This is a genomic window from Flexilinea flocculi (genome assembly GCF_001192795.1).
Taxonomy (GTDB): Bacteria; Chloroflexota; Anaerolineae; order Anaerolineales; family Anaerolineaceae; genus Flexilinea; species Flexilinea flocculi.
Map to the genome: position 1 here is coordinate 346,028 of NZ_DF968180.1, position 55,826 is coordinate 401,853.

Annotated in this window: 69 protein-coding genes and 1 tRNA gene (2 of these 70 running past the window's edge); 57 read left to right on the forward strand and 13 right to left on the reverse strand. The window is 42.4% G+C overall.

From position 1 onward, the window contains the following. Positions 1 to 426, reverse strand: the beginning of a protein-coding gene (locus ATC1_RS03570; RefSeq protein ID WP_062278449.1) for an Hsp70 family protein. Its footprint begins 1,143 nt before the window's first position; 426 of the gene's 1,569 nt are visible here — the first part of the coding sequence; it begins with the start codon at positions 424 to 426; its stop codon lies off the left edge, out of view. Positions 427 to 697: 271 nt separating this feature from the next. Between ATC1_RS03570 and galK the strand changes: the two genes are divergently transcribed. After that, the gene (gene galK / locus ATC1_RS03575) at positions 698 to 1,858 is read left to right on the forward strand and encodes a galactokinase (RefSeq protein ID WP_062278451.1); all 1,161 of its coding nucleotides are present in this window, start codon (positions 698 to 700) and stop codon (positions 1,856 to 1,858) included. A gap of 161 nt (positions 1,859 to 2,019) precedes the next feature. Here galK and ATC1_RS03580 read toward each other — a convergent pair whose 3' ends face one another. The 5 genes from ATC1_RS03580 to rnhA form a co-directional block, all read right to left on the reverse strand. Then, positions 2,020 to 3,075, reverse strand: coding sequence for an SGNH/GDSL hydrolase family protein (locus ATC1_RS03580; RefSeq protein ID WP_062278452.1), 1,056 nt, complete (start codon positions 3,073 to 3,075; stop codon positions 2,020 to 2,022). After that, entirely contained in the window at positions 3,072 to 3,521 is a 450-nt protein-coding gene (locus ATC1_RS03585; protein WP_062278454.1) for a divergent PAP2 family protein, read from the reverse strand. The genes ATC1_RS03580 and ATC1_RS03585 overlap by 4 nt, the downstream gene beginning before the upstream one ends. Next, the gene (xseB, locus tag ATC1_RS03590; RefSeq protein WP_062278988.1) at positions 3,511 to 3,735 is read right to left on the reverse strand and encodes an exodeoxyribonuclease VII small subunit; all 225 of its coding nucleotides are present in this window, start codon (positions 3,733 to 3,735) and stop codon (positions 3,511 to 3,513) included. Before xseB ends, ATC1_RS03585 begins: the two co-directional genes overlap by 11 nt. Positions 3,736 to 3,751: 16 nt before the next feature. Further along, complete coding sequence (xseA, locus tag ATC1_RS03595) at positions 3,752 to 4,966, reverse strand: exodeoxyribonuclease VII large subunit (protein WP_062278986.1); 1,215 nt, start codon at positions 4,964 to 4,966, stop codon at positions 3,752 to 3,754. A 158-nt stretch (positions 4,967 to 5,124) separates the two neighbouring features. After that, a complete protein-coding gene (rnhA, locus tag ATC1_RS03600) occupies positions 5,125 to 5,577 on the reverse strand; it encodes a ribonuclease HI (protein WP_062278456.1) in 453 nt (150 codons plus the stop codon). A gap of 405 nt (positions 5,578 to 5,982) precedes the next feature. Here rnhA and ATC1_RS03605 point away from each other — a divergent pair, with 405 nt between their 5' ends. Together ATC1_RS03605 and ATC1_RS03610 are read left to right on the forward strand one after the other, a co-directional pair. Next, a complete protein-coding gene (locus ATC1_RS03605; RefSeq protein ID WP_236688109.1) occupies positions 5,983 to 7,986 on the forward strand; it encodes a hypothetical protein in 2,004 nt (667 codons plus the stop codon). A gap of 277 nt (positions 7,987 to 8,263) precedes the next feature. Next, entirely contained in the window at positions 8,264 to 9,013 is a 750-nt protein-coding gene (locus ATC1_RS03610) for an NBR1-Ig-like domain-containing protein (protein WP_062278460.1), read from the forward strand. 59 nt (positions 9,014 to 9,072) lie between these two features. Here the strand turns inward: ATC1_RS03610 and ATC1_RS03615 are convergent, their stop codons facing one another. Further along, positions 9,073 to 9,483: a rhodanese-like domain-containing protein gene (locus tag ATC1_RS03615; protein ID WP_062278462.1), complete on the reverse strand. Its 411-nt coding sequence runs from the start codon at positions 9,481 to 9,483 to the stop codon at positions 9,073 to 9,075. Positions 9,484 to 9,723: 240 nt separating this feature from the next. On the opposite strand from ATC1_RS03615, the gene ATC1_RS03620 reads away from it, so the two are divergent. The 9 genes from ATC1_RS03620 to ATC1_RS03660 all read left to right on the forward strand — a co-directional run bounded on the left by ATC1_RS03620 (position 9,724) and on the right by ATC1_RS03660 (position 17,626). Then, a complete protein-coding gene (locus ATC1_RS03620) occupies positions 9,724 to 10,596 on the forward strand; it encodes a TrmH family RNA methyltransferase (RefSeq protein ID WP_062278464.1) in 873 nt (290 codons plus the stop codon). A gap of 14 nt (positions 10,597 to 10,610) precedes the next feature. Then, a complete protein-coding gene (locus ATC1_RS03625; protein ID WP_062278466.1) occupies positions 10,611 to 11,273 on the forward strand; it encodes a hypothetical protein in 663 nt (220 codons plus the stop codon). A gap of 323 nt (positions 11,274 to 11,596) precedes the next feature. After that, positions 11,597 to 12,385: an electron transfer flavoprotein subunit beta/FixA family protein gene (locus tag ATC1_RS03630; RefSeq protein WP_062278468.1), complete on the forward strand. Its 789-nt coding sequence runs from the start codon at positions 11,597 to 11,599 to the stop codon at positions 12,383 to 12,385. 10 nt (positions 12,386 to 12,395) lie between these two features. Continuing rightward, entirely contained in the window at positions 12,396 to 13,574 is a 1,179-nt protein-coding gene (locus ATC1_RS03635; protein ID WP_062278470.1) for an FAD-binding protein, read from the forward strand. A gap of 10 nt (positions 13,575 to 13,584) precedes the next feature. Then, complete coding sequence (locus tag ATC1_RS03640; RefSeq protein WP_062278471.1) at positions 13,585 to 14,988, forward strand: FAD-binding oxidoreductase; 1,404 nt, start codon at positions 13,585 to 13,587, stop codon at positions 14,986 to 14,988. Between the two features lie 224 nt (positions 14,989 to 15,212). Next, the gene (locus ATC1_RS03645) at positions 15,213 to 15,764 is read left to right on the forward strand and encodes a phosphoribosyltransferase family protein (protein ID WP_062278473.1); all 552 of its coding nucleotides are present in this window, start codon (positions 15,213 to 15,215) and stop codon (positions 15,762 to 15,764) included. A gap of 273 nt (positions 15,765 to 16,037) precedes the next feature. Next, positions 16,038 to 16,643 (forward strand): TetR/AcrR family transcriptional regulator, encoded by a 606-nt coding sequence (locus ATC1_RS03650; RefSeq protein WP_062278475.1) that lies wholly within the window; start codon positions 16,038 to 16,040, stop codon positions 16,641 to 16,643. After that, the gene (locus ATC1_RS03655; RefSeq protein WP_062278476.1) at positions 16,633 to 17,094 is read left to right on the forward strand and encodes a DUF6530 family protein; all 462 of its coding nucleotides are present in this window, start codon (positions 16,633 to 16,635) and stop codon (positions 17,092 to 17,094) included. The genes ATC1_RS03650 and ATC1_RS03655 overlap by 11 nt, the downstream gene beginning before the upstream one ends. Next, entirely contained in the window at positions 17,078 to 17,626 is a 549-nt protein-coding gene (locus tag ATC1_RS03660; RefSeq protein WP_062278478.1) for a cysteine hydrolase family protein, read from the forward strand. The genes ATC1_RS03655 and ATC1_RS03660 overlap by 17 nt, the downstream gene beginning before the upstream one ends. 252 nt (positions 17,627 to 17,878) lie before the next feature. Here ATC1_RS03660 and ATC1_RS03665 read toward each other — a convergent pair whose 3' ends face one another. Beyond that, positions 17,879 to 20,497: a hypothetical protein gene (locus ATC1_RS03665; protein WP_152024213.1), complete on the reverse strand. Its 2,619-nt coding sequence runs from the start codon at positions 20,495 to 20,497 to the stop codon at positions 17,879 to 17,881. A gap of 247 nt (positions 20,498 to 20,744) precedes the next feature. Here ATC1_RS03665 and ATC1_RS03670 point away from each other — a divergent pair, with 247 nt between their 5' ends. From ATC1_RS03670 to ATC1_RS03680, 3 genes are all read left to right on the forward strand, one after another. Further along, complete coding sequence (locus tag ATC1_RS03670) at positions 20,745 to 22,448, forward strand: hypothetical protein (protein ID WP_152024214.1); 1,704 nt, start codon at positions 20,745 to 20,747, stop codon at positions 22,446 to 22,448. A 209-nt stretch (positions 22,449 to 22,657) separates the two neighbouring features. Then, complete coding sequence (locus ATC1_RS03675) at positions 22,658 to 25,222, forward strand: FtsK/SpoIIIE family DNA translocase (RefSeq protein ID WP_082174645.1); 2,565 nt, start codon at positions 22,658 to 22,660, stop codon at positions 25,220 to 25,222. Positions 25,223 to 25,229: 7 nt separating this feature from the next. Continuing rightward, a complete protein-coding gene (locus tag ATC1_RS03680) occupies positions 25,230 to 25,670 on the forward strand; it encodes a TrmH family RNA methyltransferase (RefSeq protein ID WP_062278486.1) in 441 nt (146 codons plus the stop codon). Between the two features lie 78 nt (positions 25,671 to 25,748). On the opposite strand, the gene ATC1_RS03685 is transcribed toward ATC1_RS03680, so the two are convergent. From ATC1_RS03685 to ATC1_RS03700, 4 genes are all read right to left on the reverse strand, one after another. After that, positions 25,749 to 27,410, reverse strand: coding sequence for a helicase HerA domain-containing protein (locus ATC1_RS03685; protein WP_062278488.1), 1,662 nt, complete (start codon positions 27,408 to 27,410; stop codon positions 25,749 to 25,751). 98 nt (positions 27,411 to 27,508) lie between these two features. Next, a complete protein-coding gene (locus ATC1_RS03690) occupies positions 27,509 to 28,129 on the reverse strand; it encodes a hypothetical protein (protein WP_062278489.1) in 621 nt (206 codons plus the stop codon). A 140-nt stretch (positions 28,130 to 28,269) separates the two neighbouring features. Then, a complete protein-coding gene (locus ATC1_RS03695; protein WP_062278491.1) occupies positions 28,270 to 29,451 on the reverse strand; it encodes a DNA double-strand break repair nuclease NurA in 1,182 nt (393 codons plus the stop codon). A gap of 74 nt (positions 29,452 to 29,525) precedes the next feature. Further along, positions 29,526 to 29,599: transfer RNA gene (locus tag ATC1_RS03700), tRNA-Val, on the reverse strand. A gap of 444 nt (positions 29,600 to 30,043) precedes the next feature. Here ATC1_RS03700 and rplC point away from each other — a divergent pair. From rplC to ATC1_RS03900, 41 genes are all read left to right on the forward strand, one after another. Continuing rightward, the gene (gene rplC, locus ATC1_RS03705) at positions 30,044 to 30,673 is read left to right on the forward strand and encodes a 50S ribosomal protein L3 (protein ID WP_062278493.1); all 630 of its coding nucleotides are present in this window, start codon (positions 30,044 to 30,046) and stop codon (positions 30,671 to 30,673) included. Positions 30,674 to 30,705: 32 nt separating this feature from the next. Beyond that, positions 30,706 to 31,332 carry a 50S ribosomal protein L4 gene (gene rplD, locus ATC1_RS03710; protein WP_062278495.1) on the forward strand — a complete coding sequence of 209 codons (627 nt, stop codon included), beginning with the start codon at positions 30,706 to 30,708 and terminating at the stop codon, positions 31,330 to 31,332. Between the two features lie 9 nt (positions 31,333 to 31,341). Beyond that, complete coding sequence (gene rplW / locus ATC1_RS03715) at positions 31,342 to 31,644, forward strand: 50S ribosomal protein L23 (protein ID WP_062278497.1); 303 nt, start codon at positions 31,342 to 31,344, stop codon at positions 31,642 to 31,644. Then, a complete protein-coding gene (gene rplB / locus ATC1_RS03720) occupies positions 31,644 to 32,483 on the forward strand; it encodes a 50S ribosomal protein L2 (protein WP_062278499.1) in 840 nt (279 codons plus the stop codon). Before rplW ends, rplB begins: the two co-directional genes overlap by 1 nt. Before the next feature lie 35 nt (positions 32,484 to 32,518). Next, positions 32,519 to 32,794 carry a 30S ribosomal protein S19 gene (gene rpsS, locus ATC1_RS03725; RefSeq protein WP_062278501.1) on the forward strand — a complete coding sequence of 92 codons (276 nt, stop codon included), beginning with the start codon at positions 32,519 to 32,521 and terminating at the stop codon, positions 32,792 to 32,794. A gap of 5 nt (positions 32,795 to 32,799) precedes the next feature. Further along, on the forward strand, positions 32,800 to 33,141 hold the full coding sequence (gene rplV, locus ATC1_RS03730) for a 50S ribosomal protein L22 (protein ID WP_062278502.1): 342 nt from the start codon (positions 32,800 to 32,802) through the stop codon (positions 33,139 to 33,141). 41 nt (positions 33,142 to 33,182) lie between these two features. Continuing rightward, complete coding sequence (gene rpsC, locus ATC1_RS03735; protein WP_062278503.1) at positions 33,183 to 33,863, forward strand: 30S ribosomal protein S3; 681 nt, start codon at positions 33,183 to 33,185, stop codon at positions 33,861 to 33,863. 67 nt (positions 33,864 to 33,930) lie between these two features. Further along, positions 33,931 to 34,365 (forward strand): 50S ribosomal protein L16, encoded by a 435-nt coding sequence (rplP, locus tag ATC1_RS03740; RefSeq protein WP_062278504.1) that lies wholly within the window; start codon positions 33,931 to 33,933, stop codon positions 34,363 to 34,365. Continuing rightward, positions 34,362 to 34,574: a 50S ribosomal protein L29 gene (rpmC, locus tag ATC1_RS03745; protein WP_062278510.1), complete on the forward strand. Its 213-nt coding sequence runs from the start codon at positions 34,362 to 34,364 to the stop codon at positions 34,572 to 34,574. Before rplP ends, rpmC begins: the two co-directional genes overlap by 4 nt. Further along, positions 34,571 to 34,885, forward strand: a complete 315-nt coding sequence (gene rpsQ, locus ATC1_RS03750) for a 30S ribosomal protein S17 (RefSeq protein ID WP_062278513.1) — start codon at positions 34,571 to 34,573, stop codon at positions 34,883 to 34,885. Before rpmC ends, rpsQ begins: the two co-directional genes overlap by 4 nt. After that, positions 34,882 to 35,253: a 50S ribosomal protein L14 gene (rplN, locus tag ATC1_RS03755; protein ID WP_062278514.1), complete on the forward strand. Its 372-nt coding sequence runs from the start codon at positions 34,882 to 34,884 to the stop codon at positions 35,251 to 35,253. Before rpsQ ends, rplN begins: the two co-directional genes overlap by 4 nt. 21 nt (positions 35,254 to 35,274) lie before the next feature. Continuing rightward, the gene (gene rplX, locus ATC1_RS03760) at positions 35,275 to 35,607 is read left to right on the forward strand and encodes a 50S ribosomal protein L24 (protein WP_062278516.1); all 333 of its coding nucleotides are present in this window, start codon (positions 35,275 to 35,277) and stop codon (positions 35,605 to 35,607) included. 18 nt (positions 35,608 to 35,625) lie between these two features. After that, positions 35,626 to 36,168, forward strand: coding sequence for a 50S ribosomal protein L5 (rplE, locus tag ATC1_RS03765; RefSeq protein ID WP_062278518.1), 543 nt, complete (start codon positions 35,626 to 35,628; stop codon positions 36,166 to 36,168). A gap of 1 nt (position 36,169) precedes the next feature. Beyond that, complete coding sequence (locus tag ATC1_RS03770) at positions 36,170 to 36,352, forward strand: type Z 30S ribosomal protein S14 (protein WP_062278520.1); 183 nt, start codon at positions 36,170 to 36,172, stop codon at positions 36,350 to 36,352. An 18-nt stretch (positions 36,353 to 36,370) separates the two neighbouring features. Continuing rightward, complete coding sequence (gene rpsH / locus ATC1_RS03775) at positions 36,371 to 36,784, forward strand: 30S ribosomal protein S8 (RefSeq protein WP_062278521.1); 414 nt, start codon at positions 36,371 to 36,373, stop codon at positions 36,782 to 36,784. A 16-nt stretch (positions 36,785 to 36,800) separates the two neighbouring features. Next, positions 36,801 to 37,349: a 50S ribosomal protein L6 gene (rplF, locus tag ATC1_RS03780; RefSeq protein WP_062278523.1), complete on the forward strand. Its 549-nt coding sequence runs from the start codon at positions 36,801 to 36,803 to the stop codon at positions 37,347 to 37,349. A gap of 9 nt (positions 37,350 to 37,358) precedes the next feature. Next, positions 37,359 to 37,724 carry a 50S ribosomal protein L18 gene (rplR, locus tag ATC1_RS03785; RefSeq protein WP_062278524.1) on the forward strand — a complete coding sequence of 122 codons (366 nt, stop codon included), beginning with the start codon at positions 37,359 to 37,361 and terminating at the stop codon, positions 37,722 to 37,724. A gap of 34 nt (positions 37,725 to 37,758) precedes the next feature. Then, positions 37,759 to 38,280 (forward strand): 30S ribosomal protein S5, encoded by a 522-nt coding sequence (gene rpsE, locus ATC1_RS03790; RefSeq protein ID WP_062278989.1) that lies wholly within the window; start codon positions 37,759 to 37,761, stop codon positions 38,278 to 38,280. Then, positions 38,273 to 38,476, forward strand: coding sequence for a 50S ribosomal protein L30 (gene rpmD / locus ATC1_RS03795; RefSeq protein ID WP_062278525.1), 204 nt, complete (start codon positions 38,273 to 38,275; stop codon positions 38,474 to 38,476). The genes rpsE and rpmD overlap by 8 nt, the downstream gene beginning before the upstream one ends. 2 nt (positions 38,477 to 38,478) lie before the next feature. Further along, positions 38,479 to 38,931 carry a 50S ribosomal protein L15 gene (gene rplO / locus ATC1_RS03800; protein ID WP_062278526.1) on the forward strand — a complete coding sequence of 151 codons (453 nt, stop codon included), beginning with the start codon at positions 38,479 to 38,481 and terminating at the stop codon, positions 38,929 to 38,931. A gap of 39 nt (positions 38,932 to 38,970) precedes the next feature. Beyond that, positions 38,971 to 40,308 carry a preprotein translocase subunit SecY gene (secY, locus tag ATC1_RS03805; RefSeq protein WP_062278527.1) on the forward strand — a complete coding sequence of 446 codons (1,338 nt, stop codon included), beginning with the start codon at positions 38,971 to 38,973 and terminating at the stop codon, positions 40,306 to 40,308. Positions 40,309 to 40,332: 24 nt separating this feature from the next. After that, entirely contained in the window at positions 40,333 to 40,992 is a 660-nt protein-coding gene (locus ATC1_RS03810; protein ID WP_062278528.1) for an adenylate kinase, read from the forward strand. A 12-nt stretch (positions 40,993 to 41,004) separates the two neighbouring features. Continuing rightward, positions 41,005 to 41,826 carry a type I methionyl aminopeptidase gene (gene map / locus ATC1_RS03815; RefSeq protein ID WP_062278529.1) on the forward strand — a complete coding sequence of 274 codons (822 nt, stop codon included), beginning with the start codon at positions 41,005 to 41,007 and terminating at the stop codon, positions 41,824 to 41,826. 97 nt (positions 41,827 to 41,923) lie between these two features. After that, positions 41,924 to 42,037 (forward strand): 50S ribosomal protein L36, encoded by a 114-nt coding sequence (gene rpmJ, locus ATC1_RS14565; RefSeq protein ID WP_082174646.1) that lies wholly within the window; start codon positions 41,924 to 41,926, stop codon positions 42,035 to 42,037. Between the two features lie 6 nt (positions 42,038 to 42,043). After that, a complete protein-coding gene (gene rpsM / locus ATC1_RS03820) occupies positions 42,044 to 42,433 on the forward strand; it encodes a 30S ribosomal protein S13 (protein ID WP_062278531.1) in 390 nt (129 codons plus the stop codon). 122 nt (positions 42,434 to 42,555) lie between these two features. Then, positions 42,556 to 42,960 carry a 30S ribosomal protein S11 gene (rpsK, locus tag ATC1_RS03825; protein ID WP_062278533.1) on the forward strand — a complete coding sequence of 135 codons (405 nt, stop codon included), beginning with the start codon at positions 42,556 to 42,558 and terminating at the stop codon, positions 42,958 to 42,960. A gap of 18 nt (positions 42,961 to 42,978) precedes the next feature. After that, positions 42,979 to 43,623 carry a 30S ribosomal protein S4 gene (gene rpsD, locus ATC1_RS03830; protein ID WP_062278535.1) on the forward strand — a complete coding sequence of 215 codons (645 nt, stop codon included), beginning with the start codon at positions 42,979 to 42,981 and terminating at the stop codon, positions 43,621 to 43,623. A gap of 53 nt (positions 43,624 to 43,676) precedes the next feature. After that, complete coding sequence (locus ATC1_RS03835) at positions 43,677 to 44,642, forward strand: DNA-directed RNA polymerase subunit alpha (protein ID WP_062278537.1); 966 nt, start codon at positions 43,677 to 43,679, stop codon at positions 44,640 to 44,642. 5 nt (positions 44,643 to 44,647) lie between these two features. After that, positions 44,648 to 45,028: a 50S ribosomal protein L17 gene (gene rplQ / locus ATC1_RS03840; protein WP_062278539.1), complete on the forward strand. Its 381-nt coding sequence runs from the start codon at positions 44,648 to 44,650 to the stop codon at positions 45,026 to 45,028. A 22-nt stretch (positions 45,029 to 45,050) separates the two neighbouring features. Next, positions 45,051 to 45,803, forward strand: coding sequence for a tRNA pseudouridine(38-40) synthase TruA (gene truA, locus ATC1_RS03845; RefSeq protein WP_172667706.1), 753 nt, complete (start codon positions 45,051 to 45,053; stop codon positions 45,801 to 45,803). A 78-nt stretch (positions 45,804 to 45,881) separates the two neighbouring features. Further along, positions 45,882 to 46,313, forward strand: a complete 432-nt coding sequence (gene rplM, locus ATC1_RS03850) for a 50S ribosomal protein L13 (protein ID WP_062278542.1) — start codon at positions 45,882 to 45,884, stop codon at positions 46,311 to 46,313. Positions 46,314 to 46,324: 11 nt separating this feature from the next. Further along, a complete protein-coding gene (gene rpsI, locus ATC1_RS03855) occupies positions 46,325 to 46,720 on the forward strand; it encodes a 30S ribosomal protein S9 (RefSeq protein ID WP_062278544.1) in 396 nt (131 codons plus the stop codon). 244 nt (positions 46,721 to 46,964) lie between these two features. Next, positions 46,965 to 47,651 (forward strand): HAD family hydrolase, encoded by a 687-nt coding sequence (locus ATC1_RS03860; protein ID WP_062278546.1) that lies wholly within the window; start codon positions 46,965 to 46,967, stop codon positions 47,649 to 47,651. After that, entirely contained in the window at positions 47,648 to 48,724 is a 1,077-nt protein-coding gene (gene mazG, locus ATC1_RS03865) for a nucleoside triphosphate pyrophosphohydrolase (protein WP_062278548.1), read from the forward strand. The genes ATC1_RS03860 and mazG overlap by 4 nt, the downstream gene beginning before the upstream one ends. Next, positions 48,702 to 49,400, forward strand: coding sequence for a hypothetical protein (locus ATC1_RS03870; RefSeq protein WP_062278550.1), 699 nt, complete (start codon positions 48,702 to 48,704; stop codon positions 49,398 to 49,400). Before mazG ends, ATC1_RS03870 begins: the two co-directional genes overlap by 23 nt. A 94-nt stretch (positions 49,401 to 49,494) precedes the next feature. Next, on the forward strand, positions 49,495 to 49,776 hold the full coding sequence (locus ATC1_RS14970; protein WP_062278551.1) for an AtpZ/AtpI family protein: 282 nt from the start codon (positions 49,495 to 49,497) through the stop codon (positions 49,774 to 49,776). Positions 49,777 to 49,786: 10 nt separating this feature from the next. Beyond that, complete coding sequence (locus tag ATC1_RS03880) at positions 49,787 to 50,806, forward strand: F0F1 ATP synthase subunit A (RefSeq protein ID WP_062278553.1); 1,020 nt, start codon at positions 49,787 to 49,789, stop codon at positions 50,804 to 50,806. A 37-nt stretch (positions 50,807 to 50,843) separates the two neighbouring features. Beyond that, complete coding sequence (gene atpE / locus ATC1_RS03885) at positions 50,844 to 51,068, forward strand: ATP synthase F0 subunit C (RefSeq protein ID WP_062278555.1); 225 nt, start codon at positions 50,844 to 50,846, stop codon at positions 51,066 to 51,068. Between the two features lie 21 nt (positions 51,069 to 51,089). Next, entirely contained in the window at positions 51,090 to 51,836 is a 747-nt protein-coding gene (gene atpF, locus ATC1_RS03890; RefSeq protein WP_062278556.1) for a F0F1 ATP synthase subunit B, read from the forward strand. A gap of 257 nt (positions 51,837 to 52,093) precedes the next feature. Then, positions 52,094 to 52,921, forward strand: coding sequence for a DUF4352 domain-containing protein (locus tag ATC1_RS03895; RefSeq protein ID WP_172667707.1), 828 nt, complete (start codon positions 52,094 to 52,096; stop codon positions 52,919 to 52,921). Positions 52,922 to 53,108: 187 nt separating this feature from the next. Further along, positions 53,109 to 53,873: a DUF4352 domain-containing protein gene (locus ATC1_RS03900; protein ID WP_152024217.1), complete on the forward strand. Its 765-nt coding sequence runs from the start codon at positions 53,109 to 53,111 to the stop codon at positions 53,871 to 53,873. Between the two features lie 181 nt (positions 53,874 to 54,054). Here ATC1_RS03900 and ATC1_RS03905 read toward each other — a convergent pair whose 3' ends face one another. Continuing rightward, a complete protein-coding gene (locus tag ATC1_RS03905) occupies positions 54,055 to 54,618 on the reverse strand; it encodes a hypothetical protein (RefSeq protein ID WP_062278562.1) in 564 nt (187 codons plus the stop codon). Between the two features lie 332 nt (positions 54,619 to 54,950). On the opposite strand from ATC1_RS03905, the gene murJ reads away from it, so the two are divergent. Beyond that, positions 54,951 to 55,826, forward strand: the 5' portion of a protein-coding gene (gene murJ / locus ATC1_RS03915; RefSeq protein ID WP_062278566.1) for a murein biosynthesis integral membrane protein MurJ. The gene runs 708 nt beyond the window's last position; only the first 876 of its 1,584 coding nucleotides appear in the window; its start codon is at positions 54,951 to 54,953; its stop codon lies beyond the right edge, outside the window.

Below are 55,826 nucleotides of genomic sequence, written 5' to 3' on the forward strand. Positions count from 1 at the left end.
TAAGGACATTAACCAATTTTGATAATACTCAAAGGACTCGATGGGAACGCTTAGTGTAATTTCATCAGATTGGAAGGTATATGTATCTGTTGCTGCAAGTTTCAGCGCATTCAAAAAATCTTCGGCTGCTTGTTGCGCATTGATTCTCATGTTACCAATTTGAATTTGATATGGACTGCGTAAGCTGATGTATCGTTTCATCCACCGAAATGTGTGCGGAGAGGAAAGCAAATTACGGGAGATGATTTGATTGCCAATGAGCTGATTCCCATCGGATTCATAATGAATCAGAGATGGAATCAAAAAATCAGAGCCATCGCTGAATTCCGGTAGGGAGATGGTTTCTGTGGTCTGTAACGCTTCGTTCCATAGCGCCAGGACGGTGTTCGAGTTTCCAAAATCAATCGCCAGTTTGTTTTCTGTCATCCTTACAATTCTACCGGAAACCTTGAACCTGTCATCTCAATAATTTGAAATATGAAAAGAATTCAGTGCTCTTCTGACAGTTTTACTGAAACCGCAAAACTGACGGAGTGTAAAAAAAAAAGCAAACCATTTAACGCTCTCCTTTTATGAATCGCAGACAAGATTGGGGAAAACGACATGAAATAGAAAAATTACTGTAGAATTGTCTTGAAAAAGTAAGCGCTAAAAATACTATTTTGTGAAACGATTTCTTAAGTGAAAGGATACCCTTATGCTTGAAAATGTCATTGCTGCATTCCAAAAAGTTTATCATTGTGAACCGGATTTTGTTCTCCGTTCTCCCGGGAGGGTTAATCTGATTGGTGAACACACCGATTATAATGACGGGTTTGTATTTCCACTGGCGATCAAATATGCGCAATGGCTGGCTATCCGAGCAAACGAAAAACCAGAAGTCAAACTGCATTCCGTAAATTTGGAAACCGACGGCATTTTTTCACTTGCTGATTTTTCACAGAAAAGTGAAGGCTGGATTCGATATCCTCAGGGGATTGCTTATACATTGTCCCAAAATGGATATAAGCTGACAGGGTGGGACGGATTGTTAATGGGCGATTTACCGATTGGTGCAGGACTGTCTTCTTCCGCAGCATTGGAAATGGTTGTCGCACGAGCATTTTCTTTGCTGGGCGGTTATTCATGGGACCCTAAGAAAATGGCTTTACTGGCTCAAAAAACTGAAAATCAATGGGTAGGCATGAATTGCGGAATTATGGATCAGCTTATATCCGGATGCGGCGAAGCCGGGAAAGCGGTTTTAATTGACTGCCGTTCTTTAGACCTTTCTTCGTATATGCTGCCAAGAGGAACGGTTATCGTTGTCATGGATACCATGGTAAAGCATTCTCTGATTTCTTCCGCATATAACGAACGGCGAGAACAATGTATGGAAGGTGCAAAATTCTTTAAGCGGCAAGTACTTCGTGATGTGTCCATGGATGAATTTGCTGACAGAAAAAATCAATTGTCGGAAGTTGTCATGCGGCGTTGTCAACACGTTCTAAGTGAAAATTTGCGGACGCTTGAAGCAGCGAAATGTATGGAAGCGAACGATCCAAAACGACTGGGATGGCTGATGAATGAAAGTCATGCAAGTCTTCAACACGATTTTGAAGTATCCTGTGAAGAATTGGACATCATGGCGCTGGAATCACAAAAACTGGATGGGTGTTTTGGCGCCCGAATGACTGGCGGCGGTTTTGGGGGTTGTGCCATAGCACTGGTGGCAGCTGATAACGCAGACCATTTCCAAATGCAAATATCCGAAATCTATGAAAAGAGAACGGGTATCAAACCGAATATCTTTATAACTGAAGGCGCTCAGGGTACGTCGGTTGTATTCAGTAACTCAAAATTTGATCAAACCATATAAAAAAATGAATTGCTTATTGTTGTGTCGTTTTTAAGTTTCAAGCCAAAAAAAGCACAACAATAAGCAATACTTCCCTTATTTTTAATCCATAACTGCATAGTACATGCGAAAGATCGAGCAAGGCTAAGTTGATCGATACTATCGTGAAAACCAACGCTGATTCAGGGATTCAGTAGATGCCAAACGCGGTCTAGAGCTTGAAGAGCAGTCAAATTACGGACAGTCCAACCGTAATTTTGGAGATCAGAGCCGGAAAAATTACATAGCGATGTTTGATTGAATGTCGGATGAACATCTCCTTCTCTTAATCCATGATTGGGGAGGGAATCCATCGCTCGCCAAAGATTCCAGCATGGAACCTCATATTCTATTGACAAACGGGCGATCACGCTGTTAAAACTGTCATCTCCCTCTAAATTGTCAGCTTTGGTCACCAGGATTGGAACGATAAAACGATCTAATGTTTTCTGAATCAAAGAGCGCAGATGGGATTCGAAAATGTCGATGCGCATAAAAGCGTCGTTGGTTCCAAGGGCAATGAATGCGATCGATGGTGTCCAGAGTCTATATTCACAGGTTGTTGCCGATTCATACGGCCAGCAGATGTCGTCCTCATACCAGTGATATCCGTCCAGATCAAGCGCTGTCGCTCCATTTTTTGTAGCACGGGATTCACGAGAAAACGACCATTGAAATTGCTGGATGGTCTCTTCCAATGATGTATAAGAACCGATAGCGTATCCTTTTTCACCGTAATCAAAACAGGACAGAAATGACGGCATGACGCTGTTGGAATCACCAACCTTGCTGAATGCGGCTGGATTATTCCCTTTTTCTAAACCGGTCCGGTATATATCAATCATTTTTTGACTGATTGTCTGCGGTAAAATTGGCCAATTCTTCCAATCTGCCGGATCAAGTGCAACAATCGATGCAACGGTCTCCGGAATTGCGGTTGGAGTTGGCTGGATCTCGGGCAGCGCTGTCGCAGCAGGAGTGTGATCGGCTTGTGCCACAACCTGATCCAGCATGGATTGCATGCGGGTCTGCTGAGCAGAAATCGTCGAAGTTTCATCTGCATGTACACGCCGGATTTTGCCATTCGCGGTAAAAACCAGCAAAATACCAAAAACAATCATCAGGAATATAACGCCCGCAATGAGTGTGGACAAAGCGTATCTTTTTTTCTTTTGCTGCCTGTTTGAATACTTTCTCATACCATCAGTCTCACTACAATGAAAGCAACAATAATTCCCCAGAATACGCCTGCGTATACTTGACGTGGTGTATGTCCGATTACTTCTTTGAGCAATTCTTCATTAATCTGCTGGCGATTAAAAACATCACGAATTAATTGGTTAATACGCTGCGCATGCAATCCGGATTGCCATCGCACATTTGCCGCATCATAGGTCACGATGATTGTAATTACCAGCGCGACTGCAAAAGTTGAAGTATTAAAACCCTCTGTTAATCCAATTGCTACCGCTGTTGCTGTTGACATCGAGGAATGAGAACTGGGCATACCTCCGCTGTCAAGTAAAAGGAACCAGTCCCATTTATGGTTCATGAGATAATGAAAAAAAGGTTTCAGTAATTGTGCTGTTAACATCGCAAAAAAACCGGCGATCAATGCCGGATTATGAAGTAATTCAAGAAGCATTGCCTTGATCCTGGTTCATTTCATCGATGGTTCGGATTTTGTTTTCAGCGGTATTAAGATGTTGATCGCAAATCTTCAACAGATCTCTTCCTTCTTTAAACAGCGTTAACGCCTGTTCAAGATTAACCGTCTCATTTTCAAGTTTTTCTACAATTTTCTGAAGCTTTGAAAAAGCTTCTTCAAAAGAAATGATATCGTCTTCTTTTTTCGTCATTTTTCTGCCTTTATTGTCATTGAATGGTTGCTTCAACATTTCCATCCGCCATCAGAATTCGTACAGAATCCTGCGGCATCAATTCAGCAGCGGAAGTAACCAGACCTTTTCCTTTTTTTTCTATCAATGCATACCCTCTTTTTAGGACAGATTCCGGATTTACAGCCGCAAGGCGTTGATCTATTGCTGATAAACGCAGCCTTTCCTGCTGCAGGATATGATTCAGGCATTGCATCAATCGGATCTGCAATTGATCGACTGATTGTTTTTCCTGCTGAATCTGGCGAAATGGTGCGCGGAGTTCCAGTCTGTGGGCTAAAAGCTGAAGATCGCTCCGATTGGTTTGAATTTTATCCCGCATACAGTTAGTTAACTGCATGCTCAATGCATCCAGATATCCGCGAATTTCCTGAATATCCGGTGTCGCTGCTACTGCAGCGCCGGTTGGTGTCGGCGCTCTTAAGTCAGCTACAAAATCAACCAGTGTAAAATCTGTCTCATGCCCGATACCACTGATGACCGGAACAGGACTTTCCGCAATTCTGCGGACAAGGAATTCATCATTAAATGCCCAGAGATCCTCGATGGAGCCGCCGCCCCGACCGATGATGATTACGTCAGGATGCTCTTTTTCCAGTCTCTCGAAAGCATTGAATAATGCTGCAGGCGCTTCAACACCCTGAACTGCAGCCGGCGACAGGAGTATCGGCGCAATCGGCCAGCGCTTTTGGATTGTGTTCAACATATCCTGCAGAGCGGCGCCGGTGAGCGATGTCACAATACCGATGGTCTGCGGAATTTCCGGGATTTTTATTTTACGTTCTGCGTCAAATAAGCCTTCTTTTTCCAGTTTATCTTTTAAACGCAGAAACTCTTCAAATAATTTGCCCAGTCCTGCTGTACGGATTTCATCAGCATATAGCTGATAAATTCCTTCCCGTTCATATACGCTGATTTTTCCATGCGCCTCTACATCATTTCCGTTTTTTAAAGCAGAATTCGCTGCTGCAGTCAGATTACTGCGCCAGATGACACATTTCAGACTGCTTTTCGCATCTTTGAGTGTAAAGTAAGCATGTCCTGATACGGGGATGGATAGGTTGGAGATCTCGCCGCGAACCCAAATGTCTTCTAAAATTGGATCCCGTTCCAGCAAATTTTTGATTTGCCGGTTGATATCTGAAACCGATAAAGCTGGCGTACCTAACGAGAGAAAAGATTGATTCAGCATATTAAAAAGTATAACATTTGCATATGGAAATCTCACAAAACCAACAATTCGGAATATGGATTTACATTTCGAATCAATCAACAAAGATTTTATTTTATATTTCAAATCGTTGTTTTGAAAAGCGGTCTCTTTTGATTTGAAACATGCGATGAAGGAGATTATTGCTGAAATTTTGCAGCAGCTGCAACGGCAAGTTCATCGCACCGATTGTTCCAGGGATTCTCTGCATGTCCTTTCACCCAGATCATTTTTACATCATGAACTTGCAGAAGCTGGAAAATTTTCTCCCATAAATCGACATTTTTAACCGGATCTTTCTTGTTGCGCATCCAATTGTTCTTTTTCCAGCGATTCAGATATCCCCCTTCCACCATATCAACGAGATACTTGGAATCGGAGTACAATGTGACTTCGCAAGGTCTTTTTAGTGCCTGTAATCCTTCAATGACAGCCATCAATTCCATCCGGTTATTGGTTGTATGAGGTTCCCCGCCGGATATTTCTTTTTTCTTTTCGTTAAATAAAAGAATCGTGCCATATCCGCCCGGACCTGGATTCCCTTTACATGCTCCGTCAGTGTAAATTAATACTTTCGATTTTGTTTCTGTCATTAAAACGAATTATCCTGTCTTTTTTGCACCTTCAACATAAACCAGCAATTCGAATTTCAAATTGCTGCTGGCAATTTTTTGCCTGCCATAAATGGCTATATTCTATCATCGATCAGTTTTTCCTAATTCTTTTTTTATTTTATTCAAACTGTTGAAAAAAGAGATAATAATAGTTGTTGCGTTGTCTTTGCGCGTCCGCGCAAAGACAACGCAACAACTATTTATCCTTCCGATAATCGAATTGCTGAAATGAAAAACGATAAATTGAATATAATCTTTGTTGATGATAATTGATTTCTAAAAATTTTATTTGCAATGGAAAAACAGGTCGAAGAAATCCGGGTAATTATGAGGCAAAGAAAAGATTTAATAAGAAAAATTTTTTTCAGTTTGATTCTGTTAATCATGACAGCAAAAAGCTGTATTTCAATATACGAACGTTATGTTGAATTTCTCCAAAAAGGAAGTATTGTTGTTTCTTTTTTATTTATCGTATTTGTCACAGTCTTTATGCTTGTTTTTTTCGGGATACTCCTGTGGAAACCGACGTTGCTTCAGTCAATTTTCCTGTTGAAGTCCAAATCCATTCTCTTTCGGCGAATTGCTGCAGGTGTGATCTGTTTTCTTCCCATTTATCTGTTTATCTTTCATCGATGGAATGAACCGTATCATGCCCAACCGATTCGAATCTTTCTGTATGTTTCTGCGATTATTCTCAGTGCATGGGTACTTTCGCATGAGAATCGCGTTACAATGGGAGCCTTGGTCTCAGCCAGTCTATGTTTCAGCGTTCTGTTTGCGTTATGCAGCCAATTTCGCGATGTGAATAATTATCCATTTAGTGTCGGATGGTCGGAAGGAAACCGGATGTGGGATTATTCTGTTCTCTTCGGAAAAAAGTTGTATGATTGGCCTCAGGATCAGACCATTCCTGCCTATATTGATGTCGGCAGACAAAGTTTATGGGGAGTTATTTTCTTATTGCCGCGTGTGTCCATCGCAATGATGCGCGGGTGGAATGATTTTTTATTCACCCTGCCTTATGCTTTACTGGGATGGATTCTGCTTAGAAAAACAGAAGGACTAAATCAGAAGTACCATTTTGCCGCCGGTTTATGGGCGATGTTATTCTTAATACAAGGTCCGATCTATACACCCCTTATTCTTGCTGCTGTTCTGGTGGCAATCGGCAGAAGATTTTCGGCTGTTCCTGCCATTTTGTTGACATTTCTTGCAGGATATTATGCCGTAATGTCGCGATCCACCTGGGTGGCGGCGCCGGCAGCTTTTGCGGTTATGTTGGCGTTTATTGAGCAGCGGCGATCTTATGATCTTCACCCCGGGAAACGTTGGCTCCGATCGGTTCTGGTGGGTTTCGCCGGTTTGTCAGGCGCCGTTTGTTTTTTGAAGAAAGATTCTGTCATGAACTTTCTGCATAAAATTGCAGAATTCGGGACGATAATTGCGCAAGGATCTCAGGATTCTATTGAAGCGGTATCTCAAACTGCTGCAGGAAATGCTCCCGCGATGCTTTCTCCGGAATGGTTTCAATATTTTTTGACACGGCAGCCATTGTTATGGAACCGTCTTTGGCCGAATGAAACGTATCAACCAGGAATTCTGCTTGGTTTGCTGATGGCAATTTTACCGCTGACAATCATCCTGATCGTTTGGACAATCCAGAAAAAATGGAATTTGGATACGTGGCAGCGCTTATTGTTGATTATCGGACAAAGTGCCTTTTTGGGCGTTGGAATCCTGATATCCGTCAAAATTGGCGGTGGGTCCAACTTGCATAATCTGGACATGTTCCTGCTCGGATTATTGATCATCGCTGCTTTGGCATGGGAGGCCGGCATGGGACGCTGGCTGGCAGAGAATATTCGTGCAGAAAAATGGATTAGTCTATTCGTTATCGCAGCAATATTACTTCCCGTTTTTCAGGATGCCATGCATATTGAACCGAAGAAGTATCCTGCTGCGGAAACGACAATGGACGCCGTTGAGAAAATTCAACAATCTGTTGCTGCTCATGCAGATGGGGAGATTCTTTTTATGGATCAAAGGCAGATGCTGACATTTGGTCTGGTCCCCAAGGTCTCTTTAATTGCGGACTATGAGAAAAAATGGATGATGGATGAAGCGATGGCGGACAATGGACAGTTTTTTCAACCCTATATTGAAGATCTTAAAAGCCATCGATTTGATCTGATTATCAGTGAACCGCTTTGGATCAAATTTCAGGGGGAAGGGCTGGATTTCAGCGAAGAAAATGACCTTTTCGTCAAATGGGTCTCTATTCCAACCCTTTGTTATTATGAACCACAGGAAACTTTTTTGGACCAGGGAGTTCAAATATTAGTACCCCGTTCACAGGTTTTACAACAGGAGGGGGTTGTTTGCCCGTAATTCGGATTGGAAACTTCTGGATTTTTCATACTTTCAAATTGGTGTTTCATCAACCTGTGAAAACTTTTTATGGAATATCTTCCTGTTAATCAAGTACTTGAAATATTGACTTGCTATTCGAATTAATCGGGAAAACCTGATTGTTGTGATGTTTCTGTGCTTCGCGCAAATACATCACAACAACATGGAAGCCGCCCCTAACTTTGAATTGATGCCGGTTCGTGGATTCTGAAACTAATTATTATGATTATCGTTAATGGAGAAAGGAGAGGAATTTATGGGAAAAAAGAAAATTATTTACGGAATACTGTTTTTTATGACAGTTTTCAGTATTCTCGGTTTCACAACAGCAGGACAGATTGAAATCAAACCGGTTCAGACTGCAACCCCGATGGCAAATATTTCACAAGGAGTGCAAAATCAAATTGTGTTGGCAAATCCAACCCAGACGCCATATATCATTTATGTGGTCGTAACAGCAACTCCGGAAAGTCAATCCAGTTATGTTCAACCCCCTGTGGCAAAAGTTCCAGATGGTCAATGCGTTGTCCAGTTGCCTGATGGTTCCACCTGTACAATGGGTTTGGAAGTTGTCTCCGAGCCGACTTATGCAAGTGGAGCAAAAATTGCAGAGGGAGAAGTCTTTTACAAAGAATGGGAAGTAAGAAATACCGGAACCTGCACCTGGACAAAAGATTATCAGTTTGAATTTCAGAAAGGCTGGCAAATCGGCAGCACCCGTTTTAATCTTCGCAAGGAAACCGCGCCTGGAGAAACGGTTAATGTACAGCTTGGAATGACGGCATTATTAGACCCGGGTGACCAATATTACAGCACGTATGTCTTAAAAAGTCCTACCGGTGTTGAGTGCGGCGAAATTACATCCAAATTTACTGTGGTTAGCGGTTATTACACTCCGACAAAAAAGCCGGGACCGCCAAGGCCTGGCCGCCCCGGACCGGACGACCCTTATTGCTACTGGCTTCCGGGAGGTGAATGCTATCCATGGCATCCGTGGAGACCCTGATTGTATGAAAAACGAATCTCACAAGTAGTCAAAGTATCTGCTTGTGAGATTTTTTTGATTTATTTCTCTATTTCGTAAGGCCAGTCAATAATTCCGCCAAGATCGTATAGATTCTTATAACCTGCATTTGATAATGCCGTCGCTGCCTCAGCGCTGCGTCTTCCTGAACGGCAATAGACAACGATGGCACTGCTTTCTTTATCAAGTCCCAGATCATTTACACCTTTGACAATGCCGGACAATGGAATGTTCACAGCGTTGGGAATATGTCCCTCTGCATATTCGTATGGTTCACGTACATCGATCAGAACATAAGATGAATTATTGCCAAACAGCTCTTTTGCTTTATCTGGCAATAATTTTTTTATCACAGGGGTTGTTTCGGCAGTTGGAGTCCATGATTTCGACATACATGCGCTAAGAAGCAAAACTGTTGCAGCTAATAGAAAGAAAGTCAAATATTGTTTCATCGTTAATCCTCAAGATTCCAGTTTTTTTTACCCTTGTTATCAGCATTTTTAAAATACTAAGAGGCTAATCCGTTGATGTGATGTTTTGTGCTTTGAATAAAAACATCATAACACCAAGTTTTTCCCGATTGATTCGAATAGCAATTCAATATTTCAAATTAATGATTTAGATGCAGTTGAAATAAAAAAGTTACAGTAAAATTTTAAATCGAAATAATCGATCTATTCGTGAAAGACGCTTTGAAATTTCAATCAGGCGATTTTTCATTTACTGTTTCTCAATTCATGCTGTCATCAAAAGAAAGAGCTTTTTTCCAAATATTCATCATGATCACATCCAGTCAAAACCCAAGAATTCAACAGGTTCGTAAGCTAATCGCACAGAAAAAAGAACGGGATGAATCCGGTTGTTATGTTTTAGAGGGTGTTCGTCTGATAGAGGAGGCGATGAAAAAGAAGGAACACTGTCGCCTCCTGCTCTATACAGATCCGCTTTCTCCCAGAGCTGAAGCGCTCGTCCGATCATTTGTGGATCAGGGTGTTGATACGGAGGAAATTGCTGCGCAGTTGATGAAGACCATCTCTGATACGGAGTCACCGCAAGGCGTTTTGGCTGTGATGGAGATGACCAAGCCGGTCATACCGGATAAGCTCGATTTTATCATTATTGTGGATGCCATTCGCGATCCGGGGAATCTTGGTACAATGATTCGCACGGCGGCTGCGGCTGCGGCTGACATCCTGATTCTTACTCCCGGCTGTGCTGATCCGTATGCGCCGAAAGTGCTGCGCTCTGCCATGGGAACACATTTTATGATTCCGATGGTTCAGATGGACTGGGGTGAAATTGCAGCGAAAATGAAAACCATCCCAGATTTACAGGTTCTTGCTTCAATTATGGATGGTGGAAAATCCTGCTGGGATTATGATCTGTGCAAACCCACGGCGTTGATTATCGGTTCAGAGGCGAATGGGATTTCTCGGACAGCGCAAGATATTTCTGATGGGAAAATCTTTATTCCAATGCCTGGCAACATTGAATCCTTAAATGCAGCGATGGCTGCCGGTATCTTGATTTTTGAAGTAGTGCGGCAGCGAATAAAGAAAGATTGATAAAGAGATAAACGATGATGATTCAATCGCAAATGTGCGTCAGTTCTGAAAGCGAAAACCGAAAATTCAGCAAAACGGATTATCTGGATATTGCTGTATATGGCAGACTCCAGGCAGATGGGACTCTGCAGCCAATTGTTTTTGAGCTGTTAGGAAAGGCACGTGAGCTGGCTGATCAAACGAGCGTAAAAGTCTCTTTGGTGATGATCGGAAGTCACATCAGCAGGTATGCGCGTGATTTGTTCCGCTATGGTGCGGATCGCATTTTTGTTTATGATGATCCTTTGTATGAAAACTTGAATTCCGATATTGCACGCTCAATTCTTGAGCACTTTTTTGAAAACTATAAACCTTCAGTCATGCTTTTTGGCGATAATAACGGCGAAAGTGACACAGTCGAGTCTGTATTTCGCCAGAATAAAGCGGCTTTTGCTTGTCGGCAAGCGATTTTTTCGATCCGTTCGAATAAGGATTTAGATTTTTCAAATGATTCTCAGCATCCAGAACTGGTTCATATCTCTGATTTCCGTCCTCAGCTTGTTTCTGTACCTGGCGGAATTTTTCAACCTCCAGTTCCGAATCTTTCCCGCAGAGGGGAACTTATCTTATGCGAACAGCCATCGAATCTGAGCCATCAGGAGAAAAACACGACTTATAAAAAACTCCTCGATGATTAGTCTCTTAAGAATTTCGATTTGCCGTAAGTGTTGATATTCGCTTTCTAATAATAAAATTGAGAGCATTTCCATCTAATTCATAAATTCGAAGTTTGAAAAAGCTTTTTTTAGCAAAAAAGAGATCTTTTTGGTGTGTTGTTGCGCTTTACACAACGAGAACACACCAACAATTATTCCATCTCATATATGGGATTACGGCATCGATTTTCAGGTATTCCGGTTCGTACAATCCAAAGATACAATAAACAACAATCATCAGTAATTTCGGTTTTATCAAATGAGAATCAACAGCCTGTTGAATTCGCAGGCAAGGAGAGAAATGAATGAAAATCCTGATTTGTATCAAACAGGTTCCCGGTACAACGCAAGTTGATATTGATGAAAAAACCGGCGTTCTGAAACGCAGTGCGGCTGCAGCCAAGATGAATCCCTATGATCTGTTCGCCATAGAGACTGCGCTGCAGATTCAGGAAAAATATGGCGCTGAAACAACCGCTCTGACGATGGGACCTGCGTATAGCGAGGCAGTTCTACGGGAAGCTTTTTCGATGGGGATTGATCATGGGGTACTCTTGACGGATCGCATTTTTGGAGGGGCGGATTGCCTGGCGACATCCTATGCATTATCCCAGGCTGTCAGATTTTTGGGAATGCCTGATTTGATCGTTTGTGGCAAGCAGACAACCGACGGGGATACGGCGCAAGTTGGCGCTGAATTAGCGGAAGCGCTTGATCTTCCTCAGGCAACCAATGTCCTGGAAATTATCGATCTGTCCGAAAAAGCGATCGTTGTAAAGAGCGATTTGGGAAATTTCACACAGACTGTAGAAATTTGTTTACCCTGTTTGATCACCGTGGAAAAAGATATTTATGAACCTCGTCTGCCATCTTATAAACGGAAAATCAGTACCAAAGATAAACCGATACAAATCTTGACCTTTGCGGATATGCCGGATCAGGATAAGAACCATTACGGGTTGAATGGATCTCCGACACGCGTTGTCCGTGTTTTCCCGCCGGCTCATGAGAAAGAAAATGAAGTTATACAAGGTTCGCCGGATGAAATTGCCGAACTTCTTTTTCAGAAGTTAACCCGGTTGAAAGTGATCTAAAGGAGGATTTATGGCAGGAATTATTGTTCATCCTGAAAAGATTATCTCCTATGCAGATATAGAAAATCTATGTCCGTTTGGAGCGATCGAAGTCTTTCCGGATCAAACTGTGCAAATCAATGCTGGTTGTCGTCTCTGCAAGGTGTGTGTGCGGAAGGGACCGGAAGGAGTCTTTGAGTATCGCGAGGAAGTCATATCGGCAGCGAATAAGGCAGAATGGCAGGGTATTACGGTTTACGGAGAAATTTGCCCGGATAAAACCGTGCATCCGGTTGCTTATGAGTTGCTTGGCAAAGCGCGGGAATTAGCGGATAAAGTCGGTTGTAAAGTCTGCCTGCTGTTGATTGGAAATCATTTGAATCAAAATTTGGAGGATTTTTTCCATTATGGCGCGGACACAATTTTTCTATATGATCACCCGATTCTGGAGGATTTTCAGGTTGAGCGCTATGCCGGAATTATGGAAGATTATGTGGCAAAACAAAAACCTTCTGTAATTCTGATCGGAGGTACACCTTCAGGACGGTCTTTAGCTCCCCGAATTGCAGCGAGACTGAAAACCGGATTGACTGCTGATTGTACGCAGTTGGATATGCAGCCCAATTCAGATCTGGATCAAATCCGCCCTGCTTTTGGCGGAAATATTATGGCTCATATCCGCACCCCTTATCACCGACCGCAGTTTGCGACTGTTCGTTACAAGATTTTTTCTGCAATGGAACCGGATCTCTCTAGAAAGGGAGACCTGATCTTTTGTGCACTTCCGGAAAAATTGCAATGCCGGAGCCGGCAGCTCGAAATTGGAATCAAGCCAAAAATTAAAAACATCGAAGATATGGATATTCTGGTTGTCGCAGGCAGAGGGATCAAGAAAAAAGAGGATCTCGCACTGTTGCGTCGCTTGTCAGAGCGGCTCGGTGGAGATTTGGCATGTACGCGTCCGTTGATTGAAGCTGGCTGGATGGATGCAAGAAAACAAATTGGTTTAAGCGGCCGAACGGTCAAACCTAAGTTATTAATTGCTTGCGGAATTTCCGGATCGGTACAATTTGCCGCTGGAATTAAAGCCAGTGAAATGATCATCTCTATCAACACGGATCCGGATGCAGCCATCAATCAGATTGCTAATATTGCAGTCATCGGTGATCTTTATTCTGTCATTCCGGCACTTCTCGAAAAACTTGGATAAGGAGTTGAATATGGAATATAAAAAGATAGACGAAGCGGATATCGACTTTCTGCGCAACGTCTGCGGAGAAGACCAGGTTGTTCTGAGAGATAACATTCTTGACGATTTTTGTCATGATGAAATGCCGGGTCAATTTTCTGCTCCGGATGTGATGGTTTATGTCCAGGATGTTTCTGCGGTGTCCCTGATTTTGAAGTATGCCAATCAGAAAAAGATTGCTGTAACTCCTCGCGGACAGGGCACCGGACTGGTCGGTGGCGCCATTCCATTGTTTGGTGGAATTCTGTTGAATCTTTCCAAAATGAACCGCATTTTGGAGCTGGATGAGAATAATTTTACACTGACGGTTGAACCGGGTGTCCTGATTATGGATATCTATGAATATGTAGAAGCACGAGGATTGTATTACCCGCCGAATCCCGGGGAGAAAAGCGCCAGTATCGGTGGCAATGTTTCAACGAATGCCGGCGGGATGTCTGCAGTGAAATATGGCGTAACGCGGGACTATGTACGCGGGCTTGAAGTGGTGACTGCCGAGGGTGAAATTTTATCGCTTGGTGGAAAAATCGCTAAAAACAGTTCTGGTTACTCTTTGGTGCAATTGATCACAGGTTCAGAAGGTACTCTTGCGGTTGTCACAAAAATCATTCTGCGTCTGATACCTAAGCCGAAATTTTTGCAGAGTCTGTTAATTCCCTTTGATAATCTTCCGGCAGCAATCAAGACAGTTCCGGAAATTTTCAAGTCAAAAATCATTCCGCGATCTATCGAATTTATGACACAGGATATGCTGAGCAGCAGCGAACAATATCTTGGACGCCGATTCCCCGATCATAGCGGCAATGCATATCTGTTGCTTGCATTCGATGGCAACAGTCTGCCGGAGATTGAAAAAGAAAGTGATCAAATCGCAGAATTGTGTATCCTGCATGGCGCAAAGGATGCGTTTCTCATCGATACAAATGAGCGCAATGATGCTGTTTGGAAACCGCGCAGTTCCTATCTTGAGATTATTAAAGCCTCTACCTCGGAAATTGATGAATGCGATGTAGTTGTGCCGATTGATCGCGTCGCTGAGTTTGTGGAATTTGCCCAAAATTTGGAAAAAGAATGTGGTCTGCGGATTCGTTCCATGGGACATGCCGGTGACGGGAATCTGCATATTTATGCTCTCCGCGATAAACTGGATCAGAAGCTTTGGAAAGAAAAAATCGATCATTTGTTTGATCGTTTATATTCTCACGCTTCGGAAATTGGCGGAAAAGTGTCCGGAGAACATGGCATCGGAAGCGCCAAATTGCCCTATCAATACCAAATCGAGGGGAAGGCTGTCATGCAGATGATGTATCGGATTAAGCAGGCGTTTGATCCCAATGAAATTCTCAATCCCGGAAAAGTGGTTCAATATAACTGAGCATTCATTTGTGGGTTATTTAATCGACAGGGTAAGTACGAATTTCATTTGGATGCAATCCTTGGAAACATTCCATTTTTTCTTAATAGGCTTCTTTAAATTTTGAATTTCAGGTTCGAAATTGAAAGAGGTGATTCGTGGTATAATGCATGCGTTAACCGTCTCCCGATTGGCTAACAAAAGAAAATGGATTTTCCGAAAGGAAATGGAGTAAAGAGGACTCTATGAATGCTGATCATTATGAGATCGAAATCGCAGGAATCAAACGGTCGCTGCCGTTATTTGAAGTGGCGCCGGGTATTCGTATCGCGATTTTAAATATATTAGGTGATACGGAATTAGTTGAAGCGTGTGCATCGGAAATTGCAAAAAAACTGGAAGGAATCGAGTTTGATGTTTTATTTACTGCAGAATCAAAAAGCATTCCTTTTGCGCATGCATTATCTGTTCGAACCGGGAAACCTTATGTTGTTTGCCGGAAAAATTACAAATCTTATATGGGAAAAGCATTGGAATCAGTTTCCAATTCCATCACAACACAGCAGGACCAGCGTTTGATTTTGGATGAAAAAGACATTCCATTGATCAAAGGGAAGAAAGTTGTCATTGTGGATGATGTCATCAGTACTGGTTCAACGCTTCATGCGCTGACGACATTGCTGGAAATGGCAGGCAGTAAGCCGGATTATATAATTGCATCGATTCTTACGGAAGGTGCTGAAGATGATTGGCCGAATGTAATTTGTCTTGGCCATCTGCCCGTTTTTAAAGATTAATAAAAATCGAACAAGATTAAAAAAGGTTCCGATTTTAAATCGGAACCTTTTTCTTTTATAAGCAGCGATTCGAAAAATAGACTTGCTATTCGAATCACTCGGTAAAAATTTGTTATTGTGAGGTTTTTACGCTTCGCGCAAAAACCTCACAATAACAAATAATCCTCCTCATATTATGAATTGCTGTTTAAAAAGAATTGACATTTGTTAGAAAGTGCATTAACATAAAAGCGACATTAGTGTCGCTTTTATGTTAATGATTGGATTATGAAAATGACTCCAAAAGGGAATTTAACCAAAAAAAATATACTGAACCAGGCGATACACTTATTTTCTCAAAAAGGGTATGCTTCCGTAACGATGGAGGATATTCGAGAAGCAAGCGGTTTGAGCCGCGGGGGTTTATATCGATATTTCCAGTCCACAAAAAAAATCTTTGAAGAAATTCTTATTAACGATAAAGATCAAAATGAGCAAGCATTGAATGATGCGATTGCTTCAGGTGTGCCTGCTGGAAATTTGTTCCAGTTTTTTATCGAACAACAAAAATCAGCGATCTTGAATCACAAAGGAAAATTCAATGTAGCGGTATATGAATTTTTCCAAACAGAACCAGAAATGATGGAATTGATGAATGATCGATTTTCAGCCGCAGTGCGAATGCTGAAAACGTTGATTGAGTATGGAAATCGGGATTACGGTTTTTCTGTACAGAATACGCAAGAAACAGCCCGATTTGCCGTGTTGTATCTCGAAGGAATCATTAATGCTTCCGCTCTAATGCCAATGTCAGAAAAAATGCTGGATGAGCAGTTTGCAATATTGTATTCCATATTATTTGAAGGCAAAAAGGTACAAAAAGTTGAAAATGAAAAATAATCAATATTGTCCGATCGTTGTAAGCGATGATTATCAAAACGTGAATGCGGATGGAACGGCGGAGACTGAAGTGTCTCAAATCTCAGTCGGGTTCACCAGGCATGAGCAAACAAAGGGAAATGTTCTTTCTGTCAGGATCCAATCTGAAACAGAAATCGAAATTCCGCTCCATCAGTTGATTGATTTGACGATTCTGTTTTGCCAAACCAAACTTTATTTTCAGGATGCATATCGATTTCCAAATTACTATGATCCGGAAAAAATGCAGATCGCACGGATCGGTCTTCAGGGTGATGCGATGACGGTTGCAATCGATAAAAGCAATTCGATGCTGGATCATGACATCAAGGATTTTGCTGATCAGTTATCCAAAGAGGATGAGCGAATCAGTGAACGTTTGTTTGTCCTATCCCGTATCCTGAAGGAAGCCGGTTATGACTCAAAAAATTGAAAATCGGAAAGCTTTAATCGTGATCGATATGCAAATCATGCCGTTTATCTGGAAAGATTATCATGGTAAGGCGATTTATCGTGAGAAAGAATTATTGGAACAAATAAAAATGTTGATTCAGAATGCACGAGCGGCAGATATGCCAGTCTTTTATATCCTCTATACAGAGAAAGGCGAATCCCATCGGGCAGAAGGAAAACCTTTATGGCAGGTTCATCCGGACATCGTTCCGGGAAAAAAGGATGTGCTTGTTGTCAAATATTTTGCCGATTCCTTCTTTAAAACAGATTTGGAGCCACGATTACGAGAATCTGAAATCAATAAATTAGTTCTGTGCGGAGTTCAGACAGAATACTGTGTTGATACAACCTGTCGAAGTGCGTTGTCCCGTGGATTTGAGATCGAGTTAGTTGAGGATGGTCACAGCACCTATGACTCCGAATTCCTACGAGCAGATCAAATTATTCAGCATCACAATCAGATATTAAAACAGTTTGCCGACGTCATACCGGCAAACCAGATTCAGTTTTAACATTGCGATAGATCAATCGATGTTCTACAATGCTGTCAATAAATCGGTTCAGTATCATTTTTTAAGAATTAACACACAAAAAGGTATTTTTTCTTCTCTTGAAAATTCATATTCCTGATGGGTATCCAGTACTTCGAAAAATAAAAGGAATTATTGTTATGCTGTTTTTGCATGAAGCGTGAAAGCGACATAACGATAATTTTTATTGATTGAATCGCAAGGCTTGTTTCTATTTCAAATTGTTGTCGGGGATTAATCGGAAAAAATAAGCGGTTTGCCCTCTGAATCGATCATTTCGGGGAAAATCAGCCAGCTGCCTTCAAAATAACCGTTATTGCTTTGCGTACCGATGACCAGACAATCGGCGCTGTTTGGGACAAAATCCGGTGAGGAATCCATAGGAATAATAACGTTGGTGTTTTCCTGATTCAGCAGAATGAATCCCAGCCGGTTAAAATCTCGTACCTCGTAAACAGTCCATGGATTCGCGCTGGTTAAACCCTGTCCTGCTTCAAAATAGCGCGGGTAAATTGTTCTACCGTTTTTGATAAGCAGATTCTCCTGATTGACTTGCTGCAGTATGGATAGAAAAGGTTCTCCGTACTGAGCAGCCATTTTTTCTATCGTTTGCGAATTCTCGGATTGCGATTTTTGCACTATCTGGACGGGAATCAGATAGGGCAATGAGACAGGGAGAGACCCGATGAAGATGAGTACAAGAAATAGCACGAACGGTTTTACATATCGAAAGCCCGATTTTCGGAGAGCAGAGCGTTCTTTTTTTAGAATGACCGCTTGTGAATTTTGATTTGATTTGAAATTCTTGAATAATCGTTGAATCACCTCAATAAATCCGGCTGAAAAATAAAAATAATAAATCCAGTCGGCGGGTAAAACAAATCTCCAACCGGAATATCTGCCGGCTGCTACCGTGAACATATAACATGAACTGAGGAAAAAGGGTAATAATCCAATCAATCCATGGTTATTGATACTGGCAGCAAATCCACAGGCGATAAAAACCGCAAAAAACAAAAGTGAAAATATGTTTTGATTGGATATTCGCTGTGTTACCTGATGATACGAAGTATCCAGTAAATCCTCCGCAGTCAGATCGAATGACAAACCGGCAGGCAAAACGAGCCAGGAATCAATCTGATTCTTAAGAAAGTGATTCGAAATGAAATGCAAAACGTAAAACGGTTCTTTCAAAATGAACTGGATAATATGGTTTTCTTCCTGATTTTCTGATTTATCCTGATTATCCAAATGATTCTGCGATGGAATTACTTCGGCAGGGTTGGAATATCGCCTGGCGATTTCTGAGCCGTGAATATCGCTATCTTCCAGAAATAACGTTCCATTCACGGAAATGCTGCGAATCAGAGCCGGTGTCAGGACTGCAAGCAGTGTGATCGAGAAAAACAGCAAAGAAACGGCTGTTTTCCTATGGAACTTTTTTCTTTGAAACAAAAAGAGTAAGAAGATCAATGGAAAAAACAAGAAGAATTGCGAACGAATTAAGCTCACCAATCCGAGCAAGCCTCCAGCAAGGATGGCTTTGTTTTTGGAATCCGCATTTTGATACCATGCAATGCAAGCTGACAGGAAAAATAAGAAAAAAAGCATGGTTGGTAAATCGGATAGGAACATTTTAGAATTGGATACACCGTAATGAGGCGCTAACAGCAGCGTGTTATATTCCCTCAATATCGCAATTCCGGCCGTCAGGAGACCAGCGCCAATAGTGTGAAGTTGTTTTCCGATCACGAATAACATTGCCGGGATCAATGCCAGGAAGATGGTTTGCAAATCGATTGTCAGGAGGATATTTTTCTTTGAAATCAATTGAAATAAGGCCAGCATGGCAACATAGAACTGGCGGGAAACGACACTGTTCTTAAATCCCAATCCACTGATCAGACTTTCCGACCATAATCCAAAATATGCCGCATCTGAAGCCGGATAGGGTACATGATTTGGCGGTGTGATTTCCATGAAATAGCTGTGTTTCAGCACTTCTGATGAGGATATGGATGTCCAAAGCAGTGATGCGATCATCCAAATCAATATGAAAAACAGGATGGTCTGAAATCTTTGCGGGATTTTATTTTGAAATATGCGCGCGATGGCTAGTAGAGCGATACCGGACAAAAAAACTGCAATCAATTCCCAATATTGAATAGTCATTCCGTTTGGCTGCCAATCCAACGGATCCGGTGTAATTCCCAAACCGGTAATTCTAATAATCAGAAAGATGCCTACTTCAATCAGAAAAATCTTAATCGATCTTTTCAACAGCATATCATGAGAATCAGCGATTCGTAACATGGATGGAATTATTTGTGTTTGTGTTGTCTTTCCGTTTTTCTCAAAAGGATTCTCCATATTTCGAATTACGGCAGAAGAATCGAATTTTTCATCCTTTTCCGATTCGATACGCTGCAAAAGCAGGATCGATTGAATCGACAATACGATGATAAACAGAGACAGTGGGAGGAGTCTTTGATAATACAGCCGATAATCTGCTGGATTAAGAAATCCGGTATATAAAAGAATAGAGGAAAAAAGGAAGAAAAGGAAAACACAGAACCGGATCAAGATTCCATGTACCACATTCCTTTTATGAAGATTGTAAAAATACTGCTGCACTTTTTTCGATGAAAGGTTCCATAGAAGACCTAATAATGCCGCAGAAAGGCTGAAAAACAGGAATACAATCATCAAGAAACGCGAGAAAGAAAATCCGAGAATGAAACTGTCTGTATCCTCTTTTTGGATGGACGCAAGCCAAAAAATTGCCGCACTTGCTTCCAGTGCGGACAGTGCAAAATAAGAATTGACGAATTGTTGGACACGCCTTGTTTTCATTCTGTTCATTTCTGGCTTAATTCTAATGCTGATCGAATGAATTTTTTTAACCGCCATTCGAAATATAGGGGTAATTTGATATTGTGATGTTTTTTGCATGAAGCGTAAAAACATCACAAGAACAAGTTTTTCTCGATTGATTCTGATAGCAAGTCTATTTTTCGAATTATTGCTGCAGGAGGATGCATAATTCCAAAAAAAAAGGTAAGATTATTGGATTCAAATACTATCAAAAAATCAGGCAGGTATGATGATGATTGACGCCAAATCAGAAACCATTCTTGATTGCAAACAGAGTTCTTTGTTTCAATTCCTGAAGAATTACGGGTGGATTTTCGTATTTTTTATCATCGGATTCGGATCTCTTGTTTTTTCTTTGGGAAAAAACTTCCTGCAAGTACCGGGGGATCTCGGAGACGCACGCTTCAATAATTATATTTTGGAACATTTTTATCAATGGCTCATTCATCGTGAGACAGATTATTGGAATGCCCCTATCTTTTACCCTTACCCTTTGGCAACTGCCTTCAGTGATAATCTCCTTGGGTCGGCTCCATTTTATGCTGTGATTCGAATTTTGGGATTTAGTCGAGAGACAGCTTTTCAGGGATGGTTTTTGTTTGGTTTTGTGTTGAATTATGTCGTTTCAGCTTATGTTTTAAAGAAAGTAAATCTTCACTCTCTTTCTGTCGCAACTGGTGCATTTCTATTTACTTTTGGACTGCCCATGTTGGCGCAGGAAGGGCATCCGCAGCTCATTTATCGATTTTGTATCCCCGCCGCTTGCTATTTCTTGTATGATTTTACAAATAAACCAAAGCTGAAGACAATCTTCTTTCTGATGACAGCAATTATCTGGCAGTTTTATCTGACGATTTACATGGGATTTTTTCTTTTATTGTTGATTGTTGTCATGGCTTTCATGATTCCATTGTCGGCTTCTTCGATCAATATTATTAAATTCTGGTTTTCCCGCATCCGGTCTGCATGGAAAGATGCCAGAGGATCACACAAATTGTGGTGCATCGCTGGTTTGATATTGCTCACAGCACTGCTTGTGCACCTTTTTATACCTTATTTGCAGGTAACCAACCTTTATCATTTCTCAAGAGGTTTTGATGAGATAAAAACTATGCTGCCCCGATTATCCAGTTATTTACTATCGGATCACAGCACTTTATGGCGGCTCGGAATGAATAATTTTAAAGATCTGCCGATGCGGCATGAACATCAATTGTTCCCGGGGCTGGCGGCTGCGATTCTCCTGTTGATTGGTATGCTTTGGAAAAAAACTGACGAGAAAATCCCTTTTCTCCAGATCCATGCAACCAGTCTTTTGATCATTTTTCTCATCACCATTTCTGTCAATGAGAAATCGCTTTACTATCTTCTTTTGAAAATTCCCGGATACAACAGTATCCGCGCAGTTACACGGATCCAACTGGTACTTCTGTGGCCGCTGGCTGTCTATATTGCTTTTGTTATTGATCGAATGGTTCGTTTGAACAGCTCGAGTTTCAGGGTGAAAGCGGCGCTTGGTGTGATCCTTCTGTTGATGGTTTCTGAATCTGTCTTTTTCTCTCATTCTACTTACTCGAAAATTGAAGGACAGAAACGAGTTGATTCACTGCGGAAAATTGCAGAATATTCCTTGAAGAAAGCGAATTATCCGGATCCTGTTTTATTGATCCATGGAAAAGCCGGTGATCCCTGGCAAATAACTGCCTTGGATGCCATGCTGACAGCGCAAGAACTTGGAGTACCGCTGATCAATGGGTATTCCGGGAATGCGCCTGCATATTCTTTTGCGGAATGGATGCACAGTTGCCAGACGCTGCCTGGATCTGTGAATTTCTATGTTGATAAAGCGAATGAGTTTCTGCAGGATCCTGGGCTGAAACTCAAAGAGCGTATTGTTTATGTTCGTTATTGGGAATGCGGATTGTATTGATTCAATTCTGAAACGCTCTCAGCGAATCAACCATTCGAAATTTGATGAAAGCGTTTGATATAATGCTGTTGTGTTGTTTTTACGCTCGGCGCAAAAACAACACAACAATAAATTCTTTTCATATTAGGAAAGTCAATCCATATTTCGAATTGTTGGACCAGCGGAGCGAAAATTAGTTCTAATGTTCTATCTGATGTTATACTGTAATTATGACGTCAATTCAACCGAAAAAAAAAGTGAAGGCAAGTTATCGCGGCGACAAGAAACCATCTATGGCTGCGAGGAAAAAAGCTGCAACCATTGCTGCGAAACGGAATAAAAAAGCTTTATCCAATACACCTCTCAGTTTTTATTCGATCTTCAGTATTTTTGCTGATTTCATCGGATTATTACTTCTTCTTTCGGGCATCCTGATTTTTTTCAGTTTGAAATTTCCCGAGATGATCTCTCTGACTGAATGGTGTTCTCGATTTATTTTATTTTATGCTGGCAAGAGCGCTTATTTCTCAGGCGGCATCTTCGTATTGGCTGGTCTGTGGATTCTGATTTTACGCCGGATTAAAAAACCATTTTCATTTTCATGGAAATTCTTCATCTTTTTCATCGTGGTCTATCAATATATTTTGGTTCTTATACAACACGAGGAAAATGCAGATGCATATGTATACGGAAAATTCGCTAATTTGGCGGGCGGGGTTGTAGCTGGACAGATTGACGCTGCATTATTTACTGCGGTTGGAAATGCAGGATCCATTTTAATTTACTGCTTTTCCGCTCTCATCATGCTATTAATTGCATGGCTCTGGATTTCAAATTCTTTTTCCAATTCCCTGCATATTCATCCTGCGTTTTTTAGCCCGTTGCGAAAAAAATTGAAATCACTATTCCGAAATTTATCCAGATCAAATGCTGTTTATATCACTGAACCGGACCCCAAAAAAGAGGCGATCCCTTTTAATTTTTCTGACACAGAGCCGCCTTTGGAGGAAGTGAAAGATCAAAAGAAGCCTTCAGTAACCCGGAGCAAAAAGAGCAGAACGGCCGCCAACGAAGTTACAGAGAATGTTATTTCTGATGACCGCATAGCGAAGCCGGATAGTAAAACAGATCTTGAAAAAACATTTCACACACAAAAGAAAATCGATCCGTTGCCAGAGAAAATACAACCAGTTACATTTTTAAAAAACTCATTCAGACCTTCTTTATCGGAACGATTGGGAAAACAGGAAACCACTGAAAAAAAAGACGAGCTTGTGATATCCTGGAGATTGCCGATTACCGACGAAATTCTGGATCCTATTAAAATTCGACAGAATATTACATCGGAGGATCCCCACATTCAGGGACAAATCCAAAAAATCGAACATGTGTTGGATGCTTTTGACGCTCCTGGGAAAGTCGTTGATATTCAGATTGGTCCAACCTTTACACAATACGGTATTGAGCCTGGCTTTATGGAACGGGCAGATCGAAAGACACGTGTGCGTGTAAAACAAATCGAAAACGTTAAGAAGGATCTGGAAATGGCGTTATCTGTCAAACAACTGACAATTGAAGCGCCGATTCCGAATAAAACTTTTATTGGACTGCAAGTTCAAAACAAGTATCGAATCCCGGTTACATTACGTGAAATCATCGAAAGCGATGTGTTTCAGAAAAATCGTAAAGGATTGGGAATCGCATTGGGAAAGGATATCAACGGTGCGGTCTATGCTGCTGATTTGACGCGGATGCCACATCTCTTGATTGCCGGTGCTACTGGATCCGGTAAATCGGTTTGTTTGAATGCAATTTTAGTTTGTCTGCTGATGAATTACACACCTGATCAATTAAAACTGGTGTTGATCGATCCCAAACGTGTGGAATTAACCGGTTATAACGGTATTCCACATCTGATTACGCCGGTTATTACCGATGTGGAACAGGTCGGAAATGTTCTTCAATGGATCCTGCGTGAAATGGATATGAGGAATCTGCATTTTATGCAAACCGGTGTCAGAAATATTCAGGATTACAATCAGAAAAATCCGGACAAAATCTTACCGTATTTGGTCGTTGTGATCGATGAACTGGCAAACCTGATGATGGAGGCAGCTTCCGACATTGAAACCAGTATTACCCGCCTGGCGCAGACTGCGCGAGCTATGGGGATCCATATCATTGTGGCTACGCAGCGTCCTTCCCGGGATGTTATTACCGGCACGATTAAAGGGAATCTACCGTCTCGAATTGCATTTGCTGTTGCAACGAATATTGACAGTCATGTGATCCTGGATCGAAGCGGCGCAGAGAATTTGTTTGGTAAAGGGGATATGTATTTTATGTCCTCAGAAGACAGTAACTTGAAACGGCTTCAATGTGTATATGTATCCGATGATGAAATCAGAAAGTTAGTGGATTACTGGAAAAAGAATCCAAGGATTGGTGATGAACAATCGGAAATGAAAACAAATACGATATCTCTAGTGACGGTTAGAGCGCAGCCGCAAATCACGCAGGGCACATTGACACAGCTTCCGATGCTCAATGAGGACATTTCTTCTGTAAAAAAAGGGGATGACCCATTATTGAATGAAGCCATAGCAATGGTTCGAAAACAAGGCCGCGCATCCGCAAACATGCTGGTCAGTCGCCTCAGCATCGGATTTACACGTGCCAATAAACTGCTTTCGCAAATGGAAGATATGGGAATTATCAGCCCTCCGAACGCGAATCCTGCGATTCCACGGGAGATATTGGATTATGGTGAGAATGGCGCTCCCCCTGAGGATTAACTGAAGTATGGCTTTTTTTGAAATTGGAATTTTTCAACCCAGATCGGATGAGAATATCGGCACTTTATGGCGAAGTGCCTGGCAATTGGGCGCAGCCGGAATTTTTACCATCGGTAAAAAGCAGCGGAAACAGACCAGTGATGTGCTGCATGTATCTTACAAGATCCCTTTTCGTCAATATGAAACCATTGAAGATTTTCTCAATTCACGGCCGAAACAAGCACAATTGATCGGGATTGAGATAGGAGGGACGCCACTGCGTACATTTATCCATCCGGAATGCGCAGTCTATTTATTAGGTTCGGAAGCCAATGGGCTTTCCAAACAAGTGTTGTCTCAATGCAATCAGGTAGTTGAAATTGAATCCGTTCGCTATGCTTCTTTCAATGTCGCTGTCTCTGGCTCCATCGTCATGTATCACCGTTGTTCTGCTTTGGGTTTTTCTTAGTGGTACATCAGTAATTCGAATTATTTGATCCTTCTTTCGAATAACCAGAGAATAAAAGGTGTGGTTTCGAATTACTGATTATACGTCGGGAAACATCCAGTCAATATTGGATTTTTTTATTTGCGGATTGGTCTTTTGATCTCCTAACAGGTCCTTCCAAAAATCCTCATCGTAGCGCCGTGATCGAACTGGCAGCGGCATTGGAACACCATATCCGAGCAGCAGGACTTCTTCTTTTGGCTGCAGCCGTGATAACATTCCGCGCAGCGCGTCTCTGCCTGCCAATCCGGATAATACAGCCGAAATATCCGCATCATCACCCAGCCAGCCGGAAATGCGCGTTCCCAATTGAGACATAACTTCATCATAAATCTGAGATGGCCGCTGATCGATGACCAGTAGGGTTACGAAATATTTCCGCATCTCGCGTGCTATCATCGCAAAAGATGTCTGCGCGGCCATTTCCCTGTTAAGCAGTTTATGAGCTTCTTCAATGGCGATGACCAGGGGCGTCGGTTGTTTTCCGATACCCCCGTGGAAATCATTGGTTTGTTTTTCCCAGGCTTCGCGAATTTTCCGGGTAAGTATGTTGGTTACGAGCAGATAATCCAAATCGGATTGATATTTTCCAAAGGATAACACGACGGAACAACCGGATTGCAGCGTTTCAATGATCTGCTGGATACAATTTATCGGCGCCTTTTCGAGGATGTACGGTTTGTTGTACACACGTGCTAATTTGCCCTGCAGGCTTTCGGCAGCCTGTGGGAAGATTTTCGATTCTAACGCCCACGCTTCCAGTGTTCCCTCTCCGCTGCCAGCTTTTAATTCCATAAATGCTTTAAACCATTTTTTTTCTCCGAACGATCGAACCAAAGCAGCCAGTGTATTCGAAGTTGTTTCCCGTAAATTCAATTCACGGGAAAGCATTTCAACATCTTCCGGTAAAATATCCTGCTGTTCGATGACGAGATCAAAATCTGGACGCAATTTCTTTTTGATTTCGGTTCCTATCCCCAGCGTGCAGACTTTTACCTGACTGCCAAGTTTTTCTTTTAAACCGGGAACCCGGATATTGGTATCCGGGGAGGTATCGCCAAAAGAATATTCATCATGCATGTCAAAGATTAATACGGATGCCAGTTTGCTATGAATCAGACCGGCAAGTATTAAACGAGTCAGATAAGATTTGCCTGTTCCGGTTGCGCCAAAAATACCGGAGGAGCGTTTCGTAAATTTTTCCAGATCAATGGCAATCGGATGATTTTGTTCACGAGTCATCCCGATGGTAAATTTCTTTTTATCCTTTGGATCTCCAAAGATTTCCCATACGTCGAAGGCGTTGGCGATCCTTACAATAGCATGGTGAGCAGGCAGCGTCTTCACCGGAATCGGATGTGAATCGACGGACTGAGAATATTGGGCGTATTCCGCCGTTCCCGGCTCCGGCCCAACCTTCTGCATTAATGACGGAAGTATTTCCAACTCTGTATAGAGGGTTTTTGCGTTAAGAAGGACAGCGATATCCTGTTGAAGTCTTACTTCATTTTTTTCTTCAGAAAAACGCGGATCGGATGCTTTAAGCCGTAAATCCGTGATTAATCCGTAAAATTTATAATTTCCGCTTTGGACAACAACGAATCCGCCTTCCTGAATTGCATCAGCAGGTACTGTCAACCGAACCAGAAATCCTGTTTTTAAGCTGCCACCAGTAATAAATCCGATTGATTTTTGTTCCATAGCGTCTCCTGATACTACTGTTCAAGGGCATTCCATGTATCGAAACATTGGAAATCCTGATCAATTTGAAAGAAATTTATTGCAGGCAGAATCGATTCTTATTCGATCGAAATATCTGCGTCTCCCAGAGCGCTGAGAATCTCAAGCAAACCGGAACTGTCATCTTTCATCAGTTCAATAATCTCCATAATTGCGTTTTTAATCCAGACAGGATGATTATTCGCTCTTTGAGCAATCGCAGTTTGCCGGATATGAACAGCCAGTAATTCAGAAACCGGCACATTCGTAATCCGAAGGATATGGCGTAAATAGCCAAAATTTCCATGTGATGTGAAATCAGCAATTTCAGAGGATGTGCAAAGAAATATTGAATCCAGCGTTAGCGGTGGTCTCGGCGGAAGAAGATGCGAAAACCCATTCTCGGTTCGATATCCAAGGAATACGATTCGAATTACAATCGGGATGTTTCGGTTATAACGATTGTCAACCAGAACTTCATCAGCAATGGAATCCGCTGCTGCAATTTGTCTCAAGAAATCGTCTTGTTCCATTTGCACATCGGTGACAAGTCCATAGATTTGATAGGAAGATTCGTCCTGTACGGGTATCCGAACGATCGATGCAAATTGCGGCAGTTCTTTTTCCGATGTCCGATAACCTGCCACACATTCTCTACTGTTCGCGCTGATTATTCTGCCAAATGGATTTGTTTGATTCATATTTTTCCTTTTTTATTGACCGGCCGAAATTCATACTCAGCAAGCCTGCATCATCTTAAACCGGCAATTCGAAATTTGGATTTTTTTTCAAATAGAGAAATAAACACAAGGAATTCTTTTCATATTTCGAATTACTATGGTCATGATTCAATTGATATTTTTTTATTCGACATATCTTTCAGCATCAGTTTATTCGACTTTTGAAAAAATGTTTTTTCTTGTTTCGATAAGTTCTGCACCATCAGATTTGTAATTCGATTTTTTTCTGAAAACTGGATTAAAGCGCTTTCATGTGCACGATGAAGCACATACGGATACGGATTGTCTCTCAGAATTCCAGTCTGTTCAAGGATACATGCGTGCAGAAGATTGATTGATTCGTAATTCTGAGCAGTCCAGGATGGAATTTCAATTCTGGCAATCACTGGCTGTCGAGTTTTCCCGATGTTGAGATAAAAGAAGGATATTTCTATCGAATCTTTGGTTTCTGAACCTATTTTCGAATCTAAATGAAAAAGGGATGATCTTTCACCCGGCTGTAAAAAAGCAGAAAAAATATCGCTATCGCAAATCAGCGGATAACGGGAGAAACCTGAATGTTCGCTTTGACTTTGGTCATCTGCGAGAATATTGAGCATGCGAATCACATAATCAGCTCTCGGGCGATCAATGTATCCTGCCGTTATGATATTTTTCTGCGAAAGCTGCCGGATTGCGGATTGATACTCCTCAAATAGTTTTTTTTGAATCTGAAAAGACTGACGAATATTGAATATTTCCAGAGGGCCGTCTATTAAAGCAATCACGGGTTTGCCATTATCAATTTGACAGGCTTCCTTTGCAAGTAATTTTCGTTCGGCGATATCCCTCTGCAGAGCAATCATATTTTCATCGACATCATCGTCGGACTGGTTTTCCGGCTCCGGATGAATTAATGTGGTTTCCGTCACAACGGATGGAATTTCGGCACTGTGGGTGCGAAAAATAAAAACTGCTGCGTTGATCAGGCCGAAATATACTGCTTCATGACGATTTGGGCTGATCTGGGATCCGTCTGCTGCAAGAACAGTAATTTCTTGATTGGCTGTCGTATCAACAGAATAACTGCCATCGATCGGTTGACTTGTTGGAATGGCGCATTGTTTCCCGGGATTCGCGATAAACGCTTTTTGCAAACGATCGATTACAACCCCATCGCTTGCGAGTTTATGGAAGAAATCGCAAGCTTCCTGTAATTGCGCATTTCGTTCTTTCGTTTGAAGTCCGAGAGATATCTCTGTCTGCAAAATTTGAGGTCTTAATTGTTCAAAATTGACTGGCATGTAGTAATTATATGGAGAGAATGTCTGGGATGCAAATCTGAAAATAAAAAAATCAGGAAAAATTCCTGATTCTGTGAGCGGTATAGGACTCGAACCTACGGCCTTCGCGATGTCAACGCGACGCTCTAACCAACTGAGCTAACCGCTCAAACAGCATACATTATATACATAAGTTCAATTCTTGGCAAGTAAATTCATCAATTTACCTTCGAAATGTGAATTGACTGTGAATTGACTTAATTGCTTTGCAAAAAGAACACGAAAAGTACAAAAATCTCTTTCGATTTCATGAAATGCTGGTAAAATCGGTTTTAATTTATCGTCATATAACTTGAATCATCATTGATTTTCCCAAAAATCATATTGTAAAAAAATTATGATATAATATCTCAGTTTGCGCTGATAGATGCCGGCGCAACAAATATCGCATATCAAGAATCTGTTCTTTTGCGCACGACACAAATTCCACGGTGACGCATTGACAGGTTGACTGATTGCGGACAAGATGATGCAGCTAAGCCCATGCTGGCAATCTTGAAACGAGGTCAACTTGATCTCACGAATATACCTAAAATAAGGGAGAAAACAGAGAATGTTTAAAGGGCTACTCGGCAAGAAAATCGGCATGACCCAGATTTTCGATGAGAATGGTATCGCAGTACCGATTACCGTCATCGAAGCTGGGCCTTGCTTTGTTACCCAGTTGCGTAATCAGGAAACTGATGGGTACACTGCCGTTCAAATTGGTTTTGAAGAAGTTAAGCCAAAACGAGTTTCGAATGGTGAAAAGGGTCACTTAAAGCGGAACAACTTGCCTCCGCTGCGCTTTTTGCGCGAATTTCGTGTTAAAGATCCACAGGTTTCCGAAGGTGATAAGGTAACTGTGGATTTGTTCGCATTAGGCGAACTGGTCGATGTTGTTGGTACCAGCAAGGGGCGGGGATTTGCCGGCGGTGTAAAACGTTATAATTTCCGCGGCGGACCAAAAACACATGGTCAGTCTGATCGTCTTCGTGCGCCTGGTTCGCACGGTTCCGGTACAACACCGGGGCGTGTTTTCAAGGGTTCCCGTGGTCCGGGTCATATGGGCAATGATCGTGTAACGGTACAAAACCTGAAGGTCGCTTTTGTCGATACAGAACGTAATCTGATCGGTGTTAAGGGCGCAATCCCCGGATCGCGCGGCGGTCTTGTAATGATTAAGGAAGCCTGTAAATCCTGAACGGATTTATCGGAATAGGGAGCGTAAGTACTATGATTATCGATGTCAAAAATATGAAGGGTGAAAAAGTCAGCGAAGTTGAACTTCCTGAAGCAATTTTCGAAGCCCCGATTTACATAGACTTGATGCATCAGGCATATGTTCGTCAAATGGCAAACGCCCGCCTCGGAACACACGAGACCAAAACCCGACATGAAGTTGCTGGCGGTGGTAAAAAACCGTTCAAACAAAAGGGTACTGGACGAGCTCGACAGGGTTCAATCCGCGCTGCACAGTGGAAGGGCGGCGGCAGGGTTCATACCCCGCATATGCGTGACTATACTCAAGCAATGCCTAAGAAAATGCGCCGGGCAGCGCTGCGTTCTGCTTTAAGTGTCAAAGCAGGCGAATCTCAAATCGTTGTTGTGGATGAATTGAAACTGGTCGAACCGAAAACCCGCCTCATGGCTTTAGCCCTGAATGCACTGGTCGGTTCCAGCAGCGCCTTGATTCTCGTCCCTGATGTTGAATCAACAGCGGATGTCGTTCGAGCAACCAACAATCTGCCCGATGCAAAAATATTAAGAGCGAATTATTTAAATATCCGCGACTTATTAAGTTTTGATCATGTCATCCTTCCGGTGGCAGCTATCGAAACGATTAGCGCGTACTTAGGATAAGGAGGAGAAATGTCAACAATTTATGATGTACTCCGCCGTCCAATGGTGACAGAAAAGACAAATGATTTAGCTTTCAAACTGAATCAATATGTTTTTGAAGTGCAGGTAAATGCAAACCGGACTTTGGTAAAAGAGGCTGTTGAATCGATTTTTAAAGTCAATGTCGTTAGCGTCAATATTATCAAAACACCGGGTAAGTCAAAGCGGAATACAAAGAGCCGACGTGTCACTCTCAAGAAACCTGTTATGAAAAAGGCTATTGTTACATTGGCTGCCGGTGAGAAGATTCCGTTCTTCGAGGGGGTTGAATAATGGCCGTTAAGATTTATAAACCTATTACCCCGAGTTTGCGTAATATGACCGGTTATACCTTTGAAGAAATTACAAAGAAAAAACCGGAGCGATCCTTAATTGTATTTCGCAAACAACATGCAGGCCGCAACAATGATGGACGTATAACAGTTCGTCATCGCGGCGGTGGGGAAAAACGATTTATTCGCATTATCGATACGAAACGCGATAAAATTAACATCCCCGCGAAAGTTGCTGCCATTGAATATGATCCGAATCGAACAGCCCGCCTGGCTCTTCTTTTCTATGTTGACGGAGCAAAAAGCTATATCTTAGCCCCGATCGGTTTGAAAGTTGGCGATATGGTTGTGTCTGGTCCGAATTCTGAAATCAGAGTCGGCAACGCAATGCCGATTTCCAACATCCCGGTTGGTTCGACCATTCATAACGTTGAATTAAAACCTGGCAAAGGCGGACAATTAGTTCGTGCAGCCGGTGCATCCGCTCAACTTCTGGCAAAAGAAGGTGATTATGCTCAGGTTCGTCTTCCTTCCGGTGAAGTCCGGTTGGTGCAACAGGTTTGTTATGCTACGATCGGTCAAATTGGCAACCTGGATCACAGTAATGTGAAACTGGGAAAAGCCGGACGCAAACGTCATCTGGGTATTCGCCCGACCGTTCGCGGTACTGCGATGTCCCCGCGCGACCATCCGCATGGTGGTGGTGAAGGACGTCAACCAGTTGGTATGCCTGGGCCGAAGACCCCTTGGGGTAAACCGGCTTTGGGTTATAAAACCCGAAATAACAAGAAAACGGACAAATATATTGTTCGACGCCGCAATGTCAAGAGCGGACGTTAGTCCTCGGATCAGTCATTTAAGAGAGGTACGAAGAAATGTCAAGATCATTAAAGAAAGGGCCGTTTGTAGACCCGAAACTCTTAAAGAAGGTTGAAAAAATGAATGACGCCGGCGACAAGAAAGTAATTCGCACTTGGAGCCGCGCCAGTACAATCTTCCCCCAGATGGTAGGTCATACCATCGCCGTACATGACGGTCGCCGCCATATTCCGGTTTACATCACCGATAACATGGTGGGTCATCGATTGGGTGAGTTTGCCCCCACCCGTCTGTTCCGTGGTCATGTTTCGGAAAAATCGACAAAGAGGTAGAAACAATGGCACAAGATGTAATAGCAAAATTAAACAACTGTGGTGTTTCTGCCCAAAAAGTTCGACTGGTGATCAATTTGGTTCGCGGTAAGCCTGTAAATGCGGCATTGAATATTTTGAAATTTACAAACAAAATTTCAGCAGAGCCGATCTACAAACTGATTGCATCCGCAGCAGCAAATGCAGAAGAAAATTATGGCCTCGATCGGAATGAAATGTATGTACAAAGCATTTTCTGCGATGAAGCAGCAACTCGCCGCTGGAGATATTTTGGAGCAAGAGGTCGTTTCAAACCAGTTCTTCGCCGATCATCCCATATTACTGTGGTTCTTCGAGAACGTGAGTAGTGTGAGACCGAAGGAACCAAGGAAGAAATCAGGAGAAAAATATGGGTCGTAAAGTACATCCTATCGGATTTCGATTGAATATCAACAAACCCTGGGATGGGCGTTGGTATGCGAAGGGAATTGATTATGTGGATCAGCTTCATCAGGATTTAAGAATTCGAGATCTGATTCATGAACAAACCGGAAAAGCAGGCGTTTCAAAAGTTGAAGTCGAACGCTTCCCCGGAAAAGTAAAAGTCGTGGTGAACACTGCGAAGCCCGGTATCCTCATTGGCCGGAAAGGTGAAACAGTTAAAATTGTTCGCCAGAACCTCGAATCGATGACCGGCAAAAAAGTGGACTTGGAAATCAAGGAAATCAAATCGCCGGATCTGGATGCATATTTGGTCGCACAGAATATTGCTGGCCAGATTGAACGCCGTGTTGGTTATCGCCGTGCTATGAAACGTGCAATTCAGCAAGGTTTGCGCCAGGGCGGCCTCGGTGTCAAAGTCCAGGTAAGCGGTCGTTTGAGCGGTGCCGATATGGCGCGTACCGTTGTCCTGCGTGAAGGCCAGGTACCACTGCAAATGCTTCGTGCAGATATTGATTTTGCGCGTGCTGAAGCCAGCACAACCTACGGCAAAATCGGTGTAAAAGTGTGGATCTATCGCGGAAACATCCTTTCAATGAGTGAAGAAGTATCTGCAGAATCCACTGAGGGTGTTTACGTCAGTGAATAATACTTACACCGGATGGATATACGGAAATTCCGTGTATTTCGGTTAATCGAAAAAAGAGGTATTGGATATGTTAATGCCAAAACGTGTGAAGTACCGCAAGCAGCAGCGTGGCCGTATGCGAGGAAAGGCCTTGCGCGGAGCGGATATCAACTTCGGCGAATTCGGTCTGATGGCTATGGAACCGGGCTGGGTTACCCAAAGACAGATCGAAGCTGCTCGCCGTACACTGGCGCGTGAGATGAAGCGCCGCGGGAAGGTTTGGATTCGAATCTTTCCGGATAAGCCATATACACACCGCCCGCCAGAGACTCGTATGGGTAAAGGAAAAGGCAACGTGGAATATTGGGTAGCAGTCGTTAAACCGGGTCGTATTATGTTCGAAATTGGCGGGTTAACTGAGGATGTAGCCTTAGAGGCTCTCCATCAGGCTTCCTACAAGTTTTCAATTCGGACGAAAGTGATTTCTCGGCACGAACTGGGTACAGGAGAACAACAGCAATGAAACCAGCAGAAATCAGAATTTTATCAAGAAAAGAAATTGTGGCAAAGCTGGCTGATTTAAGACAAGAAAGCATGAATCTGCGATTCCAGGTTGTTTCTGGCCAATTGACAGATTTCAGCCGTGTCAAAGAAGTTCGCCGTGATATTGCCCGGATGGAGACCATTCTTCGCGAAATGGAATTGAAGAGTCAACAAGAAGGTGAAGCATGAATGCACGCCGCCGTATAATGGGTATCGTCACTAGTGACAAAATGGATAAAACTGTTGTGGTTGAAATCAGCCGCACTTATCGCCATCCGCTGGTCGGAAAAATTGTTCATGATTTCAAACGTGTCAAAGCACATGATGAAAAGAATGAATGCAAAATCGGCGATAAAGTTTTACTGGTAGAAAGCGCTCCGCTTTCAAAAGAAAAACGATGGGTTGTTGAATCCATAATCAAACGTGACGAAAAGAAAGAAATTGTCGAAGAAATCACCGAAGAGCTGGCAGCAGAACTTAAGGAAGGAGCACAAGAATGATCCAAAAAGAATCCAGACTTAAAGTTGCTGATAATACAGGTGCAAAAGAAATTCTTGTTATACATATCACCGGTGGTTCAGTTCGACGATATGGGTATGTTGGCGATATCGTTGTCGGTACAGTCAAGTCCGCAACACCGCATGGTTCGGTTAAAAAGAGCGATATCGTGAAAGCAGTCATCGTCCGTTGTTCGAAAGAATGGCGACGCGAAGATGGGTCATCCATCCGCTTTGATGACAATGCAGTGGTGATTTTGGATGCAAATGGTACTGATCCAAAAGGTACTCGTATTTTCGGACCTGTGGCACGTGAGTTACGTGAAAAAGGATTTACGAAAATCGTTTCCCTTGCACCGGAAGCAATCTAATCACGAAAGATGGAGCGAAGAATGAAACAAAAAATTCGCAAGGGTGATACTGTCGAAATTATCAGCGGCCGCTCTGAAGACAAGAAGAAACGTGGAGAAGTCATTCGTATGATTCCCACCGAATCTCGCGTTGTTGTCCAGGGTGTTAATATTCGGTCACGACATAAGGGGCAGACTCAAGCAGGACGCCGCCAGATTGATGCCGGCATTGTAAAATTTGAGGCACCCATTCACATTTCAAATGTGATGCTCGTATGCCCGAAATGTAACAAGGCAACCCGCGTTGGGTTCAGCCGTGAAAATGGTAAATTAAGCCGAATCTGCAAAAAATGTAATGCGGATATCGATGCGTAAGTAGCAGGAGAAAAAAACATGAATCAACTGAAAGAGAAATATCTGAACAATGTTGTTCCTGCTATGAAGACCGCTTTAAATCTGGACAATCCGATGCAGTATCCCCGTATTGAAAAAATTGTAATCAATATCGGCCTTGGAGAAGCACTGGATAATCCGAAAGCGTTGGATGCGGCGGTTAATGATCTAACCCAGATCGCTGGGCAAAAACCCGTGATAACAAAAGCCCGTGTCAGTATTGCAAACTTCAAACTGCGTGAAGGGCGGCAAATCGGTGCTAAAGTTACACTGCGCGGCGAAAAAATGTGGGCTTTTTTGGATCGTGTGATCAATATTGTTCTGCCTCGTGTTCGTGACTTCCGCGGAATTTCCGCAGAAGCATTCGACGGCCGCGGCAACTATACACTCGGTTTGAAGGAACAGACATTGTTCCCGGAAATTGATTACGAAAAAGTCGACAAAGTCCGTGGTATGGAAATTACTATCGTTACTACAGCACAGACGGACGATCAAGCACGCGTAATGCTTGATCTGCTCGGCATGCCTTTCAGGAAGGGTTAATATGGCAAAGAAATGCATGAAATATCGTGAAATTCGGCGTGAATACCCGAATCAGGTTCGCAATCGATGTCGACTTTGCGGTCGTCCGCATGGATATATGCGTCGTTTTGGTTTATGCCGCATTTGCTTCCGCGAACTTGCGCTGAATGGCCAAATTCCCGGCGTTACGAAGTCATCCTGGTAATAGACACGGAGGAATAGAATAATGGTAAATGATCCTATTGCCGATATGTTGACTCGAATTCGCAACGCAATGATGGCTGGCCATGCAACGGTTGCGATGCCAAGTTCAAATATCAAAATTGAAATCGCTCGGATCCTCAAAGAAGAAGGTTATTTGGATTCTTATGAGATTTTAGAGAGCGAAAATGTAGCTCAGCGTGTTCTGCGTGTAAAAATCAAATATGCAGGAGAACGCCGTTCACGTCGTCCGGTTATTACCGGAATTGTCCGGGTCAGCCGACCAGGCAGACGTGTTTATACTCGTCGTGATGAGATCCCCTGGATTCTTTCCGGTATGGGTATTTCAATTATGTCCACTCCGAAGGGAGTGATGACCGGGCAGCGCGCCCGCCAACTGAACGTCGGCGGCGAAATCCTCTGCAAGGTCTGGTAGGAAAGGGAGGTTGTAAGTGTCTCGTATTGGACGTTTACCCATTACCGTTCCGGCAGGCGTTAAAGTGGACATCAATGGCAGTGAAGTTACCGTTAAAGGGCCTAAAGGAGAATTAAAACGAGTTTTTTCTCCGGTTGTAAAGATTGAACAGGAAGGTCCTGTAATTCATATTTCACGTTCCAATGATGAAGCTTCGGTCCGCGCTCTTCACGGAACCAGCCGGGCGCTGTTAAATAACATGGTGGTTGGTGTGTCAACCGGCTTCACAGTGGTATTGGAAGTCGATGGCGTTGGATACCGCCCTGAAATGAACGGCAAGAATTTAGTATTGTATGTCGGTTATTCTGCACCGAAAGAAGTTGTTCCTCCTGAAGGAATCAGCTTTGATGTGGATGCAAAAGCCCGACAGATTAAAGTCATGGGCTTTGACCGCGAACAGGTTGGACAGGTTGCAGCGGATATCCGCTTCATTCGTCCGCCTGAACCGTATAAAGGCAAAGGTATTCACTATCTGGGTGAAAAAATCCGCCGCAAAGCCGGTAAGACCGGTAAAGCTAAGAAATAGGGGTGAAGTATGGCGAAATTTTCTCGAAGTGAGGCTCGTATTCGCCGCCATGCCCGTGTTCGCAAGAACCTGGCCGGAACAGCGGATTGCCCACGTTTGAATGTATTTCGAAGTCTCAATTGCATTTATGCGCAGGTCATTGATGATGAAGCAGGAACAACCATTGTCTCAGCTTCCACGATTGATCGCGCCTTAAAAGCTGAATTGGATGGAAAAAATAAGACCGAACAGGCGAAACTGGTTGGTAAAGCTGTTGCCGAGCGTGCAAAAGAAAAAGGTATCACTGCGGTTGTTTTTGATCGTGGTGGATTCCGCTACATGGGTCGTGTAAAAGCCTTAGCGGACGCTGCTCGAGAAGCAGGCCTTGAGTTTTAGGCAGAAATAGAAGAGGACTAAAACCATGGAACATATGGAATATCAACCAATGGATGATCAAATGGATGAGCGCGTTATCGAAATCGCTCGTGTGTCAAAAGTTGTAAAAGGTGGACGTCGATTTCGATATCGTGTTACAGTAGTTGTGGGTGATAACAAAGGTACCATCGGTCTGGGTATTGGTAAAGCCAATGCCGTTCCGGATGCGATGAAGAAAGCCTCAGATCGGGCACGTAAAAATATGCAGAAAGTCAATCTTTATAAGACTACAATCCCGCATGAGGTGCTCGGACAAGTTTCCGGTGCACGGGTTCTTTTACGGCCGGCATCAGAAGGAACTGGCGTTATTTCCGCAGGTGGTGTTCGTGCAGTGCTTGAAGTAGCCGGCGTTCACGACATTTTGACAAAATCTTTAGGCAGTGCAAACATGCTCAATGTTGTCATGGCAACTTTCGATGCGCTGCATCAACTGAAAGATGCTCGGGAAGAAGCGATTCTGCGCGGCAAGAACGCAGACGAATTGCTTCCGTACTGGGATCGGAGGCAGCATGCCTGAGAATTTAGAACCGAAAAAATTGCAGATCACTTATGTGAAAAGTGCAATTGGTTACTCGAAGAAGCACAAAAAGACGATTAAAGCGTTAGGCTTTCATCATCTGAATGAGACGGTTGTCCATGATGACACATCATCCATTCGTGGAATGCTTCAAATGGTTAATCATCTGGTAGAGATCGTAGAGCTGGTGGATTAATTATGAAATTAAATGAATTAAAACCAAATGAAGGAGCAAAACGCTCCAAAAAACGTGTTGGTCGTGGACCTTCTGCCGGACAGGGTAAAACCGCCGGTAAAGGTACAAAAGGCCAGCATGTCCGCCAGGGAGCGGGTGGTCATATTTACCTTCAGGGCGGAAATCTTCCCTTTTTCCGGAAATTTCCGTTCATGCGTGGTGAAGGATTCACTCCGCCAAATCGCGTTGAATTTAATGAAGTGAATCTAAGTGCACTGGAACGATTCGATAACACTGTCGAAATCACACCGGAAGTACTTGCGGAAGCCAACCTTCTCAGTAAGAAAAACAACCCCGTTGTTATTCTGGGAAATGGAGAAGTGGATAAAGCTTATAAACTTAAGGTTCACCGCATTACCAAGGGAGCTCGCGCAAAAATCGAAGCTGCCGGCGGTAGTGTTGAAATCATCGGTTAATTCATAACCGAATCAGATTATTAAAGGAGAACGAAAAGCATGAAGCGATCCCCATGGCGTTATATTTGGAAGTCTATTGATATCCGCAATAAGTTACTTCTGACTCTTGGAATACTGGTGATTTATCGATTCATCGCAAACATACCGGTTCCGGGTTTCAACTCGGAAGTTATTAATGCTCTTAACAGCAGCAAATCGGCAGCCGGTGATCTGATCAGTATTCTAAATATGTTATCTGGTGGAACACTATCTTCATTCTCCATTCTGGCTATGGGTGTATACCCGTACATTACTGCGTCCATCATTCTTCAACTCCTCGGGCCGATCATACCGGCCATCGAGGAGAAAATGAAGAATGATCCGCGGGAAGGCCGCAAGTGGATGGAAAAATGGACGATGTATCTGACAATTCCGATGGCACTTCTTTCGGCTGTGGGTCAGATCGGCTTGTTCAATCAGATCGTTCCTGGTATGGCTGTGTTAAAGAATTACGGATGGTCAGGAAGCAATTTGCTTCCAACCATTGCAAACGTCAGTACCATGATTGCCGGTACCATGATCGCAATCTGGCTCGGTCAAATTATTTCTGAATATGGAATCCAACAGCAAGGTCTTTCCTTAATCATCTTCTCGGGTATTGTTTCACAAATGCCGAGCAACCTGGTTAAGATTTTAGCAGATCAATCCTCTGGATGGTATATGCTGATTATTTCTCTTGCTGTTCTTTTACTGACAGTGTTTGCGATTGTTTATATTCAACAGGGAACCCGCTTTATCCGCTTAATGATTCCGGGACAGCGTATCAGCTATCGCGGCATTAAATCAGGCGGATCCACAACGCTTCCTTTGCGTGTGAACAGCGTAGGTATGATCCCATTGATTTTTGCACAGTCAATCATCACATTCCCAGCTTTAATTGCAAGCTTTTTTGTCAATTCTGGTGCTGCCTGGGTAAAAAACTCCGCAAGTTGGATCCAACAAAACCTGAGCGGCAGTTCTTTTCTTTATGTTTTGCTCTACTTTTTACTGGTTGTAGGATTTACGTTCTTCTATACAAGTGTTACATTTATGAACAATGACTACGGAACCAGTCTGAAGAAGCAGGGCGCAGTTGTTCCGGGCAGAGCTACAGGTTCGGAAACTCAAAATTATCTGGCGAAAATTCAGAATCGCATTACATTTCCGGGAGCAGTTTTCCTCGGTCTCATCGCGATCTTGCCTTATATTCTGGGCGCAATCCTGAATACCAGTGCAAATGCGACCATGTTGTTATCCTCAGCCGGTATGTTGATCGTTGTAGGTGTTGTTCGTGACATCATCGATTATCTGCAGAGCGACCTTGGACAGCATGGTTATGAAGAGAAGTTAATTCGATAATTTTGGGAGATAACTGCATAAATCATGGCGACATTTATTGTTTTACTCGGACCTCCGGGCGCTGGTAAAGGTACACAGGCTCAGATTATTTCACAAACGATGAATCTGCCTCATATTTCGACAGGCGATTTATTTCGTGAAAACACGAAAAATCAAACTGAGCTGGGCAAAGAAGCGCAGACCTACATGAATCAAGGTCAGCTGGTCCCCGATTCTTTGACCATTTCCATGGTAAAAGAACGATTATCCAGACCAGACTGTGTTAATGGAGCGCTCCTTGACGGGTTTCCCAGGACGTCAGCCCAGGCTGAGGCTTTCGACAAAATGCTTCAGGAAACATTCAACAGCAAGGTCGATTGTGTGCCATGCATCGATGTTGAGGCAGATTTTTTGATTGAACGATTATGTGGACGATGGATGTGTCCAAACGGACATGTCTTTCACGTAAAATTCAATCCTCCGATAACAACCGGTGTGTGCGATATATGCGGAAGTGCATTATATCAGCGTGACGACGATAAAATTGAAACCGTTTCAAAACGAATCGCTGTCTACGAAGCACAAACTGCGCCATTGATACAGTATTATAAAAATCAGAATGTATTGTATACGATTGACGGAACTCAGAAAATTGAGTCGGTCAGTGCTGACATTCTGAATGTCTTAAAAAAAATCGCAAAATAATAGGGACAAAAAATGAGTTGGGAACGGCAGGTTAGTATTAAATCCGGGGAAGAACTGAAACTGATGCGAGAAGCTGGCAAGATTAATGCTGAGGCATTGAAAGCAGCCAGTGAAGCATGTGTAGCAGGTGCAAGTACCTGGGATGTCAATGCTGCTGCTGAACGTGTGTTGGACAGCTATCATGTCATTTCACCATTCAAAGGTGTGCCAGGTCCGATTCCTTTTCCGGCAAGCACTTGTGTCAGCGTCAATCATGTTTTAGTTCATGGTATTCCAAGCAAAAAAATGATATTGCGCGAAGGTGACATTGTTTCGGTGGATTGCGGGACAATCTATCAAGGATTTGTCGCAGATTCAGCATTCACCATCGGAGTTGGAAAGATTTCTGAAGAAGCTCAGCATTTGCTTGAAGTCACCGAAGAATCGTTATATGTCGGGATCCAAAAAATGGTTTCCGGTAATTATACGGGGGATGTATCAGCTTCCATCCAACAGTTCGTTGAAAATCATGGATTGTATGTAACCAAACAATACACCGGACATGGTGTTGGCCGCAGAATGTGGGAAGCTCCGCAAGTCCCGAATTACGGCACTGCCGGCCAAGGATTGCTGCTCAAACCTGGAATTACGATTGCAATTGAACCGATGGTATTGATCGGTTCTGACGCAACGAAAGTTTTATCCGATGGTTGGGCAGTATCTTCTGAGCGGATGAGCCTGACGGCTCACTTTGAACACACGGTGGCAGTTACAGATAATGGTCCTATGATTACCACTTTATTAGAGAATGGCGAAGCGCCGGTTTCTATGAAAAAGCGAGGAGTCTTGTCATAATATCTTGATCGAATATCAACAGATTTGTTAAAGAAAGAGTATAATTGGCAGGCTTTAATGTAATTTACGGGTGAAAATCATCCGAGGGAGTGTTAAAATGAAGGTTACTTCATCAATTCGAAAACGATGTGCAAAATGCAAGATCGTCAAACGGGGAAGCCGTTTGTACGTGATTTGTGAGAACCCAAAGCACAAACAGCGACAGGGATAATAAAATATGGCAAGAATTGAAGGTGTCGATCTTCCGCGTAATAAACGGATTGAAATAGCATTAACCTATATTTATGGGATTGGGCTTACCCGGGCTCAAAAGATCCTTCAGGATACCGGCGTCAATGCTGACGTTCGTGTCCGTGATCTGTCGGATAATGACGAAAATTTGCTTCGTGAATATATTGCCAAAAACTATATGGTTGAAGGTGATTTACGGCGCGAAGTTCAAATGAATATCAAGCGCCTGGTTGAAATTGGCTGCTACCGTGGGTTACGCCACCGTAGAAATTTACCGTCCCGTGGTCAGAGAACTCGGACAAATGCACGCACTGCAAAAGGACCGAAGAAGACTGTAGCTGGACGTGGCCGCCGTCGTGGAGCAACCAAGAAATAATCTGTGTGCTTAATTTGCGAATCGTTACAGGTTGGGATTCCTTTCTTCCCGCGGCTGCCTGTAACATTTTCGCACCTTAAGAGACGGAAAATTTCATTCATAAGGTTATGTAAGAGGATATAATGGCTCAAAATGTACGCTCATCGCGTCGTACAGCGACTGTACGAAAAGTGAAGCGCACCCTGGGATTAGCTCAGGTGCACATTTTTGCTTCCTTTAACAACACCATCATCACAATTACCGATGCAATGGGAAATCCAGTTTGTTGGGGTAGTTCCGGTGCCGTAGGCTATAAAGGATCTCGAAAGAGTACTCCCTTTGCAGCGCGTCTGGCAGCTGAACAGGCAATGAAAACCGCACAAACCATGGGTGTTCAGGAAGTTGATTTAATTATTAAAGGACCTGGTCCTGGCCGAGAATCAGCAATTCGTGCCGTCCAGGGATTGGGGATCAAGGTGCGATCCATTTCTGATATTACACCGGTTCCGCACAACGGATGCAGACCCCCGAAAAAACGCCGCGTTTAAGATTGAGAGGACTATTCAATGGCTAGATATACTGGCTCGGCATGTAAATTGTGCCGGCGAGAAAATGTAAAGTTATTCTTGAAAGGTGAACGTTGTTATACACCGAAATGTTCTTTTGAGAAACGTGCATACGCTCCGGGCGACCATGGCAAAACTGGAAGCAGCCGCGGAGGTGGCGAAAGAGTATCAGACTATTCTCGTCAATTGCGCGCTAAACAAAGAGTCCGCAGAGTTTATGGCGTTCTTGAGCGGCAGTTCAGCCGTGTCTATGGAATCGCTGAAAAAACTCCTGGAATAACCGGTTTGAACTTACTGCAATTATTGGAAACCCGCTTAGACAATGTCGTCTATCGTTTAGGTTTTGCTGATAACCGGGCATCTGCTCGACAGATGGTGAACCATGGACATTTTATGGTGAATGGCATCCATGTTGATATTCCATCCATGATCTTAAAACCTGGTGATCAAATTGCTATCCGTGAAGTTTCCAAAAAAAGGAAAATGTTCCAGGATTTTGCAGACTATGCAGAAAAGCGGAACTGTGCTTTATGGCTGGATCGAGATGTGAAAGCACTCAGTGGACGCGTATTACGCCTCCCTGAACGAAGCGAAATTGATGGAGATATTACTGAACAGTTGATCGTTGAATACTATTCACGATAAAGCAATTTAGGCCGATACGCGGGTTTAAGAGGTGTATCGGGAAGGGGTGTTAATTGGCTACATTAAGTAATATGGTGACACCAAAAATCGAGCGAGAACGGGAAGCGAGCAATTACGGAAAATTCGTCATCTACCCTCTGGAAAGAGGATACGGTGTAACGCTCGGGAATGCTTTGCGAAGAGTTTTGCTTTCCTCTTTGGAGGGCGTTGCTATTACTTCCATTCGAATAACGGATGTTATGCATGAATTCAGCGCCATTCCTGGCGTCCGCGAGGATGTCCTTCAGGTGATGCTGCAAATTAAGCAAATCCGTTTATTGATGCACGAAGGCGATGTCTCCCACCTTCATCTCGTTGTAAACGGTGAAGGGGAAGTCACAGCTTCCGACATTCAGTGCCCGGCTGAAGTTGAAATCCTTAATCCCGAATTGTATCTGTTCACCGTTGATAACCCAAGCGCTCATTTGGAAATTGACATGACAGTCGGAAGAGGACGGGGTTATTTACCGGCAAATGAACGATCTGGCCACTTACAGATCAGTGAATTACCGGTTGACGCGATATTCAGCCCGATCCGCCGCGTAAATTGGAACGTCGGTTCTGCTCTTTATGGGCAAAGTACGAATTATGACAAATTAGAGTTGGAAATCTGGACAGATGGTACGATTCAACCTGAACCAGCTTTAGTCATGGCTTCCAAAATATTAATCGAACATCTGCGATATATTTCCGGTATCAGCGAAGATATACTGCCGGATATTATCGAAAAAGAGATTCCGAATACGCGTTTAACGAGCGAAACCGCGGAGACTCCCATTGAAAATCTCGATTTATCGGTCAGAGTGTTCAATTCATTAAAGCGTACAGGCGTAGCGACAGTTGGTGATGTCCTTGAACTGTTGGATAAAGGTGATGATGCTGTAAAATCCATTCGCAATTTCGGAGAGAAAAGTCTGGATGAGTTGCGAGAAAAATTACAGGAAAAAGGCTATCTGAAGAAAGATAAGGATACGGAGTAAACGAGATGCGACACGGAGTTGCAGGATATAAATTAGGAAGAACCACTTCTCAAAGAAAACTTTTGCGAGTAAACCTGGTTCGTCAGCTCTTTGAGCATGAACGGATTACAACGACGCAGGCAAAAGCATTGTCAATGAGAAATGACGCTGAAAAACTGATCACATTGGCAAAAAAAGGAAATAGGGGAGATCAAATCGCCAAAATGAATGCTTCCAGACTGGCTGCTTCCAGATTGGGAAATGATCGAGAAATTACCAAAAAACTTTTTAGTGATATTGCCAGTCGTTTTGAAAACCGAAACGGTGGTTATACTCGTATGATCAAGTTGGGACCCCGCAAGGGCGATTCAGCGGAAATGGTTATTATTGAATTGGTTAGTGAGTAAATCATCCGAGGGAAGCAATTCCTTGGCAGATGATTCTGTACGTTACAAATTTACAGTTTCTTACGACGGAACACTCTATTGGGGTTTTCAACGCCAAAAAGGTCATCCTACCATACAAGAAGAACTGGAAAAAGCATTAGCAAAACTTGGATGGGAAGAATCGAGTATTATCGGAGCTGGACGGACTGACAGCGGAGTACATGCTGATGGACAGGTTTTTACAGCAAAACTTCGTTGGAATCACAGCCTTACTTCTCTGATTGCTGCAATCAACTGGCATTTACCAGCTGATATAGCAGTGACCGGAATCGAACCGGTTCCAGATACGTTCCATGCGAGATTTGATGCAAGATCACGATCTTATCATTATTATGTCTATCATGATGAGATTCGGGATCCACTGAAAGATCGCTATTTTTGGCGAGTATGGCCAGTGTTGGATTTGAAAATGTTAAATAGAGCTGCAGCAGAGTTATTAGGTGAACATGATTTTCGTTCATTTGGTTCCCCGCCCCGGAAAGGTGGACGAACGGTTCGCACGGTAATGAAAAGCTGCTGGTATGAAATAAGTGCCACCGAACGAGTTTTTGAAGTCGAGGCGAACGCTTTTTTATACCGTATGGTGCGAAGAATGGTTTTTCTTCAGATTCAGACTGCAGCAGGATGGATGAGTTGGGATTCCTGGAAAAACGCGATCTGGAATGCGGAAGATGCAAAACCAGGGATTGCTCCTGCTAATGGCTTAAGGTTGCATGCAGTTTCGTATGAACCTTAATCCTGAACAAATACTAGCGAGACTGTAAAACTAATAGCAAAGATAGACTAGAAAACTATTTTTGAAAATTGGAGAAGAATGACTGTGGAAAAGACCTATGTCATTAAAGGTGAACCTGAGAGCGAATGGCTGTTGCTTGACGCAAGCGGACAGAGCATTGGCCGATTGGCTGCCCAAATAGCAAACTATTTGTTGGGGAAACATAAACCAAATTATACCCCCGGCGTAAAAATGGGAGATTTTGTTGTTGTGATTAATTGTTCTCAACTGGCTATTTCTCCTAAAAAAATGACGACGAAATTTTATTATCGCCATTCAGGATATCCCGGTGGTTTAACAACTACTTCCCTGAAAGAGATGATGCGGACTTATCCGGATCGTGTTATTAAGAGTGCTGTTTGGGGCATGCTTCCACATAACTCACATGGTCGTGAGTTAATGAAGCGTTTGAAATTATTTGCCGGAAATGAACATCTCCATGATGCTCAAAATCCGAAACGTGTGAACTAAAGGAGCAAAGAATGGCCGGAAAATACTATGAAGGTGTTGGTCGCCGCAAGGAGAGTGTTGCTCGAGTTCGTTTGAGTACCGGAACTGGTGACTTTACGGTTAATGACAAGCCTATAGCAAATTACTTCACTCGTTTAGGAGATGTAGAGGCAATATTAGTTCCGTTTTCAGCGATCAATCAAGATTTGAACGGTTATGATGTTTCCGTACATGTTAATGGCGGCGGCGTAACAGGACAAACGGATGCGGTACAGCTCGGTTTGGCTCGAGCTATTGTGAAAATGGATGGAACCTTGAAACCGGCACTGAGTCATGCGGGATTGCTAACGCGGGACCCGAGAATCAAGGAACGAAAGAAACCAGGTTTGAAGCGGGCTCGAAAGGCTCCAACCTATACAAAACGTTAATTTTTGTTTTATATCCTGGTCTGAGATTTATGATGAAAAAGGAACCATAAAAATGGTTCCTTTTTTTTTGTTTTTCTGTACTAATCGCATTAAATAAATTAGTATTTAGAAATTTGGATGGCATAGCAAATACTGAGAGTAATTTTATTGTTATCGTGATTTTCCGCAGCGTTTGAACCACTGCCGAATAATCTTTTTGTATTTAGAATTGTTCGAATTGCTGTATACTTATTGAGATAAAAAAATGAAAGAGGTGGATATGGTCAAGGGGATCATATTTGATTTTAATGGGACGCTGTTTTTCGATACAGATTTACAAGAAGAAGCCTGGCGTGTTCTTTTTAAAAAATACAAGGGACGCGACTTGGGATTGACTGAATTTCAGGATTTTATTCACGGACGTGTCAATTCTGACATCATGGACTATTTTTTCGGCAATTCTGCATCCCTTGAAAAACGGATTCAGCTCATGACAGAAAAAGAGCAGACTTACCGTCAAATTGTAAGAACAAAAAACGGTTCGCCTCAATTTGTTAAGGGAGCCGTCGAATTATTCGACGAGTTGCAGCGGCGAAATATCAAATTTACGATTGCGACAGCATCAGAAATCAGTAATGTAGAATTTTATTTTGAAGTTTTTCCTTTAAAGAAATGGCTTTCCGGACCGGAAGCCATTCTTTACGACAACGGAACGTTTCCCGGGAAACCGGCTCCGGATATTTATCAAAGAGCAGCGGCGCTAATTGGCGAAGATCCAAAAGATTGTATGGTTGTGGAAGATTCTCTGTCCGGTTTGCGCGCTGCACAGGACGCCGGAATCGGCAGAATTATTGCAATGCGTCCGGAAAAGGATTCCGAAATCATACGCCAGGATCAGAAGATTGAAGCGATTATTGACGATTTTACAGATTTTGCAGAAAGATTTCTATGAACAAAATAACTTCTATGCTATTGGATATGCCGGATAATGTAGTTATTGTCGAGGGCGAAAAACTCCTTAGCCTTCGGCATATGCTGGTTCCGCCTCATTTGGAAATAATTATTCGGAATCCGACAGATCCGGTAAGAATCTGGGAAATATTATCTGAGGAATATCCTCCGGAGCATCCCCTCGCGATCGTCCTGAGAAACCCGGACACTGAATTGGAATCAAGACCAATATTACTGAAGGATCTGAAAAATATCGGGGATGAATTGCAAACCGCCGCAGCACTGCAAATCGCGCCGCTTTCCGAGAAAAATTCTTTTGAATATTTTCAAAACGTCATCGCAATACTGAGAAGTCCGGGCGGATGTCCATGGGATCGAAAACAGACACATCAATCATTACGAGATGATTTTCTACAGGAAGCGTACGAACTTCTGGATGGACTGGATAAGAATGATATGGATGCCGTGGCTGAAGAATTGGGCGATGTGTTACTGCATATTGTAATTCAAGCCCAGATTGCTTTGGAGAACAATGAATTTAACATGGGGGATGTTCTGAGTCATATCAGTGAAAAACTGATCTTCCGGCATCAGCACGTATTCGAAAAAATAGAGGACTTGTCACCGGAACAGGTAGTCGAGCGTTGGGAACGGATGAAAAAAGCTGAACGGGAAAAAACGGATAAGAAGCAGGGTCTATTGGATGGGATTTCCAGCACGATGCCAGCACTTTCCATGGCTTTTTCATATCAGAAACGCGCATCCAAAGTTGGATTTGACTGGGACTCCATTAGCGGCGTATGGGATAAAGTGTTTGAGGAAATCGAAGAATTTCGGAATGCTGAAACGCAGGACGAAAAAGCTGATGAACTGGGCGACTTGCTTTTCAGTATTGTTAATCTGGCAAGGTGGACCAAAATCGATCCAGAAACTTCGCTGCGGATGGCTAACCTTAAGTTTGCGAAACGAGTACATTATGTAGAGGAGCGAGCCAAAAATCTTGGAAAAGATTTATTTGATATGCCATTAGAAGAGAAGGACAACTATTGGGATGAGTATAAAACAATCGAGTAAAACTTTTCGGTTAATGCGATTGTTGATGTTATTTTCTCTTACATTGAGTATGGTTGGCTTCACTGGATTAGGTTGGCTTTTTTGGTCGTCAAAACAAGCTTGTTTTGAGGTGACAATCCTTTCAAAAACAATTCCAATTACAGTTGATGGCCGGCTTTGTGAGATGATTACGCCTGAAGTTGACCTCAATCTTTCCTGGCCTGGCAGGATTCCCCTTGGAAAGCCAGGATCAATCGATGTCCATCTAAAATCGAATGGAGATATACAATGGACTTGTTCGGATTTGAGTAATTCGTTCGATGTTTTACTCGAATCACGGGTAGAAATTCCGGATTCGTCTTTGCATCCCTCTGACCGGTTGATTCAAAGTTTTTCTCAATCCTCTGAAATGAATTTTTTTTGGACAGTTGATTTCCATACGATGTCGACGTCGGAATTGTCTTCATTCTGGCTGAATCTCATCGTGAGAAAAACTGCAGCTGAATTGGATTCGAATGAAAGTATAATTGACATTGAAAATTGGAGCCTGATGACGAAAAGCCTGCCAATTTCCATCATTTCTCTCGCAGGCCTTCCTTATCAGTATCTTTTCCAGGTCGCACTCAGTCTTACCTGGTCAGGTCTATTTTTGTTCTTGATTTTCTTATTATATGATCAGAGAGGAACAGTTGCTTAATAATTTGGTGGAATTGTACTCTATAAATTAGGACATATGACACACATTCACGCTGATATAATTAGCAAAAAAAGGTTTAAGTGTAAAATTGTCAATGTCCGAAAAACCAAAAGGAAACAGTATTTTAAAAGGAGTACCAATTCATGTATTCAAGTGGGCAATTATTTTGTTCAGTTCGATTGCATTCGTTACATTAGGTATCGCATTTGGTACTTTTTTTATTGGACAAAAACTGGATGCTCGATTTGGAACACACCCCTGGCTTACGTTAGTGTTGGGATTGATCGGAATGGTAGCCATCCTGAGTTTGACCTTGTTTATCGCTCTGAAATCAGCCAGAGAAATTCGTAATATTATGAATTCGAGAAAGAAGTAGGAGGAACTGTTTGACAGAAATCGTAAATTCTGAAACTCACCCAGCAGTCCGCAATAAAAAAACAAAACGCTGGTTGATTCCGTTAATCGGATTGATTCTTCTGAATATCCTTGTGGTGCATTTTTATAAACCGATTGCTCCGGCAATTTCCGTAAAAACGGAAAGTGTATTGTTTGATGTTTTGGATGGCGAAGTAGTTGAGAAACCCTGGTTTACACTTCCATTGCTGGGAGATGTTTTTCTGACAAATTCTTTATTGTCAGTCGGTATTATTTTTATCGTGATTTTATTATTGGCGCTTGAAGTTCACAGACAAACCAAAGATGGGCAGATTAAAGCACATGGCATTGTTCTGTTGCTTGAACTTGTCATATCGGCTTTAACGAACATGGCGGATGGTTCAGTGGATGGAAAATGGCGTAAGAAGATCTATCCTTTTTATTTATCCATATTCTTATACATCGCCATCGCGAATTTGACAAAATTAATACCATTCTTTGAATCATTTGGATTCGCTGTTCCGGTTGCGCATGGTGGGCTGCAAGCGCATCCGTGGACGTCCTGGTTTTATGCAGTGACAGCCAATCATGCTGCTGCAGGCCAACAAGGATATGAGGTCATCAGTTTCTTCCGTGGTGCGGCTACTGATTTAAACTTTACCCTTGCGCTTGCAATTACTGCCGTAATAGCCATTCAGGTCCTTGGTTTTCAGGCAAAGGGTTTGGACTATTTCAGCAAGTTTATTAACATCAAAGCAGTAATCCGAAATCCCAAGATGGGATTTATCGATTTATTTATTGGAATCTTGGAGACGATTGCTGAAATTGCAAAGATTGCTTCTTTTGGATTTCGTCTTTTTGGAAATATGTTTGCCGGTATGGTGCTTTTATTATTCCTCGGCTACATGATTCCATGGGTTGCAAGTTCGTTTATTATGCTGTATGAAGTATTTATCGGTCTGCTGCAAGCTTTTATTTTTGGAATGCTGACCGTCGTGTTTATGGGAATGGCAGTTCGGGCTGAAGAGTAAACATACCAAAAAATTTGTACTTCGGAGGAAGTAAAAAATGAGTGTTGAAGTTGTAAAGTATTTGTCTGTGGGGCTGGTGATGTTATCAACGATTGGCGCTGCTTATGCTGTCGGAAAAATCGGAGCGGCTGGTTTGGATGGAATGGCTCGGAATCCTGAGGCTTCCGGTAGTTTATTGACAGCCATGATTCTTGCCATTGCATTTGCGGAAGCATTAGCCATTTATGCATTGGTGGTCGCATTTTTGATCCTTTTTGCATAATGATTAAATAGAGGTGGAAATTTGGAAGCATTAGGGATTAATGCGGGTAACCTTTTTGTAAATATCATTTGTTTTGGTATTGCTTTTTTGCTGTTAGCCCGTTTTGTTGTAGGTCCGATTCAAAAGATGATGGATTCAAGAAACCAGATCATTGAAAAAGGGCTTGAAGACGCGAAGATTGCAAGTGAGGCAAAAAAGAGTGCTCAGGCTGAAGCGGCGCAGATTATTAAAGATGCTCAAGATAAGCATGACGCATTATTGAAAGAAGCTCATGATGAAGTTGCTCAATTGAAGATGGATTATCGTGAAGCAGTTGATCGTGATGCGGCAAAAGATTTGGATGCCGCCCGTGAAGAGATACTCAAAGAGCGGGATAAAGTCCTGAGAAATTTACGTACTCAAATTATTGAGATTTCTCTCAACAGCGCGAAGAAACTGGTCAATGAGTCTTTACTGATTGACGAATCGAAACAGCATATCATTTTAAATGAATTGCTGACAGGTATTTCCGACGGTAAGATTGTTAATATCTCAGCTTTCCCGAATAATCAAAAGAATATCGAAGTAACGACAGCGGTTCCTCTCACTGAAGAAGAGCAAAAATTGGTCAATGATCAGTTATCTAAGAAGTTATCACCTGGAAAAGCTATAACATTTTTAGTTGAACCAAAAATCATTGGAGGAATGATTATCCGCAGTAATGATCAATTAATCGATGCTTCGGTAACCGGTAAATCTCAATTATTAAAAGAAGCGCTTTCGAAATAATATTCGAAAAACAAATTGGATTAAAAAGGATTGGAAAGAATTTTTTTCTGATCCTTTTTTTATTCTTTTTCAAAAAGCACAGCGTTATTTTTTCTTGATTAAATCGAATAGCCGGTTTATATTTCGAATTGCTTTTTCGAAATACCTTTGGGCAAATCTTTTATAATAATCTTATGATCCTGAAGATATTTAAGTGGTTCATTATCATTAATTCGAAATATGAAAAGAATTCTTTATTCGGAAAGTCAATCCATATTTTGAATTGCTGGTTCGTCATATCCGTCTGTATTCTTTCCCTTTCTATTCTTACTTCATGTACGTTGCCAGGGAGAATTCCTGCGCAAACAGCAATTGGACAGATTGTTTCTACTGTTCATTTTATGGGATCGAGAACACCTTATCCCACTTATACCGGATATCCGACTCAAATCCCCTATCCTTCCTATACACCGAAACCGTCGCCGCAGGGAATATGGTTTGAAACGGATACATCTGTTCAAGAGATGTATATGGAAAATGCTCCTTATCCAACTCAAACAGCTTATCCGACCCAGCGAGCCTATACCGAAGATGATATGAAGCACAAAATTGTTATGCTGCCTGGAATTTGGGCACGCAATTTGTCCGAATATGGACATTGCGAGGATGATTTTTCTGTTAAAATCGGATCAAAAACACCCTATTTTGCTTTTGCAGTCGGCGGTGAAGCGTCAAAAAAACAATTCTTAATTTTGAATATCAGTTTTTACAATTCCTCCGATCATACATTACATATTGATCCTCAACAATTTCAGGTGATCGGAAATTTGAATGGAAAAGAAGTGGTCTATGACTCCCACATTCCAGCAGGACAAGCCGCGAGCAATCGCTGGGGAATGGATTTCATCGGCAGCAGAGGAGTACCACCTGGACTTGAAATTGGATCCTATCTGGCATTTGATGTGGATTATCACGCTGTGAATTGGCGATTGGTTTATCATTCGGATTCTTCGGAACCAAGTGACTGTAATTTTTCTATCGAAATTCCTCAGCCCGAATTTGCTATTAAATATTATGAAACGTTAATGAGTACCAGTGGAAAATAAACCTGTACTTCGAAATATGAAAGGGACTCAATGTTGTTCTTATGGTTTTACGCTTTGCGTAAAAAAACACAGCAATTTATACTTTTTCTCATATTTTGAATTGCTGCACAATCACCTATCGGGTTGTTTCCCGCTATCATCAAATGCCGGAAAGCAGATTGATTAATTGATCGAAAAAGGATTTCGAATGAAAAAAAAGATCCGATTCTATTGGTTATGGTTGATACTGGCTTTTTCAGCCTGCCAATATGTAGAAAAAGTACCAGAAATCCCAACTTTAACAAATCTGCCGACATTTACTGAACTCCCGACACTTACACTTCTGCCGACCTATACTTCTTTTCCAGATGATTCCGAAAATGTGAATCTCGCAAACACGGTTGATGCTGAAAATTTATCTTTGCGGACTCCTTTACCCACGTATACCGCTTTTCCTACGCTGAGTCCGTATCCGACTCCAATCGCACAAAATGTATATATCACTGTGACACCGTACAAAACACCAACTGCATTGATTCCATCCGAAATTGAACAGGAATTTCCATGTGGCGGGAAGATCAGTTTTGCTTTTTCTTATATGAATCCTAAAATTCAGCGGACACTGACGGAAAGATTTCCTGTAGGCAGTTTTTTGCTGTTGCAGGTCAAGCTCAGAAGTCTGGACGGTTCGACAATTCCACCGCTTCAGAGTGAGTCTTTTCAATTGTACGGTTCTCTATGGGGTAGGGACGTCAGATTTGATCTGGATCGCTCCAATTCGGATTATGCCAATTCCCGATGGAGTACTCCTGATCTGAACACATCCATCGGGACAAATTCGATTTATACATTTCTCGTTTTTGATATTAATCCGGAAACACAAAATTTCGAATTGGAATTCTCACCGATTCCGAAGGACAGTGAATCTGCAATTTGTAAACTTAAAATACCTTTACCGAAAGTGATTCGATAACCAGGCGGTAACTTGAAAAATGAGAAGAATTTTTTCATGTAACGATGGTTTTATGCGAAGCATAAAACCATCGTTACATGAAATCATCTCTCTTATCTCAAAGGGTTTTTCCAAATTTAGAATCACTGATAAACTGGTTTACCATTGAATCGTATAAGCCCTTAAGTTTTGCCTGAAAAGTTTATTTCATATTCTTGTCAATTTCCTCGCGTGCACGAGCAATCAAATCACTGGCATCATCAACTCTGGAAACGCGGGATTTTTCTGATGTTGTGGGACTTGCATCATCAATGACACTGCCGGATTTTTCTTCAATTACTTCGCGGGCTTTTGAAATCAGATCACTTGCATCTTCGACTCGAGAAACGCGAGATTTCTCTGTAACTGCTGATTCCATATCATTCGCTTTATTCCCCAGGTTCTTCTCAATCTCTTCACGCGCTCTGGAAATAATATCACTTGCATCATCGACTCTGGAATCGCGGGATTTTTCAGATACAACATCTTCAACTTTATCCGTGATATCTTTTATGGAAGGAATGTTAAAGGAGTTTTCCGGTTTAGATGAAGACGTATCAGTGGATGAGGACTTTCTTCTTGAATCCATTAAGTATCCTACAGCTAATCCACCGATCAGACCATAAACCAGCAACGTGTTCTCGTCAATTCCGGAGACAATGTATCGTAACAGATAACCAACTACAATACCGATAATGCAGTAGATCGCTAAAATATTTTTTTTCATCCTGTCTGCTCCTGTTCTCAATTAATAATGTAATCGTTATTAAGAATTATAACTTTAATGGTATGCACTGCCAGCGGATTCAACAATTCGAAATTTGGATTGACTTTTCGAATAAAGAAAGGAAATTTGTTGTTCTTCTGGTTTTGCGCTTCGCGCAAAACCAGAAGAACAACAATAAATAATTACCATATTTCGAATCACTACCAGTGGATTCAGCCATTCGAAAAAAACAATTTTTATCTTTTTTCTCAAAAGGCTTTATCAAATTTCGAATCGCTGGATTATTGCCGAGTGATTTTTTGCTCTGAAAATTGGTGATAGAATGATATCTTATGAATGACTCAAAAGGCTCAGTATCATCCCAATTTGCCCGATCAGCTTTAATCCTTGCCATTGCGATGGTTTTTTCTCAGCTTATCGGTCTCCTTTCAAAAAGTCTCATCGGTTCAATTTATGGGGCATCAGCAGAAGTTGATGCATTTTTAGCATCCAATCGGCTGACAGAAACGTTATTTAACTTAGTGGCAGGCGGCGCATTAGGCAGCGCTTTTGTTCCTGCGTTCAGTGCCTTGTTGGATCAAAACGACAAGGGGGACGCATGGAAACTTGCATCCAACGTTGCAAATACGATCACTGCTGTATTGGTTCTATTATGTTTGTTAGGATTCTTTTTTGCCCCGCAAATTGTCCGGTATATATTAGTCCCCGGATTTTCATTGAACGATCCTGCTCTGCAGCTTTTAACCGTGAAATTACTGCGGATTCAACTTCCTTCGGTAGTGATTTTTGGCTTATCCGGTTTGATCATGGGTATTCTTAACGCGAATCAACATTTCTTACTACCTGGATTAGCTCCGGCAATGTATCAGCTTGGTATCATGTCCGGTGTCATTTTTCTTTCAAAACCACTGGGAATTGAAGGTCTGGCAATCGGAGCATTGTGCGGATCGCTTCTGCACCTTTTCGTACAATTGCCTCAAATTCTCAAACTCAAGGAGAAACAGTTCCATTTTTCCTTTGGATGGAAAGATCCAAAAGTACGGAATGTCATCCGGTTGATGATACCGCGTCAAATCGGTGCTTCAGCCGTTCAATTAAATTTTCTGGTGAATAATTATATTGCATCCTATATGGCATCCGGTTCTATTTCAGCTTTATCCTGGGGGCTGGCTTTAATGCTGATGCCGCAGGCGGCGATTGCTCAATCA

Coding starts and splice junctions, on each gene's coding strand:
- galK (WP_062278451.1), top strand. CDS start 698: ATGCTTGAAAATGTCATTGCTGCATTCCAAAAAGTTTATCATTGTGAA.
- ATC1_RS03580 (WP_062278452.1), bottom strand. CDS start 3,075: ATGAGAAAGTATTCAAACAGGCAGCAAAAGAAAAAAAGATACGCTTTG.
- ATC1_RS03585 (WP_062278454.1), bottom strand. CDS start 3,521: ATGCTTCTTGAATTACTTCATAATCCGGCATTGATCGCCGGTTTTTTT.
- xseB (WP_062278988.1), bottom strand. CDS start 3,735: ATGACGAAAAAAGAAGACGATATCATTTCTTTTGAAGAAGCTTTTTCA.
- xseA (WP_062278986.1), bottom strand. CDS start 4,966: ATGCTGAATCAATCTTTTCTCTCGTTAGGTACGCCAGCTTTATCGGTT.
- rnhA (WP_062278456.1), bottom strand. CDS start 5,577: ATGACAGAAACAAAATCGAAAGTATTAATTTACACTGACGGAGCATGT.
- ATC1_RS03605 (WP_236688109.1), top strand. CDS start 5,983: ATGACAGCAAAAAGCTGTATTTCAATATACGAACGTTATGTTGAATTT.
- ATC1_RS03610 (WP_062278460.1), top strand. CDS start 8,264: ATGGGAAAAAAGAAAATTATTTACGGAATACTGTTTTTTATGACAGTT.
- ATC1_RS03615 (WP_062278462.1), bottom strand. CDS start 9,483: ATGAAACAATATTTGACTTTCTTTCTATTAGCTGCAACAGTTTTGCTT.
- ATC1_RS03625 (WP_062278466.1), top strand. CDS start 10,611: ATGATGATTCAATCGCAAATGTGCGTCAGTTCTGAAAGCGAAAACCGA.
- ATC1_RS03630 (WP_062278468.1), top strand. CDS start 11,597: ATGAAAATCCTGATTTGTATCAAACAGGTTCCCGGTACAACGCAAGTT.
- ATC1_RS03635 (WP_062278470.1), top strand. CDS start 12,396: ATGGCAGGAATTATTGTTCATCCTGAAAAGATTATCTCCTATGCAGAT.
- ATC1_RS03640 (WP_062278471.1), top strand. CDS start 13,585: ATGGAATATAAAAAGATAGACGAAGCGGATATCGACTTTCTGCGCAAC.
- ATC1_RS03645 (WP_062278473.1), top strand. CDS start 15,213: ATGAATGCTGATCATTATGAGATCGAAATCGCAGGAATCAAACGGTCG.
- ATC1_RS03650 (WP_062278475.1), top strand. CDS start 16,038: ATGACTCCAAAAGGGAATTTAACCAAAAAAAATATACTGAACCAGGCG.
- ATC1_RS03655 (WP_062278476.1), top strand. CDS start 16,633: ATGAAAAATAATCAATATTGTCCGATCGTTGTAAGCGATGATTATCAA.
- ATC1_RS03660 (WP_062278478.1), top strand. CDS start 17,078: ATGACTCAAAAAATTGAAAATCGGAAAGCTTTAATCGTGATCGATATG.
- ATC1_RS03665 (WP_152024213.1), bottom strand. CDS start 20,497: ATGAAAACAAGGCGTGTCCAACAATTCGTCAATTCTTATTTTGCACTG.
- ATC1_RS03670 (WP_152024214.1), top strand. CDS start 20,745: ATGATGATGATTGACGCCAAATCAGAAACCATTCTTGATTGCAAACAG.
- ATC1_RS03675 (WP_082174645.1), top strand. CDS start 22,658: ATGACGTCAATTCAACCGAAAAAAAAAGTGAAGGCAAGTTATCGCGGC.
- ATC1_RS03680 (WP_062278486.1), top strand. CDS start 25,230: ATGGCTTTTTTTGAAATTGGAATTTTTCAACCCAGATCGGATGAGAAT.
- ATC1_RS03685 (WP_062278488.1), bottom strand. CDS start 27,410: ATGGAACAAAAATCAATCGGATTTATTACTGGTGGCAGCTTAAAAACA.
- ATC1_RS03690 (WP_062278489.1), bottom strand. CDS start 28,129: ATGAATCAAACAAATCCATTTGGCAGAATAATCAGCGCGAACAGTAGA.
- ATC1_RS03695 (WP_062278491.1), bottom strand. CDS start 29,451: ATGCCAGTCAATTTTGAACAATTAAGACCTCAAATTTTGCAGACAGAG.
- rplC (WP_062278493.1), top strand. CDS start 30,044: ATGTTTAAAGGGCTACTCGGCAAGAAAATCGGCATGACCCAGATTTTC.
- rplD (WP_062278495.1), top strand. CDS start 30,706: ATGATTATCGATGTCAAAAATATGAAGGGTGAAAAAGTCAGCGAAGTT.
- rplW (WP_062278497.1), top strand. CDS start 31,342: ATGTCAACAATTTATGATGTACTCCGCCGTCCAATGGTGACAGAAAAG.
- rplB (WP_062278499.1), top strand. CDS start 31,644: ATGGCCGTTAAGATTTATAAACCTATTACCCCGAGTTTGCGTAATATG.
- rpsS (WP_062278501.1), top strand. CDS start 32,519: ATGTCAAGATCATTAAAGAAAGGGCCGTTTGTAGACCCGAAACTCTTA.
- rplV (WP_062278502.1), top strand. CDS start 32,800: ATGGCACAAGATGTAATAGCAAAATTAAACAACTGTGGTGTTTCTGCC.
- rpsC (WP_062278503.1), top strand. CDS start 33,183: ATGGGTCGTAAAGTACATCCTATCGGATTTCGATTGAATATCAACAAA.
- rplP (WP_062278504.1), top strand. CDS start 33,931: ATGTTAATGCCAAAACGTGTGAAGTACCGCAAGCAGCAGCGTGGCCGT.
- rpmC (WP_062278510.1), top strand. CDS start 34,362: ATGAAACCAGCAGAAATCAGAATTTTATCAAGAAAAGAAATTGTGGCA.
- rpsQ (WP_062278513.1), top strand. CDS start 34,571: ATGAATGCACGCCGCCGTATAATGGGTATCGTCACTAGTGACAAAATG.
- rplN (WP_062278514.1), top strand. CDS start 34,882: ATGATCCAAAAAGAATCCAGACTTAAAGTTGCTGATAATACAGGTGCA.
- rplX (WP_062278516.1), top strand. CDS start 35,275: ATGAAACAAAAAATTCGCAAGGGTGATACTGTCGAAATTATCAGCGGC.
- rplE (WP_062278518.1), top strand. CDS start 35,626: ATGAATCAACTGAAAGAGAAATATCTGAACAATGTTGTTCCTGCTATG.
- ATC1_RS03770 (WP_062278520.1), top strand. CDS start 36,170: ATGGCAAAGAAATGCATGAAATATCGTGAAATTCGGCGTGAATACCCG.
- rplR (WP_062278524.1), top strand. CDS start 37,359: ATGGCGAAATTTTCTCGAAGTGAGGCTCGTATTCGCCGCCATGCCCGT.
- rpsE (WP_062278989.1), top strand. CDS start 37,759: ATGGAATATCAACCAATGGATGATCAAATGGATGAGCGCGTTATCGAA.
- rpmD (WP_062278525.1), top strand. CDS start 38,273: ATGCCTGAGAATTTAGAACCGAAAAAATTGCAGATCACTTATGTGAAA.
- rplO (WP_062278526.1), top strand. CDS start 38,479: ATGAAATTAAATGAATTAAAACCAAATGAAGGAGCAAAACGCTCCAAA.
- secY (WP_062278527.1), top strand. CDS start 38,971: ATGAAGCGATCCCCATGGCGTTATATTTGGAAGTCTATTGATATCCGC.
- ATC1_RS03810 (WP_062278528.1), top strand. CDS start 40,333: ATGGCGACATTTATTGTTTTACTCGGACCTCCGGGCGCTGGTAAAGGT.
- map (WP_062278529.1), top strand. CDS start 41,005: ATGAGTTGGGAACGGCAGGTTAGTATTAAATCCGGGGAAGAACTGAAA.
- rpmJ (WP_082174646.1), top strand. CDS start 41,924: ATGAAGGTTACTTCATCAATTCGAAAACGATGTGCAAAATGCAAGATC.
- rpsM (WP_062278531.1), top strand. CDS start 42,044: ATGGCAAGAATTGAAGGTGTCGATCTTCCGCGTAATAAACGGATTGAA.
- rpsK (WP_062278533.1), top strand. CDS start 42,556: ATGGCTCAAAATGTACGCTCATCGCGTCGTACAGCGACTGTACGAAAA.
- rpsD (WP_062278535.1), top strand. CDS start 42,979: ATGGCTAGATATACTGGCTCGGCATGTAAATTGTGCCGGCGAGAAAAT.
- rplQ (WP_062278539.1), top strand. CDS start 44,648: ATGCGACACGGAGTTGCAGGATATAAATTAGGAAGAACCACTTCTCAA.
- rplM (WP_062278542.1), top strand. CDS start 45,882: ATGACTGTGGAAAAGACCTATGTCATTAAAGGTGAACCTGAGAGCGAA.
- rpsI (WP_062278544.1), top strand. CDS start 46,325: ATGGCCGGAAAATACTATGAAGGTGTTGGTCGCCGCAAGGAGAGTGTT.
- ATC1_RS03860 (WP_062278546.1), top strand. CDS start 46,965: ATGAAAGAGGTGGATATGGTCAAGGGGATCATATTTGATTTTAATGGG.
- mazG (WP_062278548.1), top strand. CDS start 47,648: ATGAACAAAATAACTTCTATGCTATTGGATATGCCGGATAATGTAGTT.
- ATC1_RS03870 (WP_062278550.1), top strand. CDS start 48,702: ATGAGTATAAAACAATCGAGTAAAACTTTTCGGTTAATGCGATTGTTG.
- ATC1_RS14970 (WP_062278551.1), top strand. CDS start 49,495: ATGTCCGAAAAACCAAAAGGAAACAGTATTTTAAAAGGAGTACCAATT.
- atpE (WP_062278555.1), top strand. CDS start 50,844: ATGAGTGTTGAAGTTGTAAAGTATTTGTCTGTGGGGCTGGTGATGTTA.
- ATC1_RS03900 (WP_152024217.1), top strand. CDS start 53,109: ATGAAAAAAAAGATCCGATTCTATTGGTTATGGTTGATACTGGCTTTT.
- ATC1_RS03905 (WP_062278562.1), bottom strand. CDS start 54,618: ATGAAAAAAAATATTTTAGCGATCTACTGCATTATCGGTATTGTAGTT.